This is a genomic window from Geodermatophilus sp. SYSU D00691, assembly GCF_054050275.1.
On record NZ_JBJGYZ010000019.1, the window covers coordinates 1 to 56,544 of the forward strand.

Below are 56,544 nucleotides of genomic sequence, written 5' to 3' on the forward strand. Positions count from 1 at the left end.
GCGCCCCCCCCCGCCCCGCCCGCGCCGCCCCCCCCGCGCGCGCCCGCCCCCCCCCCCCCCCCCCCCCCCCCCCCCCCCCCCCCCCCCCCCCCCCCCCCCCCCCCCCCCCCCCCCAGGCCGGGTGGTCGGACTCCGCGCGCACGGGGACGCCGGCGGCGGCCAGGCCGGCCTTGACGTCACCGATGCGCAGCGTGCCGAAGTGGAAGACGCTCGCGGCCAGGACGGCGTCGGCGCCGGCCTCGACCGCCGGCGGGAAGTGCTCGACCGCGCCCGCTCCCCCGCTGGCGATCACCGGCACGCCCACCTCGCGGCGCACCGCGCGGATCAGCTCGACGTCGAAGCCCGCCCGGGTGCCGTCGGCGTCCATGGAGTTGAGCAGCACCTCGCCCACGCCGAGCCCGGCGGCCTGGACCACCCACTCGACGGCGTCCCGGCCGGTGCCGCGCCGCCCGCCGTGGGTGGTGATCTCGAAGCCGGAGTCGGTGACCGCGCCGTCCTGCACGCGCCGCGCGTCGAGCGAGAGCACCAGCACCTGGTTGCCGAAGCGGTCGGCGATCTCGGCGATCAGCTCGGGCCGGGCGACGGCGGCGGTGTTGACGGCCACCTTGTCGGCGCCGGCCCGCAGCAGCCGGTCGACGTCGGCCACCGACCGCACCCCGCCGCCGACGGTCAGCGGGATGAAGACGCTCTCCGCCGTCCGCCGGACCACGTCGTAGGTGGTCTCGCGGTCGCCGGAGCTCGCGGTGATGTCGAGGAAGGTCAGCTCGTCGGCGCCCTCGGCGTCGTAGACCCGCGCCATCTCCACCGGGTCTCCGGCGTCGACCAGGTCGACGAAGTTCACGCCCTTGACCACCCGGCCGGCGTCGACGTCCAGGCACGGGATCACCCGCACGGCCAGGCTCACGACAACTCCTCGCCGGCGCTCGTCGCCGTCGGCCGCCTCCGGGCTGTGCCGCCGGACGAGCTCGCACGCTCGCTCGTCATGCCGCCCCCTCCCGCACGGCCTCGGCCTCGATCTCCACCAGCATGTCGGGGTCGATCAGCGCCGCGACCTGGACCATCGAGGTGGCCGGTCGGACGTCGCCGAAGGCCTCCCCGTGCGCCCGGCCGACCTCCTCCCAGCGGGCGATGTCGGTGACGTACATGCGGGTACGCACGACATCGGCCAGCGTGAACCCGGCCCGCTCGAGCGCGGTGCCGATGTTCGCGATGGCCTGCCGGGCCTGCGCGTAGGCGTCCCCGGGTGCGACGACGGCGCCGTCCACCGTCGCCGTCGTCCCGCTCACCCACGCCGTGTCCCCGCGGACGACGACGCGGCTGTAGCCGACGACCGACTCCCAGGGGGTGTCCGAGCCGAACCGGATGACCGTCACGACGACGCCACCGCCAGCGCCTCCGGCAGCGTGAACGCCCCGGCGTACAGCGCCTTGCCCACGATCGCGCCCTCCACGCCGACGGCGGCCAGCCCGGCCAGCGCGCGGATGTCCTCGAGCGAGCTGACCCCGCCGGAGGCGATCACCGGCCGGTCGGTGGCGGCGCAGACCTCGCGCAGCAGCTCGAGGTTGGGCCCGCGCAGGGTGCCGTCCTTGGTGATGTCGGTGACCACGTAGCGGGCGCAGCCCTCGGCGTCGAGCCGGGCGAGGGTCTCGTAGAGCTCGCCGCCCTCGCGGGTCCAGCCGCGCGCCGCCAGGCGGGTGCCGCGCACGTCGAGCCCGACGGCGATCCGGTCGCCGTGCTCGGCGATCGCCCGCGCGCACCACTCGGGCGACTCCAGCGCCGCCGTGCCGAGGTTGACCCGGCGGCAGCCGGTGGCCAGCGCGGCGGCCAGCGAGTCGTCGTCGCGGATGCCGCCGGAGAGCTCGACGTCGACGTCGAGCTCGCCCACCACGCGGGCCAGCAGCTCGCGGTTGCTGCCCCGGCCGAACGCGGCGTCGAGGTCGACCAGGTGCACCCACTCGGCGCCGTCGCGCTGCCAGGTCAGCGCCGCCTCGAGGGGGTCGCCGTACGAGGTCTCGCTCCCGGCCTCGCCCTGGACCAGGCGGACGGCCTGGCCGTCGGCGACGTCGACGGCGGGGAGCAGCTGCAGCTTCGGCACGGCGACAAGGGTAGGAGGCGGCTCCGGGCGGCCTGGCAGGGTGACCGCGTGGAGTTCGCCGAGGTGGTGCGCCGCAGGCGCATGGTCCGCGACTACGACCCCGACCGGCCGGTGCCGCCGGAGGTCCGCGAGCGGCTGCTCGAGCACGCGATCCGGGCGCCCTCGGCCGGGTTCAGCCAGGGCTGGGCGTTCCTTGTCCTCGAGTCGCCCGGGGAGCGCGAGCGGTTCTGGACGGCGACCACCGGCCCCGGGGCGCCCGACGCCTGGCTCACCCGCATGCGCCGCGCGCCGCTGCTCGTCGTCCCGCTGTCGCACAAGGACGCCTACCTCGACCGCTACGCCGAGCCCGACAAGGGCTGGACCGACCGCGACGAGGCCCGCTGGCCGGTGCCCTACTGGGACGTCGACACCGGCATGGCCGCCCTGCTGGTGCTGCTCACCGCCGTCGACGAGGGCCTCGGCGCCTGCTTCTTCGGCATCCCGCCCGAGCGGATCCCGGCATTCCGCGAGGCCTTCGGCGTGCCCGCGGGGTACCGCCCGGTCGGCTGCGTGTCGGTCGGCTACCCGGGCGGCGACGACCGCCGCTCGCCGTCGCTGCGCCGGGGACGGCGCGGCCTCGACGAGGTGGTCCACCGCGGGCACTGGTGACCGCTCCGGCGCGTTGCCCCGTCATGGGTGGAGCCATCTCACCGAATCAGCCGGAGGTCCCGCGGATGCGGGCCGGGGACGCCGACCGGTCCCGGGTCGTCGAGCGGCTCGGCCGCCACCTCGGCGAGGGCCGGCTGACGGTGCCCGAGTTCGACGAGCGGGTGACCCGCGCCTACGCGGCGGTCCACCTCGACGAGCTGCCGCCGCTGACGGCCGACCTGCCCGAGGACCCGCCACCCGCGGCGGAGCAGGCCCCGGTCCGCCGCCGCCCGGCAGCCGCCGCGTGGGGGCAGCCGGCCGTCGTCCAGCTGCTGCTCGTGCTCGTCGCGCTGTGGTCGGTGGCCGCGATCGCCGCCGGCGTCCCGCCGGTGCTGCCGCTGCTGCTCGGGTTCCTGCTGCTGCGCCAGCGCCGCCACCGCGGCGGCTGGTGAGCGCACACTGCGCGGGTGGTCCTCCGCCTCCCCCGCCGCGCCGGGCGGCGCACCAACCTGGGGCTGCTCGTCCTGCTGGTCGTCGCGGCGGCGTCCGGGGTGCTCGCCTACGGGGTGGGGACGACGGCGCCGGCGGCGGTGGTCGTCGCCGTCCACGGCGCCGCCGGGCTCGGGCTGCTGCTGCTCGTGCCGTGGAAGTCCGTCGTCGTCCGGCGGGCGTGGCGGCTGCCGCGCGAGCGGCGGGCGCCGGGGACGGCGCTGTTCCTGGCGTTCCTCGTCGTCCTGACCGTGGTCAGCGGCGTGTTGCACTCGGCCGGGGTGACCGGCCCGTGGCCCGCGCTGGCCGGGATCTACGCCCTGCAGATCCACGTCGGGGCGGCCCTCTGCCTGCTGCCGGTGCTGCTCGTGCACGTGTGGGGACGGCGGCAGCGGTTCCGCACCGCCGACCTGCGCCGCCGCGAGCTGCTGCAGGCCGGCGCGCTGGGGCTGGGCGCGGCCGCGCTGTGGGGCGCCGGTGAGGGGCTGCTGCGGCTGACCGGGGCGCCGGGGGCCGACCGGCGGGCCACCGGCTCGCACGAGCGCGGGTCGTTCGACCCGGCCGCGATGCCGGTGACCCAGTGGGTCGGCGACACCGTGCCGGACGACGAGGCCGGTGAGCTCGTCGTCGTCCGCGGCGACCGGCGGGTGCGGCTGCCGGTGCGCGACCTCGACCGCGGCGACGAGGTGCGCGCCGTCCTCGACTGCACCGGCGGCTGGTACGCCGTCCAGGACTGGGGTGGCGTGCGGCTGGACCGGCTGCTGGCCGACGTCGTCGGCGACCTGCCCGACGGCGGCAGCGTCGACGTCGTCTCGGTGACCGGCTACCGGCGCCGGCTGCCGCTCACCGACGCCGGCTCGCTGCTGCTGGCCACCTCGGTGGCCGGCGAGCCGCTCTCGGCGGGCCACGGGGCGCCCGTGCGGCTCGTGGCGCCCGGCCGGCGCGGGTTCTGGTGGGTGAAGTGGGTGGCCCGCGTCGAGGTGGTCGACGGCCCGTGGTGGCTGCAGTCGCCGTTCCCGCTGCAGTAGGCGGTCGGCCGCCCCCGCCGAGAACGCGCGATCTCGGCGCACCAGCGGCGCTGAGCGGCCGAGATCGCGCGATCTCGGCGCGGAGGGTGGTCAGCCGAGCGGCACGGTGGCCGCGACCATCACCAGGTCGGAGCTGTGCTCGCCGGCGGCGTCCACGCCGGGCGGCCGCGGGGTGTGGCCGGGCAGCCCGTCGAGCCCGTTGCTGCCGTCGACGACCCGCAGGGAGAGCGGGCCGGCGCCCTCGACGGTGACCGTGACGTCCAGGCCGTCGGCGGGCAGGGCGTGGAAGGTCAGCCACAGCGACGACTCCCCCAGCGACCCCTCGGGCACCGCGCGGCCCTCGGCCCGGGCGGCCACCACGGTGCCGCCGCCGGCGTCGAGGTCGAGGGTCACGAACCGCACCCCGTCGCGCTGCGGCAGCACCCGCAGGGTGACCTCGCGGCGCGTGCCGTCGGCCCGGTCGCCGACGGTCTCCACGACGGGCGCCGGCAGGTCGGCCACCTCGGCCTCCCCCGACCAGAGGTCCTCCTCCGTGCGCAGGTAGGGGTACTCGGCGGGCGGCGGCTGGCGGACGTCCATGTACAGGTCGGTGTACGCGCCGGGGTCCGACTCGGGCGAGGCCCACCACGCCTGCCCGGTGGCGGTGTCGAGCACGTAGACCAGCTGGCTGGGCACGGGGTGGCGCTCGTCGAAGCGGTCCACGACCAGCCCGGTCGCGGTGCAGGCCGCCGCGACGACGATGGCGACGAGCGGCACGGCCGCGGTGCGCAGCCGGCGGCCCTCGTCACCGAGGAGCAGCTCGAACGCCGGGAGCAGGACGAGCGCGCCCATGGTCGTGAACACCGACGGCACCGCGGCCTGCGCCATGCCGAGCGCCGGCAGGAACAGGGCCACGGTCGGCGCGAGGACGAGGACCGCGGCCACCCCGGCGACCAGCGCGGCGATCGGCCGCAGCGCCGGCGCGGTGACCAGCGCCGCCAGGGCGCCGGCGAGCGCGGGCAGCGTGACGAGGTACGAGCCGCCCGGCGCCAGGGCCGCCAGCACCGCACCGGCGACGGCGAGCCAGACGAGCCCGCCGCTGACGAGGGCGGCCGCCCCGACCCGGCGGCGCAGCAGGACGTACCAGGTGAGCACCACGGCCAGCACCAGCGCGACCGTCGCGACCCGGTACCAGCCGGGCCGCCAGGGGTCCGTCATCGACGAGTAGCCGGGCCGGACGACGGTCAGCAGCGTCCACAGCGCCTGGACGGCGAGCGGCGCCAGCGCCAGCGGCAGCAGGGCGAGCCCGGCTCCGGCGACCGTCCGGCCGAGCGGGCTGATCCCCCGCCGGGCGTTGACCGCCAGCAGCAGCGCGACCGCGGCCAGCGCGGCGACGGCCAGCGGCCAGACCAGCGCCTCCGGGTAGCGCACCAGTTCGCCGAGCACCGGGAAGTAGGTGGCGTCGCCGTCGGCCGGCTCGGCGAGGGTGCCGAGGTCGCGGTCGCCGAGGTCGCGCGTCAGCGCGAGGGCGACCTCGCCGAGGCCCTGCAGGCTGGCGGGGTCCTGCCGGTCGGGGGTGTCCTGCGGGCCGTGGTAGGCGGCGGCGCCGTCGATGAAGGCGGTGTTCATCCCGGTGTAGCCGCCGTCGGCCAGGAACGGGCTGAAGTCGGTGTCGTTGGGCAGCGCCCGGTAGACCTCGACGGCGAAGCTGGTGGCCACCGGGTCCGGGACGGCGCCGGCGTACACGTCGGCCAGGTCGGCGTTGCCGACCGAGGTCTCGAACGTGATCGGCGGGCCGCCGGTGCCGCGGGCCTCGAAGTTGAGCACCACCCCGCCGCGGGCCAGCGGGTGCGAGGCGACGAACGCCTCGGCGCCGCACAGGCATGCCTCCTCGGAGTCGGTGAGGACGACGACGACGTCGTTGCGCAGCTGCGGGCCGGAGGTCAGCGCGCGCACCGACTCCAGCAGCGCCGAGACGCCGGCGCCGTCGTCGCTGGCGCCGAGGCTGGCCTCGGCGGAGTCGTGGTGGGCGGTGAGGTACAGCGTCCCCGTCGGGTCGCTGCCCGGTAGGAGGGCGACCACGTTGCGGACCGTCGCCATCCCGAGTCCGTGGGTGTCGGACTCCCAGGCCCCCACGGAGTTCTGCACGCGGGTGTCGAGGCCGAGGCCGGTCAGCGTGTCGACCAGGTACCGGACGACCTCGGCACCGGCGGCGCTGCCGGCCACGTGGTTCTCCGCGCCGAGCCGTTGCACGTGGTCGAACGCGCGCACCGCGCTGAACTGCTCGGCGGGGGCGTCGCGCGGCGCGGGGTCCGGCGGCTGCAGGGAGACGACCGTCCAGGCGGCGAGCCCGAGCAGGAGCGCGAGGACGACGAGCCCGGCGAGGGGCCGCCGTCCGGTGGGTGACCCCACGCGTGCCTCCAGGGTTGCCGGGACGCGATCGGCGTCACCCTAGGTGCACGTCGGGCTGCGGTCCGGCGTCAGCGCAGCGTGTCGAGCCAGTTCGTGAGCAGCTGCGCCCCGGCGTCCCCGCTCTTCTCGGGGTGGAACTGGGTGGCCGAGAGGGCGCCGTTCTCGACGCCGGCGACGAACCGGTCGCCGTGCTCGGCCCACGTGACGAGCGGCGGCTTGATCCTGCTCGGCGTCCCGTCGGCGCCCAGCGGGAAGTCGCGGACGCCGTAGGAGTGCACGAAGTAGAAGCGCTGGTCGGCCAGCCCGTCGAACAGGACGGTCCCCGCGGGCGCCTCGACGGTGTTCCAGCCCATGTGCGGCAGCACGGGGGCCTTGAGCTGTTCGACGGTGCCCGGCCACTCGCCGCAGCCGTCGGCGTCGTGGCCGTGCTCGACGCCGCGCTCGAAGAGGATCTGCATGCCGACGCAGATGCCGAGCACCGGGCGCCCGCCGGCCAGCCGGCGGCCGATGATCCGCGGCCCGTCGACGGCGCGCAGCCCGTCCATGCACGCGGCGAAGGCGCCCACGCCGGGGACGACGAGGCCGTCGGCGTCCAGCGCGGCCTGCGCGTCGGCGGTGACGGTGACGTCGGCGCCCACCCGCGCCAGCGCGCGCTCGGCGCTGCGCAGGTTGCCCGACCCATAGTCGAGGACGACCACCTTCTTCACGCTGCCCACGGTACGTGCCAGCGGTTCAGCGATCGGCGGGATTCCCGGCGGCGGAGGTGTCGGGCATCGCAGTGGTCCGCGGTGCGAGGTCGGCGAACACGCCGTAGTGGTCGCTGGGCTGCACGCCGCCGACCGGCTCGTGCACGGCCAGGCCGGCGTCGAGGACGCGCAGCGTCGGGCCGTGGTCGCCGCACCGGACGAGGACGTGGTCGATCCGCCGCCCGCGGTCCAGGTGCGGTTCGTCGATCGCGCTCAGCGGGTTGCGGGGGTGGAACGTCCACCCGGGCGCCTCGGCGTGCACGCTCTCCCACGCGTCGCGGTAGGCGGTGGACACCCCGTCCAGCGACGTCCGCCCGGTGAGGAACCGCATGCTGCTGGTGTGCGGCTCGGCGTTGAAGTCGCCGCCGAGGACGACGTGCGCCGGCTCCTCCGCCACCAGTTCGTCGACGGCCCGCGCGACGGCCACCGCCTGCAGCTCCCGCTCGCGCTCGGCCCACCACGCCCACGAGGCGCCGTGGCTGCCGACCACCAGCCGGCCGACCGGGCTGTCGACCTCAACGAGCACGGTGCCGCAGCTGTAGTCCCAGGTGCGGTCGGTCAGGTGCAGGTCGACCTCGTGGACGGCGCGGAGCGGCCAGCGGCTGGCGACCGAGGACCCGCGGTGGGAGCCGTCGCCGACGAGCCCCTGCCGCTGGTGAGCCAGGTGGTAACCGTCGCCGAGCAGCTCGCGGGCCGTGTCGCCGTCCTCGTCGACGACCGCCTCCTGCAGGGTGAGCACATCGGCATCGAGTTCGCGCAGGGCCGCGGCGAGAGCGGGACGGCGCCGCTCCCAGTCTCCGTGCCGCGCGAAGAGGTTCACCGTCGCCACGCGGACGCTCCCCGGCGCCCATCCCTGGGTCATGCCCGCCACGCTAGCCCCGACGACGATCTGTGGACAACGCGCTGACCTGGGGATTCAGCAGGCGGCGGGCGTCTGTGACCGGTATCCTTTCGTACAGGCGTTCGGGTGCGGAGGGAGGCGTGGGGTGGAACCGTTGACCGACAAGGAGCTGCACGCGCTGCCCGCCGGGGACCTGCTGGAGCGCACCGCCGACCTGGTCGCGCTGCGCAACCGGATCGACGCCGAGCTGGCCCGGACGGTGCGGCTCGCCGACGGCAAGCGAGCCTTCGCCGGCGACGGCATGGCCACCGCCCAGTCCTGGCTGCGCGGGCACTGCCGGCTATCGAAGGCCGCCGCCTCCCAGGTGGTGCGCAACGGCCGGGCGTTGGAGCAGCTGCCCCCGGTCGCGGCGGCGCACGCGGCCGGGGCGCTGACCGGCGACCAGGTGGCGGTGATCGGGCAGCTCACCAAGCCGCGGCACCTGCGGCTGATCGCCGCGGCCGACGGCGACCTGGCCGGCATCGCCGCCGAACTCACCACCTTTGCGGTCGGGCACAAGCACGCCGAGCTCGACGAGCTGGTGCACGCGTTCCTCGAGCGGCTCGACGCCGACGGGCCCGAGCCCGACCCGACCGAGCAGCGGTCGCTGATCTTCACCCGGCGGGCCGACGGCCGGGTGTTCTTCCGCGGCGAGCTGGACGCCGTCGGCGGGGAGAAGTTCCAGGCCGCCATCACCGCGATCGACCAGGCGCACCGGCCGGCCGGGGACGCGCGCAGCCTGGCGCAGCGGCAGGCCGACGCCACGGTCCAGCTGGCCGACCTCCACCTCGGCTGCGGCACCCTGCCGCTGCTGCGCACGGTCAAGCCGCAGGTGGCGGTCACCGTCGACCTGGAGGACCTGCTCGACCCGGCGACCGGCCGGGGCGCCGCCCGCACCGGCTTCGGCGCGGTCCTCTCCGCCGCCCGGGCGCGGTGGGCGGCCTGCGACGCCGACCTCACCCGGCTCGTGCTCGGCCCGCACGGGGAACCGCTCGACCTGGGCCGCACCCGCCGCCTGGTCACCCCCGCGCTGCGCAAGGCGGTGATCGCCCGCGACAAGACCTGCGTCTTTGCCGGCTGCGACGCGCCGCACTGGTGGTCCGAGGTGCACCACGTCATCCACTGGGCGCTGGGCGGGGAGACCAGCCTGGACAACAGTGGGCTGCTCTGCGAACGGCACCACACCCAGGTCCACCACGGCTTCCGCATCCACCGCGACGACGCCGGCCGGTGGCACACCCACCGCCCCGACGGCACCGAGATCCACGTCATCCGCCCACCCGCCGACGACCCCCACCTCGCCCGCGCCGGCTGAGCGCCCCGCGGCGGTCGATCACGCCGGAGGGCCAGCGTCCTCCCAGGGCAGGACCGTCAGCTCCGGCCAGCACGCCTGCCAGCGGGCCGCCTTCTGCTCGTACACGTGCCGGGGCGCCAGGCGCAGGTTGGGCCGGACGACCAGGTCGAAGAGGTCCGCGTAACCGAAGGGCGCGTAGACCTCGGGCACCCCACCGTCCACCCGGATGCCGTACGCGCAGCAGACCGCGGCGAACGAGTCGATCGCGTCGGTGCAGCCGGTGAGCGGGCGGGCCGGGACCCCGAACCGCTGCTCGTACCAGAGGTGCACCCGGGCCTCGTTGCGGATCTCGACCGGCACCGGCGCGCCGGCGAAGAGGTCCGCGCCCCGGCGGATGACGGCGTCCTCGGCGTCCCAGGACGTGTCCTCGTCGAAGTAGAAGAGGTCGGCGTCGCGGACGCCGTACCCCGGCGGGCGGCCGGTGAGGTGGTTCCACACCGCCTGGAAGAGCACCCCGGCGGTGAGCCACCAGTCGTCGACGTCGAGGCCCGGCGCCCGGTCGAGCACGGCGCGCACCACCGGGTCGGCCAGCACGATCCCGAGGAAGCGCTCCTCGTTCACACCAGGCGGAGGATGCCCGAGGCGGTCGCCAGCAGGGCCGCGACCAGGACGACCACCGCGAACACGGTCTGCGCCGTGCTGCGGGGGCGCTCGTCGGTGTTCAGCTTCCAGATGCTCCAGGAGGCACCGAGCAGGAATCCGCCGAGGACCAGCAGGAGGGCGCCGGAGTCCACCTGGCTACAGCGCGCCCTTGGTCGACGGGATGCCACCGACGCGCGGGTCGAGCGCGACCGCGGCGCGCAGCGCCCGGGCGAGCGCCTTGAACTGCCCCTCGACGATGTGGTGGGCGTCGCGGCCGGCGTAGAGCACGCGCACGTGCAGGCTGATCCGCGCGTTGAAGGCGAAGGACTCGAGGACGTGCTTGGTGAGCGACGTCGGGTAGTCCGGCCCGATCATCGGCGTCATGTTCTCGGGCTCGGCGTGCACGAAGTAGGGCCGGCCGGAGAGGTCGACCGCCGCCTGGACGAGCACCTCGTCCATGGGGATCGTCGCGTCGCCGTAGCGGGTGATGCCCTTCTTGTCGCCGAGCGCCTCGGCGAACGCCTGGCCGAGCGCGATCGCGACGTCCTCCACGGTGTGGTGGGCGTCGATGTGCAGGTCGCCATCGGCGCGGACGGTGATGTCGATGCCGCTGTGCCGGGCCAGCGAGTTCAGCATGTGGTCGTAGAAGCCGACCCCCGTGCTGATGTCGCCGGCGCCGGTGCCGTCGAGGTCGATCTCGACGACGAGCTTGGTCTCGCTCGTCGCCCGTTCGATTCGTGCGGTGCGGGTCATGCCGGGGATTCTCCCAGAGAGGTCCGGTGGGCCGGCGCGACCTCACCCAACGCGGTGAGGAAGGCGTCGGTCTCCTCCGGCGTCCCGGCGGTCACCCGCAACCAGCCCGGCAGGCCGACGTCGCGCACCAGCACGTCGCGGTCGAGCAGCGCCTGCCAGGCGGCGTGCGCGTCGGCGAACCGGCCGAACAGCACGAAGTTCGCGTCGCTCGGCACGCTGGTCAGCCCGAGCCCGGGCAGGGCGGCGACGATCCGGTCGCGCTCGGCCTTGACCGCCTCCACGGTCGCCAGCAGGGCCGGCGTGTGCGCCAGCGCCGTCCGCGCGGCGGCCTGGGTGAGCGAGGACAGGTGGTACGGCAGCCGCACCAGCTGGATCGCGTCGACGACGGCGGGGTCGGCCGCGAGGTAGCCCAGCCGCAGCCCGGCCATGCCGAACGCCTTGCTCATCGTCCGGCTGACCACCAGCCGCGGCCGGCCCGGCAGCAGGGTCAGCGCCGACGGCGTGCCGGCCCGCGCGAACTCGGCGTAGGCCTCGTCGACGATGAGCACGCCGTCGGTCGCCTCGTACAGCTCGGCGATCGTCCCCAGCGCCACCGCGGTGCCGGTCGGGTTGTTCGGGCTGGTCACGAAGACGACGTCCGGCCGGACCTCGCGGACCTGCGCGGCGGCCGCCGCGGCGTCGATCGTGAAGTCGGCCCGCCGGTGCCCGTCGACCCACACCGTCCCGGTGCCGGCCGAGATGATCGGGTGCATCGAGTACGACGGCGTGAAGCCCAGCGCCGTCCGCCCCGCCCCGCCGAAGGCCTGCAGCAGCTGCTGCAGCACCTCGTTCGACCCGTTGGCCGCCCACACCTGGGCCGGCTCGACCCGCTCCCCCGACGTGCGGGTGAGGTAGGCGGCGAGGTCGGCCCGCAGCCCCACGGCGTCGCGGTCGGGGTAGCGGTTGAGCCCGGCCGACGCCTCGGCCAGCGCCGTCGCGAGGTCGGCGAGCAGCGCCGGCGGCAGCGGGTACGGGTTCTCGTTGGTGTTGAGCCGGTGCTTCACGGCCAGCTGCGGGGCGCCGTAGGGCGTGCGGCCGCGCAGCTCCGGCCGCAGCGGGAGCTCGTCGAGGGAGGTCATGCGCGGGTGCGGGCCCGGACGGCGGCCGCGTGCGCGGGCAGGTCCTCGGCACCGGCCAGCGCGTCGATGTGCGGCGCGACCTCGGCCAGCGCCTGCTCGTCGTACTCCACCACGTGAATGCCGCGCAGGAACGACTGCACGGAGAGCCCGCTGGAGTGCCGGGCGCACCCGCCGGTGGGCAGCACGTGGTTGGACCCGGCGGCGTAGTCGCCGAGCGACACCGGCGACCACGGGCCGACGAAGATCGCGCCGGCGTTGCGCACCCGCAGGGCGACCTCGCGCGCGTCACGGGTCTGGATCTCCAGGTGCTCGGCCGCGTAGGCGTCGACGACCCGCAGGCCGGCGTCGAGGTCGTCGACCAGGACGATCCCGGACTGGGTGCCGTCGAGGGCGGTGAGGATCCGGTCGGAGTGCTTGGTCGCGGCCACCTGCCCCGGCACCAGCTCGAGGACGGCGTCGGCGAGCTGCTCGCTGGTGGTGACCAGGACCGCGCCGGCCAGCGGGTCGTGCTCGGCCTGGCTGATCAGGTCGGCCGCGACGTGCACCGGGTCGGCGGTCTCGTCGGCGAGGACGGCGACCTCGGTGGGCCCGGCCTCCGAGTCGATGCCGATCAGTCCCCGGAGCAGCCGCTTGGCCGCCGTCGTGTAGACGTTGCCCGGTCCGGTGACCATGTCGACCGGCTCGCAGGAGCCGGCGCCGTAGCCGAAGACCGCGATCGCCTGGGCGCCGCCGACCGCGTAGACCTCCGTGACGCCGAGCAGCGCGCAGGCTGCGAGGACGCCCGGGTCGGGCAGGCCGCCGTGGTCGCGCTGCGGCGGCGAGGCCACCGCGATCGACTCGACCCCGGCGATCTGCGCGGGGACGACGTTCATGACGACGCTGGACAGCAGCGGCGCGAGCCCGCCGGGCACGTAGAGACCGACGCGGCGGACCGGCAGCCAGCGCTCGGTGACCGTCCCGCCGGGCACGACCTGGGTGGTGACGTCGGTGCGGCGCTGGTCGGCGTGGACCTTCCGGACCCGGGCGATCGCCTCCTCGAGCGCCGCCCGCAGCGTCGGGTCGCACTCGGCCAGGGCGCGGTCCAGCGCCTGCTGCGGGACGGCGAAGTCCTCGAGGTCGACGCCGTCGAGGCGGGCGGTGATCTCGCGGACCGCCTGGGCGCCCCGGATGCGCACGTCCTCGCAGAGCGGGCGGACGGTGGCCAGGACCGAGTCGATGTCGGTGGCCGCGCGCGGCAGCAGGCCGGCGAGCTCGCGGGCCCCCGGCAACGCGGATCCACGCAGGTCGATGCGGGCGAGCACGGGACACCTCCGGACGGGCGGACGCGGAACCTCCAGGGTAGCCAGCGCGTGAGGGGCTCCCCTCCCCGGCCGGGCACCGGCGCCCGTAGGCTCGTGCCGTGGGCGAGCTGATCCCGCTGTTCCCGCTGGGCTCGCCACTGTTCCCCGGCGTGGTGCTGCCGCTGAACATCTTCGAGCCCCGCTACCGCCGGCTGGTGCAGGACCTCATCGCGCTGCCCGCCGACAGCGACCGCCGCTTCTTCGGCGTCGTCGCGATCCGGCAGGGCTGGGAGGTCGAGGAGGTCGCCCCGGCCGCCGCGCTGTACGACGTCGGCTGCACCGCCCGGCTGCAGTCGGTCCGGCCGCAGCCCGACGGCCGCTACCGCATCGTCGGGGTGGGCGGCGAGCGGTTCCGCCTGCTCGACGTGGTCGTCGGCGACGACCCGCCCTACTTGCAGGCGGAGGTCGAGTGGCTGGCCGAGGAGGAGGCGGCGGCCGAGCAGGCGGCCGACACCGAGGGCCTCTCCGGGCCGGCCGGCCGCGAGCTGGCCGCCGACGTGGCGCGCACCTCGATGGCGGTGCTCGTGCGGGGCGTCCGCGACCTGTTCACGCAGTACGTCGGCGAGGTGGCCGCCCTGCGCGGCGGCGGGTGGGCGCCCGGCGACGACGAGGACCTCGACCCCGATCTGACCGACCCCGCCGACGGGCCGGCCCGGCTGTCGGTGGGCGCGCACACTGCGGCGCTGCTGCGGGACGTGGCCGACGACCCGCGCGCGTTGTCCTGGCTGGTGGCCTCGGCGGCGTTGCTGACCACCGAGGACCGGCAGGCCCTGCTGGCGGTGCCGGCCACCCGCCGGCGGCTGGCGGCCGAGTCGCGGCTGCTGCGGCGGGAGCTGACCCTGCTGCAGACCCTGGGCGCGGTGCCCGTGCCGCTGCAGGAGTTCGCGACGCCCATGACGGTCAACTGAAGGGATGAGTACCGGCGGCCGGCGCGGTCTGTCCTGACGTGACCGACGACGACCTGCCCCGCTCCATCGGCCGCCCGGCGACCGGCGCGCTGGCCGAGGCCGGCATCACCCGGCTCTCCCAGGTGTCCACGCTGCGCGAGGAGGAGCTGCTGGCCCTGCACGGCGTCGGCCCCAAGGCCGTCCGCCTGCTGCGCGAGGCGCTGGCCGAACGGGGGCTCGGCTTCGCGGCCGGCTGATCAGTCGGCCGGGCGGCCGGCCCGGGGCACGTCGACCAGGGCGGGCGCCGGCAACGGCTGGGGCGCCGCGGGCGCCGGGACCGGGCCGCCGTCACGGCCGAGGTCGTCGCGCCGGGCGAACAGCGCGGCGACCAGGTAGACGAGGACGGCGCAGAACGGGCCGACCGCCAGCGCCGGAAGCGAGTTGAGCGTCAGGCTGGTGGTGACCGTGGCGCCGACGTCGGAGAGCTGGTCCTGGCTCGGCCCCGGGCCGAGGAGCTCGCCGAGCTGCCAGGCGAGGACGCCGCCGAGGCCGCTGCCGATCGTCACCGCGGCCAGCTGGGCGACGCCCCGGCGCCGGCGCAGCACCAGCCAGCCGACCAGCCCGGCGAGCAGCCCCAGCCCGGCGACGAGCAGCGTGAAGACGGCGTCGTCGATCGCCAGCAGCTCCTGGCTGGGCCGGCCGACGACCACCGGGCCGTCGGCGGTGATCGTGAAGTCGGCCCGCGGGGCCAGCGCCCACCACAGCAGGCCGAGCGGCAGGCCGGCCAGCGCCAGCACCCCGGCGACGAGGACGGCGGGCCGCAGGTCCGCGCGGGCCTCCGCCCACGCCGACCAGGGCCGGCGGGCGGCGAGGGCCGGTGCGCCGTCCGGCGTCGTCAGCCCGCCGAGGGCCGCCGACCCGGCCGGGTCGGCCGGGCGCCACGCCTGCGCCCCCGAGGGCTCCGCCGCCCCGCCGACCGGCGTGCGGGCGGCGGCCGTGGGGTCGTCGGGGGCGTCGCTCATGCCCCCAGTGAACCCCGATCTGCCGGGAGACGGTGCAGAGGGCGCGCGGATACCGTGCGGCGTGGGCGAGGGCGGCGGGATGGCGGCGGAGGAGGTCGTCGCGGTCGTGGACGCGCTCGAGGCGGCCGGCTGCCGGTGCTGGCTCGAGGGAGGCTGGGGCGTGGACGCGCTGGCGGGCCGTCGGACACGGGCGCACCGGGACGTCGACCTGGCGATCGACGCCACCGAGGAGGCCGACGTCCTCGCGGCGCTGCACCGGCTGGGCTACGCGGTGGAGACCGACCAGCGACCGACGCGGGTCGAGCTCGTGGCGCCCGGCCGCGGCTGGGTGGACCTGCACCCGGTGGCCTTCGACGCCGCCGGCGGCGGGGTCCAGACCGGCCCGCGCGGCGAGCGCTGGGTGTACCCGGCCTCCTGCTTCACCACCGGCCGGATCGCCGGGCGCGCCGTCGGGTGCATCTCCGCCGGGCAGCAGATCGCCTGGCGGGCGGGCTACCGGCTGCGCGCCGTCGACCACCACGACCTCGCGGTGCTCCGCCGGCTGGTCGCCGGCGGGTGAGGCGCCGGCCCCGGCGCCGAGCCCGCTCCCTCAGAGGAGGGCGACGCTCGTCGGGCCCAGCAGCGCCTTGATGTCGCCCATCAGCGCGGTGCTCGGCCGCACGCGCAGCCCCTGGTCGAGGCGCAGCACCGTCTCGCGGCCGCCGTTGACCAGCTTGAGGTGCACCTCCGTGGTCCCGGGGTGGCTGCCGAGCACCTCGCGCAGCCGCTCCACGACCGGCGGGGTGCAGCGAGCGGCCGGCATGGAGACCAGCACCGGCCCGCGCGGGCCCTCGGTGAGCTCGGGGACGGTCACCTCGGAGGCGAACAGCGACGGCTGGTCGTCCCGCCGGCTGATCCGGCCCTTGACCACGACGATCTGGTCGCGGACGACCTTGTCGGAGTACTCGGCCCACGTCTTCGGGAACAGCAGCACCTCGATGCCGGACTCGAGGTCCTCGAGCGTGGCGATCGCCCACGGCGCGCCCTGCTTGTTGGTGCGCGGCCCGACCGCGGTGAGGATGCCGGCGATGGTCACGTTCGCGCCGTCCTCGACGCCGCCGGCGTTGATCTCGGCGATCGGGGTGTCGGCGTGCGCGGCGAGCACGTGCTCGACGCCGTGCAGCGGGTGGTCGGAGACGTAGAGGCCGAGCATGTCGCGCTCGAACATCAGCCGCTCGGCCTTGGACCAGTCGGCGCTCGGGATCGCGATGTCCAGCGCCCCGCCGAACGGGTCGTCGGCGGCGTCGCCGTCCCCGCCGAAGCCGCCGAACAGGTCGAACTGCCCCTCGGCCTCCTTGCGCTTGAGCGACATCGCCATCTCGACGGCGTTGGCGTGCACCGCCACCAGGCCCTGCCGGGAGTGGCCGAGGGAGTCGAAGGCGCCGGCCTTGCAGAGGGACTCGATGACCTTCTTGTTGCAGACCACCGCGTCGACCTTGCGCAGGAAGTCGGTGAAGTCCTTGAACCGGCCCTGCTCCTCGCGGGCGCGGGCGATCGCCTCGACGACGTTGTGCCCGACGTTGCGGATCGAGGCCAGGCCGAAGCGGATGTCGGTGCCGACCGGGGTGAAGTCCGCCGCCGACTCGTTGACGTCGGGCGGCAGCACCTTGATGCCCATCCGGCGGCACTCGGCCAGGTACACCGGCCGCTTGTCCTTGTCGTCGCCGACGCTGGTGAGCAGGGCGGCCATGTACTCGGCCGGGTAGTTCGCCTTGAGGTACGCCGTCCAGTACGACACCAGGCCGTAGGCGGCCGAGTGCGCCTTGTTGAACGCGTAGTCGGCGAACGGGACGAGGATGTCCCAGAGGGTCTTGATCGCCGCGGCGGAGTAGCCGCGCTCCTTCATGCCGGCCTCGAAGCCGACGAACTCGGCGTCGAGGACCGACTTCTTCTTCTTGCCCATCGCGCGGCGCAGCAGGTCGGCCTTGCCGAGCGAGTACCCGGCGACCTTCTGCGCGATCGCCATGACCTGCTCCTGGTACACGATCAGGCCGTACGTGCCGCCGAGGATGTCCTCCAGGGGCTCGGCGAGCTCCGGGTGGATCGGCGTGATCTCCTGCTGGCCGTTCTTGCGCAGCGCGTAGTTCGTGTGCGAGTTCGCGCCCATCGGCCCGGGCCGGTAGAGCGCGCCGACGGCGGAGATGTCCTCGAAGTTGTCCGGCCGCATGAGCCGCAGGAGCGAGCGCATCGGCCCGCCGTCGAACTGGAACACGCCGAGGGTGTCACCGCGCGCGAGCAGGTCGTAGGTCGCCTTGTCGGTGAGGTCCTTGCTGATCTCGTCGAGGTCGATCGGCTCCTTGCCGTTCGCGACGATGTTGCGCAGCGCGTCGTCGATGACCGTGAGGTTGCGCAGCCCCAGGAAGTCCATCTTCAGCAGGCCGAGCGTCTCGCAGGTCGGGTAGTCGAACTGCGTGATGACGGCGCCGTCGGCCTCCCGGCGCATGATCGGGATGGAGTCGATGAGCGGGTAGCGGCCGATGATGACGCCGGCGGCGTGCACGCCCCACTGGCGCTTCAGGCCCTCGAGCTTGCGGGCCTGGTCGACGACCTCGGCGGCCCCCGGGTCGGACTCGTAGCGCGCCCGGAACTCGGCGGCCTCCTTGTAGCGCGGGTGGGCCGGGTCGAAGACCCCCGACAGCGGGATGCCCTTGCCCATCACGTCCGGGGGCATCAGCTTGGTGAGCTCGTCGCCGACCGAGTACGGCCGGTCGAGCACGCGGGCGGCGTCCTTGATCGCGGCCTTCGCCTTGATCGTGCCGTAGGTGACGATCTGGCTGACCCGCTCCTCGCCGTACTTGCGCGAGACGTACTGGATGACCTCGCCCCGCCGGCGGTCGTCGAAGTCGATGTCGACGTCGGGCATGGAGACACGCTCGGGGTTGAGGAAGCGCTCGAAGATCAGCCCGTGGGCCAGCGGGTCGAGGTCGGTGATGCCCATGGCGTACGCGGCCAGCGACCCCGCGGCCGAGCCGCGGCCGGGGCCCACGCGGATGCCGTTGTCCTTGGCCCAGTTGATGAAGTCGGCGACCACGAGGAAGTACCCCGGGAAGCCCATCTGGGTGATGATCCCGACCTCGTAGTCGGCCTGCTTGCGCACGTGGTCGGGGATGCCGTTCGGCCAGCGCTTGTGCAGCCCGCGCTCGACCTCCTTGACGAACCAGGAGGTCTCGTCCTCCCCCGGCGGCAGGGGGAAGCGGGGCATGAGGTCGGCGCCCTCGGTGAAGGCGACCTCGCACTGCTCGGCGACGAGCAGCGTGTTGTCGCACGCCGCGGCGAGCTCACCGGGGAACAGCGCCCGCATCTCGGCGGCGCTCTTGAGGTAGTAGCCGTCGCCGTTGAACTTGAAGCGGTTGGTCTCGTTGAGCCGCGAGCCGGTCTGGATGCACAGCAGGGCGTCGTGCGCCTCGGCGTCCTCCTTGTGCGTGTAGTGCAGGTCGTTGGTGGCCAGCAGCGGGACGCCGAGCTCCTTGGCGATCTGCAGCAGCTGCGGGCGGGTCTTCTTCTCGATGGACAGGCCGTGGTCCATCAGCTCGGCGTAGAAGTTCTCCTTGCCGAAGATGTCCTGGAAGTCGGCCGCGGCCTGGCGCGCGCGGTCCTCCTTGCCGGCCCGCAGCCACATGTTGACCTCGCCGGACGGGCAGCCGGTGGTGGCGATGAGGCCCTTGCCGTAGGTCTCGAGCAGCTCGCGGTCGAAGCGCGGCTTGCGGTACTGCCCCTCGAGGCTGGCCAGGGAGGAGATGCGGAAGAGGTTGTGCATCCCCTCGGTGGTGCGGGCCAGCAGGGTCATGTGCGTGTAGGCCGCCTTGCCGCGCGAGGAGCCGCCCTCGCCGTCCTCGTCGATCAGGTTATCGCCGAAGTCGAACGGCGCCCGGTCGAACCGCGAGCCGGGCGTGTAGTAGCCCTCCATGCCGATGATCGGCTTCACGCCGGCCGCCCTGGCCTGCTTGTAGAAGTCGTAGGCGCCGAACACGTTGCCGTGGTCGGTCATGGCCAGCGCGGGCATGCCCTGCTCGGCGGCCGCCTTCGTCACCTCGGGCAGCTTGGCCGCCCCGTCGAGCATCGAGTACTCGGTGTGCACGTGCAGGTGGACGAAGGAATCGCTGCTCACGGGCGGTCGTGCTCCTCGGTGGTCGTGCGTGCCCAACCGTCGGCGGTCCGGCGGGCGACCGGTGGGGAAGACCGGCGGTGCGGGGTTCTCGGTGGGCGGTCCCTCTCCCCCACCCACCCGCGATCCTCGCACTCGAGCAGGTCTACGCCGAGGGTCTGACAGAACGTGTCGGCCACAGGTGGACCGATCCGTCACAGCAGCCGCAGGTGCGGCCGCCGCCGCAGCGCGCGGGCCCGCGCCAGCACCGTCCCGGCCGTGAGCAGGACCACGACCGCGGCCGCGTGCAGCAGCGCCCGCCGGACGTAGCCGCCGTCGGTGCCGTCGACGGTCCAGGTGGACAGCGCCCACGCCATCCCGACGGTCGCCTGCCGGATCGACTGCCCGACCAGGTGGTGCCGGACCAGGTAGAACGCCAGCGGCACGAGGAACAGCAGCGCCACCACGGCACGGCGGCGCAGCAGCTCGACGACGGTGGACCGCGCCACCACCCGCACCCGCCTCACCGGAGCACCCGCGCACGGCCCAGGTCGAGGACGGCGTCGACCCGCTTGAGCTGCTCGGGCCGGTGGGTGACGACGACGGCGCGCCCCTCGTCGCGCCAGTGCCAGACCTGCTCCCAGAAGTCGAGGTAGGACTCGCCGTCGAAGCCCGGGTACGGCTCGTCGAGCAGCAGCACCGCCGGGTCGCCCAGCGCGGCCAGGACGACGTTGGGCTTCTGCCGGGTGCCGCCGGACAGGTCGCCCACCGTGCGCCGGTCGGGCACCCAGTCCAGCCGGGCCGCCAGCTCGGCCCCCGCGCGGAGCGCCGCCGCGCGGGAGAGGCCGCGCCCGGCGCCGACCAGCTCGAGTGCTCGTCGGCGCGCAGCAGGTCGACCAGCGCGGGCTGCTGCGGGCAGTACCCGAGGCCGCTGGTCACGGTGACGCTGCCCGCGTCGGGGCTCTCCAGCCCGGCGCAGATGCGCAGCACGGTCGACTTGCCGGCGCCGTTGGGCCCGACGACGGCGGCCACCTCCCCCGCCGCCACGGCCAGGCCCACGCCGTCGAGCACGACCCGGCGCCGGTAGCTCTTCGTGATCCCCTCGACGAGCAGCCGCGGCGGCGCCACCGACGCCGGCGCCGCGGCCCCGGCCAGCTCGACGGCGACCACCCGGGCGTACTCGGCGGCCGGGCCGAACGCGGAGAGCGGGTCCTCACCGCCTCCGGCGAGGTGCTGGCGGGTCTCGGCCAGCACCTGGTCGCAGTGCCAGGCCTCGACGTTCTCGCGGCGCAGGGACCGGCCGAGCTCGGCCAGCCACTCCGCGGCGCTCACCGCCCGCCCCCACGGCCAGCGCCGCCCCGACCCGGCCGGCGAACGACGCCCGCTCCCCCCGCTCGCGCTCGAGCAGGGCGACGCCGTCGGCCGTCACCGCGTAGTACTTGCGCGGCGGGCCGGCCGCGGAGTCCACCCACCGCGAGCGGATCAGCTCCGCCCGCTCCAGCCGGCCGAGCACCGGGTAGAGCGTGCCGCCGGGCACCGGCCCGAGCCCCAGCTCCTCCAGCGCCCGGGCCACGCCGTAGCCGTAGGACTCGCCCCGCCCCAGCTCGGCCAGCACGCCGAGGGCGAGCACGCCGCGCAGCCACTGCGCCCGTCGGTCGTCCGCCATGCGCGAGAACGCAGCGCCGAGCTGTACAGCGGCGCTATCTACTCCTCGGCGAGTCGCCGCCGCATGGTCACGTGCCGGATGCCCGCCTCCAGGTACTCCTCCCCCACGGCGGCGTAGCCGGCCCGCTCGTAGAAGCGGCGCGCCGCCACCTGCGCGTGCAGCTCGACCACGGCGAAGCCGAGCCGGGCGGCCTCGGCGTGCAGGACGGCGAGCACGGCGGCCCCGTGCCCCTGCCCGCGGACGGCCGGGTCGGCGGCCATCCGGCCGATCACCCCGGTCCCGCCGCGGTCCAGCAGCCGGCCGGTGGCGACCACCCGCCCGGCCGCGTCCCGGCTGACGGCGTGGACGGCGGTGGCGTCGGCGTCGTCCTGCTCGATCTCGGGCGGCACGCCCTGCTCGTCGACGAACACCCGCGTGCGCAGGGCGGCGATCGCCGGCCGGTCCGCCGGGCGGGCCACCTCGGCGGTCACGGGGCGCTCCGGGTCAGCGCGGGCAGCACCGACGCCGGGACCAGCAGGAACCGCAGGTCGATGGCGGCGTGCAGGAGCACCGGCAGCAGCAGCGACCCCGTCTCCAGGTACAGCGCGGCGAGCACCGCACCGAGCACCGCGGTGGTGACGACGCCGGCCACGCCCTGGTAGGCGTGCGCCAGCCCGAACGCGGCGGCGGCGACGAGCACCAGCACCCACGGCGGCGGGGCGCCGAGCAGCGCCGACACGACGGCCAGGAAGAACGCGCGGTACAGCCACTCCTCGCAGATCCCGGCCGTCAGGCCCACCACCGTGAACAGCCGCCGCTCCCCCGTGGTGCGCGGCAGCAGCGCCAGGGTGGCGTGCACGCCCGGGTCGGCGTGCCGCCCGTCGCCGCGCCGGCGGGGCAGCTGCTCGGACGCGGCGCGCAGCGCGCCCGACGCCATCGCCCGCAGGGAGTAGAGGAGGAACACCAGCACGAGGACGACGGCGGCCCCGGTGACCGGCCCCGGCCAGGACTGCGGCCAGCGCACCCCCACCGCCGCGAGGCCGACGCCGGGTGCCGCCGCCCAGACGATCGCGGCGATGACCGACAGCCCCCACTCGAGGACCAGCAGCCGCCGGTAGAAGGAGCGGCGGGCCGTCGGGTCGTGCTGCAGCCGCCCCTCGAAGCGCCGGTGCAGCACGTAGCCGGCCAGCGGCTCGCCCGCGACGAGGTACCCGGCCAGCAGGACGGCGGCCAGCGCCGCCGGACCCCAGGCGTCGAGGGACTCGGGCAGCCAGTCCACGGCTCGGGCCCCTCCCCTCAGGACTCGGCGCGCAGGACGGCCAGCGCACCGGCCAGGTCGGCCGGGTACTCGCTGGTGAACTCCACCCAGCGCCCGTCGGCGGGGTGCGGGAACCCGAGCCGGACGGCGTGCAGCCACTGCCGGGCGACGCCCAGCCGCGCGGCCAGGGTCGGGTCGGCGCCGTAGGTGGTGTCGCCGACGCAGGGGTGGCGCATGGCCGAGAAGTGCACCCGGATCTGGTGGGTGCGGCCGGTCTCCAGCCTGATGTCGACGAGGCTGGCGGCCGGGAACGCCTCGACCACCTCGTAGTGCGTGACCGAGGGCCGTCCACCGCTGACGACGGCGAACTTCCAGTCGTGCCGCGGGTGGCGGTCGATCGGGGCGTCGATGGTGCCGCGCGAGGGGTCGGGGTGGCCCTGGACGAGCGCGTGGTAGCCCTTCTCGACCGTGCGCTCCTTGAACGCGGCCTTGAGCGCGGTGTAGGCGCGCTCGCTCTTGGCCACCACCATGACCCCGGTCGTGGCGGCGTCGAGCCGGTGGACGACGCCCTGCCGCTCGGCGGCGCCGGAGGTGGAGATGCGGTAGCCGGCCGCGGCCAGGCCGCCGATGACCGTGGGCCCCTCCCAGCCGGGGCTGGGGTGGGCGGCCACGCCGACCGGCTTGTCGACCACCACGAGGTCGTCGTCGTCGTGCAGGACCGCGAGGCCCTCGACGGGCTCGGGCGGCGCGGGCACGCCGGGCGGCGGCGGGAGCTCGACCTCCAGCCAGCTGCCGCCGGTGAGCCGGTCGCCCTTGCCGCGCACCCGGCCGTCGACCTGCACCCCGCCGGCGTCGGCCAGCTCGGCGGCCACCGTCCGGGAGAGGCCGAAGAGCCGCGACAGCGCCTGGTCGACCCGCTGGCCCTCCAGCCCGTCCGGCACGGGGAGCGCGCGGTGGAGGCCGGAGGACGAGGTCACACCCCCCATTGTGACCGGCCACGGCAGCGGCCCGGCCGCACGGCGTCAGCCGCGCGCCGCGCCACCCTCCTCGTCGGTGCCGGCGTCGGCCTTCGCGCGGGTCCGGCTGCCGTCGAACTCGACGCCGAGCACGGCGAGCAGCGCGCCGAGGATGCCGCCGCAGACGATCGCGGAGTCGGCCACGTTGAAGACGGGGAAGAACTCGCCGTTCGGGGCGAACACCGAGACGAAGTCGACGACGCCGCCCTGCAGGAAGCCCGGCGCCCGGAAGACCCGGTCGATGAGGTTGCCCACCGCGCCGCCGAGCACCAGGCCCAGGGCGATCGCCCACGGGGTCGAGCACATCCGCCGCGCACTGCGCACGATGACCACCGCGACGGTGGCCGCGATCAGGCTGAACACCACCGTCATGCCCTCGGCGAAGGAGAACGCGGCCCCCGTGTTCCGCCACAGCGTGAGGTAGAGGGCACCGCCGAGCAGCCGGATGTTCTCGCCCTCGTCGATGGTGGCGACGACGAGCAGCTTGGTGACCAGGTCGAGCACGAGCACGGTCGCGGCGAGGGTCAGCAGCAGCCGGGTCCGCGGTCGTCCGGCGGCCGCGACGGTGCCGTCGGGCACCGGCCGGGTGCCCGCCGCGTCGGGGTCGCTGTGCTCGGCCAGGGCGGTGCTCCAGACGTCCGGGCGGCCGGCGGCCGCGTGTGCGCCGACGACGATACGGCGCCCGCCGCCGGAGCCGGCCGCGGCGGGCGGCGTGCCGCCACTCCCCCCTCGGGGTGACGCGCACCGCACCCGCCGGCGGCGAAACGCCCGATCTCGGGCCGGGAACGTGGCGAAGGTCATGGACCGGAGATTCCTCACAGGCCCGAAACCGCATGTCAGGGCCGCATCCGTCCGACGATCGGAGGGAGCGTTCCACCGGGTGGCGAGGAAAGGCAGACGTGAGCTTCGAAGCGGGCGGCCCCGAGGCCGGCACCTCCGAGACTGGTGCAGCACTCCCCGACAGCGCGAACCCCGACGTCGTCCTCGTCGGTGGCGGCATCATGAGCGCGACCCTCGCGGCGCTGCTCGGGGTGGTCGCCCCGCAGTGGTCGGTCGCGGTGTTCGAGTCCGCCGCCGACGTCGCCGGTGAGAGCTCCGACGCCTGGAACAACGCCGGTACCGGGCACGCCGCCCTCTGCGAGCTCAACTACACGCCGGCGGGTCCGGACGGGCGGGTCGACCCGTCGAAGGCCGTGGCGATCAACGAGCAGTTCCAGGTCTCGCGGCAGTTCTGGTCGCACCTGGTCCGCGAGGGCATGTCCGAGGGCTCGCCCAAGGCGTTCATCACCCCGGTGCCGCACATCAGCTTCGTCACCGGCGAGGACGGCCGCGCCTACATGCGCAACCGGTTCGAGGCGCTGGCCCGCCAGCCGCTGTTCGCCGGCCTGGAGCACGCCGAGGGCCAGGCCGAGCTGGCCGAATGGATCCCGCTGATGATGGCCGGCCGCGACCCGCGCGAGGTGGTGGCCGCCACCCGCGCGGTCGCGGGCACCGACGTCAACTTCGGCACCCTCACCCGGCTGATGCTCGAGGACGCCGACCGCCGCGGGGTGCACGTCCACACCCGGCAGCGCGTGCACGACCTGCGCCGGGAGGACGACGGCCGCTGGCGGGTGACGGTGAAGAGCGCCGTCACCGGCGAGGAGGTCGTGCTGCGCACCCGGTTCGTCTTCGTCGGCGCCGGCGGCGGCGCCCTGCCGCTGCTGCAGCGCGCCGGCATCCCCGAGATCGGGGGCTTCGGCGGCTTCCCCGTCAGCGGCAAGTTCCTGCGGACGACCTCGCCGGAGCTGGTCACGCAGCACCAGGCGAAGGTCTACGGCCAGGCCGCGGTGGGCGCGCCGCCCATGTCGGTGCCGCACCTGGACCTGCGGCTGATCGACGGCGACCACTCGCTGCTCTTCGGCCCCTACGCCGGCTTCTCCCCCAAGTTCCTCAAGGCCGGCTCGCTGGTCGACCTCCCGCGCAGCGTCCGGCCGGACAACATCGGCTCGATGCTGGGCGTCGCCCGCACCGAGCTGGCGCTCACCCGCTACCTGGTCTCGGAGCTGCTGCAGTCGCGGGACGCCCGGCACCGCACGCTCACCGACTTCGTGCCCGAGGCCGAGGCGCACGACTGGGACATGATCACCGCCGGCCAGCGGGTCCAGGTCATCAAGCGCGACCCGGCGACCGGCCGCGGCGTCCTCCAGTTCGGCACCGAGCTGGTGGTCGGCGCCGAGGGCACCATCGCCGGTCTGCTCGGCGCCTCGCCGGGGGCCTCGACGGCGGTCTCGGCGATGCTCACGCTGCTCGAGCGCTGCTTCCCCGACCGGATCCCTGCCTGGCGGCCGGCGCTGCAGGAGGCGATCCCCTCCTACGGCCGCTCGCTGGCCGACGACCCGGTCCTGCTGGAGCAGGTCCGCGCCGAGACGACGCAGACCCTGGAGCTCAACGGCTGAACGGCCCCGGCGTCAGCCGTCGGCCGGCACGGGCGGGGGCGTGACCAGGTCGTCGGGCACCTGGGGCAGCACGTTGCGGACGTAGTCCTGCGCCGCCGCCGTCGTGCCCACGTCCCGGCCGGCCGCCTCGGACAGGAACCACCGGTGCTCGAGGATCTCGTGGAAGATCTCCGCCTCGTCCAGCCGCGTGCGCAGGTCGTCGGGCACCATCGCCATGACCGGTAGGTAGATCTCGCGCAGCCACCGGCCGGCCGCCACGGCGAGCGGGACCTTGCGCTGCTGCTGCTGCTCCAGCCAGCCGCGGAAGCTGGCGATGTCGGCGAGCAGCCGGCGGGCCTGGTTCTCCCACACGTCCAGCCCGGTGAGCGCGAGCAGCTCGCGGCGGTGCCGCCCGGGCTCGGCGACGCGGGTGGTCATCCGCAGCCGGCTGCCGCCGCTGGGGTCGTCGATGATCTCGACCTGGTCGACGTCGAAGCCCAGGTCGTTGAGCCGGCGAATCCGCTCGGCGATCCGGTACCGCTGCTCCTCGCGCCTCATCACCTCCTCGTCGGTGAGCTCGGACCAGAGGTGGTTGTAGCGGTGCACCAGCTCGTCGGCGACCTGCAGCGGGTCGATGTCCTCACCGAGCAGCTCGCCGGCCTGCAGGTCCATGAGCTCGGCGGCCACCCGCTCGTGCGCCAGCTCCAGGTCGTACTCGCGCTGGCCGCGGGAGAGCCGCTCGTGCACCTCGGCGGTCTCGGCGTCGACGAGGTAGGCGGTGAGCGCCCCGGCGTCGAAGCGGAACAGGGTGTTCGACAGCGAGCAGTCGCCCCACATGAAGCCGGCCAGGTGCAGCCGGGCGAGGAGCTCGACCTGGGCGTCCATGAGCCGGTCGGTCATGTGCGCCCCGCGCGGGTTGCCGAACAGCGCCCGGAAGGACGACGAGTAGTCGAGGAACCGGGTGACCAGGATGGCCTCGAGGTCGTTCGGCCGCTCGACGACCACGCCGAGCACCTCCACGGCGGGGATGCCGAGGTCCTTGAGCCGGCGCAGCAGCGCGTACTCCTTGCGCGCCAGCCGCTCGTCGATCTCCTTGAGCGCGAACACCTCCCCGCTCTCGGCCACGAACCGGACGACGTGCCGCGAGATGCCGCGCTGCGGGATCTCGGTGAGCCGGTCGTCGGTCCAGTCTTCGAGCGGCTGGTCCCAGGGCAGGTCGAGCAGCCCGGCCGCCGCCTCGGCGGGTGGGCTGAAGACGAAGTGCACGGCGGCCTCCCGGGGAAGTCGGGCGGACGTCAGGGTACGAGCGGGTCGACCAGCCCCCGCTGCAGCAGCCGCCGGGTGACCTCGAGCCCCCACTCGTCGAGCCCGCGGAGCCGGTCGCTGCTGCTGCGCAGGCCGCTGCAGGCCTCGACGACAGGGGCCCAGTCCTCGCGCCGCTCCACGTGCGGCCCGGCGACCAGGCAGTCGGTGTCGTTGACCCAGAACCGCCCCTGCTGCCAGGCCCGCCACCGGCTGTTCTGCGCCGCCGCCCGCTGCGAGGGCTGCGACAGGTCGCCGTCGAGCGGCTCGTAGTGGTGGGCGATGTCCGGTCCGACCCGCATGGCGTCGACCAGCCCCACGCTGGGCAGGATCGGCGCACCGCAGCCGAGCAGGTACGACTCCGGGCCGATCGCCTCGCGGACGACCCGCAGCCCGTGCCGGTAGGCGTCGACCCCGGACACCGAGGGATCGGCCCGCCGGCCCTCGCGGGCACCCGCGTAGACGAAGTCGATCTTGAAGTAGTCGATGCCGGTCGCGCGCAGGGTGCCGAAGACCTCGCGCAGGTAGGCCTCGGCGCCGGGATGGGTGGTGTCCAGCGAGCGCAGCTCCTGGGCGCCCCACCCGCGGCCGGCGACGACGTCGCCGACCAGCCAGTCGGGGTGCTCGCGGGCGAGGGCCGAGCGCTCCCCCACCAGGAACGGCGCCACCCAGATCCCGGCGCGCCGGCCGGCGGCCCGGATCCGGCCGACGATGTCGTCGAGGGAGTCGAAGCGCTCGGACAGCGTCAGCCAGTCGCCGATCTCGGCCTGGTAGCCGTCGTCGATCTGCACGACGTCGACCTCGAGCCCCAGCTCGCCGATGGCCACGAGGTTCTCCTCGACGTCGTCCTGGGTGACCCGCTCGAAGTAGTGGTACCAAGAGCACCACGCCGTCGGCGGCGGCGCGAGCGGGCCGACGCCGGCCGCCGCGGCGAAGCCGTCCCCCCAGCGGGCGAGGGCGGCGTCCAGCCCGCCCCCGCCGTCGTCCACGGTGTGGACCAGCTCCGCGCCGCCGGTGACCACCACCTCGTCGCCGACCACCTCGGCGCGGACGGAGGGGATGTCGCCGTCGGTCCGGGACGTGGCGACGACGTGCACGCCCTCGCCGGTCCCCGGGTCGACGGCGAGCAGCCCCTCGCCCCAGAAGGCGTCGTGCGGGGCCGTCCGCTCGGGGTGGTAGTTGCCGATCCGCCGGTCGTCGCTGACCGGGCGGTACGGGCGCTGGTCGAGCCGGTAGGCGGTCGTGGGGCTCCACGACTGCCAGCCGTGCTCGTAGACCAGCGCCCGCTCCCGGTCCACGGCGACCCGCGCGATCTCCTCACCGGTCATCGCACCGGGCCGTGCCGCGACGGTCCCTCCCCCGCTCTCAGCCCTTCACCGAACCGGCGGTGAGGCCGCGGACGAAGTACCGCTGCAGCGACAGGAACACGATGATCGGCACGATCATCGTGAACAGGCCGCCCGCGGTGAGCAGCTGCCAGCCCTGGCCCTGCTGCCCGAGCAGCTGCACCAGCGCGATGGTGAGCGGCTGGTTGCCACCCGGGCCGACGAAGACCAGCGCGTTGAGCAGGTCGTTCCACACCCACAGGAACTGGAAGATCGCGAACGACGCGAGCACGGGCGTGGACATCGGCAGGATGAGCCGCCAGAAGGTCTGGAAGTGGCTCGCCCCGTCGATCTTCGCCGACTCGATGACCTCCTTGGGCAGCGTCGCCATGTAGTTCCGGATGATGTACACCGCCAGCGGCATGCCGAAGCCGATGTGCGCCAGCCAGATGGCGAGGAACGTGCCGTTGATCCCCAGGTCGCCGTAGATCTTCAGCAGCGGCACGAGGGCCACCTGCGTCGGCACCACGAGCAGGCCGACGATGAGGATCATCAGGAAGTCCCGGCCCGGGAACTGCATGAAGGTGAACGCGTAGGCGGCGAACGCGGCGATCAGGATCGGGATGATCGTCGCCGGCACGGTGATCGCCAGGCTGTTGACGAACGCCGTCCCCATGTCGGCCCGCTCGAACACCTCGCCGTAGTTCTCGAGGGTCAGCCGCGTCAGGCTGGCCGGCGAGGTGAAGATGGTCCACCAGCCGGTCCGCGTGGCGTCGTCCTGCTCGCGGAACGAGGTGATCGCCAGGCCGAAGGTCGGGACGACCCACAGCAGGCAGATGATGACGATCGCGATCCGCACCCAGATCGACGCGCGGGTCGTCGGGTCGTGCTTGCGGCCCCGCCCGGCACGGGACCCGACAGCCGTGGGTTCCTTGGGGACCTGGACCGGGGCGACGGTCTGGCTGCCGGTCATCGCGCGGCCTCCTCGGCACGGAACTGGCGGACCTGGAAGACCAGGATCGGGATCATCACGATCATCAGCATCACGACGATCGCGGCGGCCCGGCCCGCGTTGTTGTTCGTGAACAGCTGGTTGAAGAAGTCGACGGCGATGATGTTGGTGTTGAAGTTGCCGTTCGTCATCACGTAGACGATGTCGAAGGTCTTCAGCACCGTGATGAGCACCGTGATGAACACGGTGATGATCGTCGTCCGGATCTGCGGGATGATGATCCGGAAGAAGATGGCGAGCTCGCTGGCCCCGTCGAGGCGGGCGGCCTCCAGGGTCTCGGTCGGCACGCCCTTGATCGCCGCGGAGAGCAGCACCATCGCGAAGCCGGCCTGCAGCCACAGCAGCATGACCATGAGCAGGAAGCTGTTGAACCGCAGGGTCGAGATCTGCAGCCAGTTGACCGGCTCGCCGCCGAAGGCGGTCCAGATCCCGTTCAGCAGGCCGATCTGGTTCTGCGTGGGCGGGTTGGCCTGGTAGACGAACCGCCAGATCGCGCCGGCGCTGACCGCGCCGATCGCCATCGGCATGAAGATCAGGGTCTTGGAGAACTTCTCGCTGCGCGGCTTGAGCCGGTCGGCCAGGGTGGCGATCAGCAGACCGAGCACGATGGTCCCCGCCGGGACGACGATGATCCAGAGCAGCGTGTTGAACAGGGTGTTCTGGAAGCCCGACGACCCGAGCAGCGACGTGTAGTTCTCCACGCCGACGAACTCGGTGCTCGCCGCGTTGGCGAAGCTGTACACGACGGTCTGGATGGTCGGGTAGATCAGGTACAGGCCGATCGCCGCCAGGACCGGCAGCAGGTACAGGTACGGCTTGACCCGGTCCTCCCAGCGGCCGGGCAGCAGTTCCGCGATCTTGTTCAGCAGGTAGTACAGGAGCACCGCGCCGACCACACCGCCGATGACGGCGATCAGCGCGTTCAAGATCTTGATGGTCACCGGGGACCTCCCGAGAGGGCAGGCGGGTCAGCGAGGGGTGGGGTGCCGGGCGGAGGACCGCCCGGCACCCCGGCGCGGCGTCACGCCGGCCAGCTGGCCTCGATGTTGTCGAGGGTCGTCTGGGCGTCCTGCCCACCGCTGATCCAGGCGGTCATCTCCCGCCAGAAGGACCCGGAGCCCACCTCACCGGGCATCTGGTCGGAACCGTCGAAGGCGAACTCGGTGGACTCGTAGGCGATCGAGGAGATCGTCCGCCACGTCTCGCTCGGGTACAGGCTCACGTCGAAGTCGGTCCGCGGCGAGATCCAGTTGCCGCTCGCCCCGTACTCCGTCGTCCCGAACTCCGACGAGGCCAGGAACTGCACGAGCGCCTGGGCCGACTCGTTCTCCTTGCTGAAGACGCCGGCCAGGTCGCCGCCGCCGAGCACCGGGCGCTCCTCGGCCGTCTGACCCGGCATCGGGAAGACGCCGACGGTGTTGTCGATGTCGGAGAGGACCTCGTCGGGGAAGCCGCCCTCCTGGGCGACGAAGTTGCCCTGCCGGTACATGTAGCAGCCCGGCGGCTCGTCGAACATCGGGTTCGCGGCGGTGTTGAAGTTGTTGCTGGCGATGGACTGCCGGCCGCCGTTGGTCATGCCCTCGGCGAGCAGCAGGTCCTCCATCTGGTTGAGCACCTCGAGCACCCGCTCGTCGTTGAACGGGATCTCGTGGTTGACCCACTCGTTGTAGACGTCGATGCCGTAGTTGATCAGCATCAGGTTCTCGACCCAGTCGGTCGCCGGCCAGCCGGTGGCCGCCTCCGACTCGATGCCGAAGCACCAGGGCGAGGTGCCGGTGGCGGCGACCTGGTCGCTGAGCGCCTGGAGGTCCTCGAACGTCTCCGGCGCGGTGATGCCGGCCTGCTGGACCGGCCCCGACGGGTAGAACACGATGCTCTTGACGTTGATGCTCATCGGCACCCCGTAGAGCGCGCCGTCGACCTTCCCGATGTCCAGGAAGCCCTGGACCATCGCGTCCTGGTCGGCCTGGTCGACGACGTCGGAGAGGTCGAGCAGCAGGTCCTGCTCGGCCATCTGGCGCATGATGCCCGGCTGCGGGAACAGCGCCACGTCGGGTGCGTCGTTGCCCTGCACCCGGGTGTTGATCAGCTGGTTGAAGTTGCCGGTCTGCTGGAACTCGACGTTGACGTCGTTTTCCTCGGCCCAGGCGCTCACCTCGGCCTGGAAGCCCTCCTCCTGACCACCGGAGAAGGCGTACATGACCGTGATGTTGTTGCTGGTGTTCTCGTTGCCCCCACCCCCGCCGCCCTCGCTCAGGCAGCCGGCGGTGAGGACCACGACGGCACCGGTCGTGGCCACCGCCCCGATGGTGGATCTGATGCGCATGTGCACTCCTTCGGACACTTGCCTGGGCTCAGCGGTACGGGGAAGCAGGGTCGGGTGAGAACGGCGCGGCGCGGACGCCGGCCGTTCGTGGAGCGGGTGGTCAGGCCGACGAGGCGGCGGCCACCTCGCCGGACACGCGCCGGCCGGACTCGGCCGAGAACACGTGCAGCTCCTCCGGGTGGATCGCGATGTGGACGGTCTCGCCCTTCATGGGCGGGGTCTTGGCGGGCACGCGGATGGTGAGCAGCTTGTCGCCGCCGCCCTCGCCCTGGCCGGCGTGCAGCGTGCCGTAGGCGTAGGCGTCGGAGCCGAGCTCCTCGACCACGACCACCTCGAACGGGAAGCCCTCCCCGGCGCCGACCAGGTGCACCGCCTCCGGCCGGAAGCCGACGGTCGCCGTCTGGGCGCTCTCGCCGGACAGCGCGCCGAGGACCTCGCGCTGCAGCGGCAGCACGCGGTCGCCGATCACCGCGCCGTCCTGGCGCAGCGGGAGGTCCACGATGTTCATCGCCGGCGAGCCGATGAACCCGGCCACGAACACGTTGTCCGGCCGGTCGTAGAGCTCGCGCGGGGTGCCGACCTGCTGCAGGTAGCCGTCCTTGAGCACGCACACCCGGTCGCCCATCGTCATGGCCTCGACCTGGTCGTGGGTGACGTAGACGGTGGTGACGCCGAGCCGGCGCTGCAGCGCGGCGATCTGGGTGCGGGTCTGCACCCGCAGCTTGGCGTCGAGGTTGGACAGCGGCTCGTCCATCAGGAACGCCTGCGGGTGCCGCACGATCGCCCGGCCCATCGCCACGCGCTGGCGCTGACCACCGGAGAGCGCCTTGGGCTTGCGGTCGAGGTAGGGCTCGAGGTCGAGGATCTTCGCCGCGTCCTCGACGCGGGAGCGGATCTCCTCCTTCTTCATCCCGGCGATCTTGAGCGCGAAGCCCATGTTGTCGGCGACGGTCATGTGCGGGTAGAGCGCGTAGTTCTGGAACACCATCGCGATGTCGCGCTCCTTGGGCGGCAGGTGCGTGACGTCCTTGTCGCCGATCCGGATCGACCCCTCGCTCACCGCCTCCAGGCCGGCCAGCGCGCGCAGGGAGGTCGACTTGCCGCAGCCCGACGGGCCGACCAGGACGAGGAACTCGCCGTCGGCGATGTCGAGGTTGAGCGCGTTGACCGACGGCCGCTCCGCGCCGGGGTACTGGATGGTCGTGTGGTCGTACGTGATGGCGGCCATGCCGTGCGTCCTCTCCGCTCTGCCGTGCACCGGGCGGGCGGACCGCCGGCCGGGCGGTCGCGCTGGTCCCCTGTGCGTTCACCGGAACCTTGGCATGCGCCTGTGGGCCACGCCACATGAGGTCGCCCAACTGATCACGACCGTTACCTGCCGGTGATCTCCCTCACCGCGTCTCCCCCGTCCCGGTGGCTCCGGTAGCGGGCCACGAGGTCCTCCGCGGCCGCGAACGGGTCGACCTCCGGGCTCAGGAGACCCCCGGCCCGCAGGTCGAGCAGCTCTCCGGCCACCCGGCCGAGCGCCACCTCCAGGTCGTGCTCGCGCTGGCCCCGGGAGAGCCGCTCGTGCACCTCCGCGGTCTCCGCGTCGACCAGGTGCAGGACGGCGCTCCCCGCCTCGCGGCGCACCAGGGTGTTCGACAGCGAGCAATCACCCCAGAGGACGCCCGCCCGGTGCAGGACCACCAGCAGCCGGGCGAGGGCGGCGAGGAGCTCCCCCGCCTCCGCCGCGGTCGCCGGTGCCGCGAGCACGGCGCGGAGGGACGACGAGCCGTCGAGGAACCGGGTGAGCAGGACGGCGTCGAGGTCGCCCGGCCGGTCGGCGACGACCCCGAGCCCCTCGACCGCGGGCAGACCCCGGTCGCCGATCTGCGCCAGCAGCCGCAGCTCGCGCCGGGCGACGCGCTCCGGGATCTCCTTGAGCGCGACGACGCCGTCCCCACCGGCCGCGAAGCGCACCACGTGGCGGGACAGCCCGACCCCGGGGACCGGGACGAGCCGGTCCGCCGGCCACCGTTCCAGCGGGAGGTGCCACGGCAGCTCCCCGAGGCCCGCGACGCCCACGCCGGCTCAGGAGGTCTCGAGCCAGGCCGCGGTGTCGGCGGGGAGGCGGTCCCCGACCGGCGCGCTCGACACCAGGACGCGCGCCCCGGGCTCGAGCGGGACGGCCGGTCCGGAGAAGTTCACGACGCAGCGGAACGACGGGCCCCGCGCGAAGGCCAGCACGCCGTCCCCGTGCTCGAGCCAGCGCAGGTCCGGGCCGTCCGGGGTCAGGTGACGGCGGCGGGCGGCCAGCGCCGCGCGGTAGAGGTTCAGCGTGGACGCGGGGTCGGCCCGCTGGGCGGAGACGGTGAGGTCCGCCCAGGTGGGCGGTTGCGGCAGCCAGGGCTCGACGCCGTCCGCGCTGAACCCGAACGGCGGGGTGTCGCCTTCCCACGGCAGCGGCACCCGGCAGCCGTCGCGCCCGCGCACCGTGCGACCCGAGCGCTCCCAGGTGGGGTCCTGCAGGGCCTCCACCGGCAGGTCCTCCACCTCGGGCAGGCCCAGCTCCTCCCCCTGGTAGAGGTAGGCGGTCCCGGGCAGCGCGAGGACGAGCAGGGCCGCTGCCCGCGCGCGGCGCAGCCTCAGCGCGAGGTCGGACGCCGCAGTGCCCGCGTCGAACCCCATCACGCCCGCCCCGGTCGCCGTCCGGCCGAAGCGGGTGACGTGCCGGGTCTCGTCGTGGCTGGACAGCACCCACGTGGCCGGCGCGCCCACCGCGCTCAGGGCGGCCAGGCTGTCGTCGACGACCCGTCGCAGGGCCGCCGGCTCCCACGGGCACCGGAGGAAGTCGAAGTTGAACGCCGTGTGCAGCTCGCCCGGGCGGAGGTAGCGGGCGAGCCGCTCGGGCCCGTTGACCACGGCCTCGGCGACGAAGACCCGGTCGCCGGCGTACCCGTCGCCGATCCGGCGCCACCGCCGGAAGATCTCGTGCACCGCGTCGACGTCCCAGTGGGGGTTGCCGACCCACGCGGCGGACTCGAACAGCGCGTCCGGGGCGTGCCCCGCGTCGGGCAGCCCGGCCACCTTCGCCAGGGCCGGCGCCGCGTCGACCCGGATGCCGTCCGCCCCCCGGTCCAGCCAGAACCGCAGGACGTCGTCGAACTCCTCCCGGACGGCCTCGTCGTCCCAGTTCAGGTCGGGCTGCTCGGGGGCGAACGTGTGCAGGTACCACTGGCCGGGACCGCCGTCGGGCTCGGCCACCCGGGTCCAGGCCGGCCCGCCGAACGCGCTGATCCAGTCGTTCGGTGGCTCCGCTCCCCCGGCCCGGCCGTCGCGGAAGACGTAGCGCTCGCGCTCGGGCGCCCCCGGTCCGCCGGCGAGCGCGGCGGCGAACCACGGGTGCTCCTGCGAGGTGTGGTTGGCCACCAGGTCGACCACCACGCGCAGCCCGAGCCGGTGGGCCTCGTCGAGGAGCCGGTCGGCGTCGTCGAGCGTGCCGAACGCGGGGTCGATGTCGCGGTGGTCGCGGACGTCGTACCCGCCGTCGGCCATGGGCGAGGGGTACCAGGGCGTGATCCACAGGGCGTCGACGCCCAGGTCCACGAGGTGGGGCAGGCGGGCGCGCAGCCCGCCGAGGTCACCGATGCCGTCGCCGTCGGAGTCGGCGAAGCTGCGCAGGTACACCTCGTAGACGACGGCGGACCACCACCACGGGCGGCCCGGGCGCGGCGGCACGCTCAGGCGGCGCCCACGCTGCTCCGCCCCGCCTCGGCCCGGGCCTCCTCCACCTCCTCGACCCGGTCCTGCGCCGCCAGCCGGGTCAGCTCGGCGCCGGCCTCCGCGTCCCGGGTGAGGTTGTCGCCCGTCTGCGGGTCGAACACGTGCACCTTGCGGGTGTCCAGCCAGAACTCCGCCTCCCGGCCGGTCCGGATGCGGCTGGTGGAGTCGATGGACACGATGGCCTGGGTGCGCAGCTCCTCCGAGTCGAGCTCGCGGGAGAGCTCCCGCAGCTGCCGCTCCACCGCCTCGGGCGCCTCGTACGGGATGTAGGCGTACTGCGAGTCGCCCAGCCACTCGGTCACGTCCACCCGGGCGCGGAAGACCGAGCCGTAGGGGCGCTTGGCGTCGTCGACCAGCGAGGCGTCCTCGAAGTACTCCGGCCTGATCCCGACCAGCAGCAGGTCACGGCCCGTGACGGCGGCGGCGCGCTTCTCGTCGAGCTGGATGGCGCCGAACGGCGTCTGCAGCCGGTCGCCCTCGAGCGTCGCCGGCAGGAAGTTCATCGGCGGGGACCCGATGAAGCCGGCCACGAAGAGGTTGACCGGCTGCTCGTAGAGCTCGCGGGGCGAGGCCACCTGCTGGATCCGGCCCTTGCGGAGGACGCAGACCCGGTCCCCCAGGGTCATCGCCTCGGTCTGGTCGTGCGTCACGTAGACGGTGGTGATGCCCAGGCGGCGCTGCAGCCGGGAGATCTCGGTGCGCATCTGCCCGCGCAGCTTGGCGTCGAGGTTGGACAGCGGCTCGTCGAACAGGAACGCCTCGGCGTGCCGGACGATCGCCCGCCCCATCGCCACCCGCTGGCGCTGGCCGCCGGAGAGGTTCGCCGGCTTGCGCTCGAGGTGCTCGTGCAGCTCCAGCACGTCGGCGGCCTCGGTGACCCGCCGGCGGACCTCGTCCTCGGGCGTCTTCGACAGCCGCAGCGGGAAGGCGATGTTCTCGAACACGCTCAGGTGCGGGTAGAGGGCGTAGTTCTGGAAGACCATCGACAGATTCCGCTCGCGCGGTGCCTTCTCGTTCACCCGCGTCCCGCCGATGATCATGTCCCCGCTGGTGATGTCCTCCAGGCCGACGATCATCCGGAGCAGCGTCGACTTCCCACAGCCGGACGGGCCGACCAGGATCATGAACTCGCCGTCGGCCACGTCCAGGGTGACGTCGTTGACCGCCGGGAAGCCGTCGCCGTACTGCTTGACGATGTTGCGCATCTCGATGGAAGCCATGGGGTCGTCCCTCGCAAGGAGTCGATGGGGAGGAGCGGTCCGGCGGGGGTCAGCCCTTGACCGCGCCGTTGGTGAGCCCGGCGACGATGCGCCGCTGGAAGAGCAGGACGAGGACGACGACGGGGATCGTCACGACGACCGCGGCCGCCGCGATCGGCCCGTTCGGGCTGACGAACTGAGAGGCGCCGGAGAAGAGCCCCAGCGCAGCGGGGACGGGCCGGGCCTGGCTGGTCGACGTCAGCGAGATGCCGTACGCGAAGTCGTTCCAGGCGATGAAGAAGGCGATGATCGCCGTGGTGAACACACCCGGTGCCGCGAGCGGGACGATCACCTTGCGGAAGGCCTGCCAGGTGGTCGCACCGTCGACCTGGGCCGCCTGCTCCATCTCCCAGGGGATCTCCCGGAAGAACGCCGACATGGTCCAGATGGAGATCGGGAGGGTCAGCGACAGGTACGGGATGATCAGCCCGAGCCAGGTGTCGTAGAGCCCGATCTGCCGCCAGAGGTTGAACAGCGGCGTGACGATCGAGATCACCGGGAAGATCGCCACGCCCAGCGCCGCGGACAGGATGAGCCGTTTGCCGGGGAAGTCCAGCCGGGCGATGGCGTAGGCGGCGAACATCGACAGGATGCAGGAGATGAACGTCGCGATGAGGCAGATGCCGAACGAGTTGCGCAGCGCCGGCAGGAAGAGGTTGCTCGCCGACCCGGTCAGGATGACCGCGTAGTTCTCCCATGACGGGCTGCTGGGCAGGAACTGGCCGTTGGCGATGTCCGCCGGCGGCTTGAACGACAGCGAGATGATCCAAGCGATCGGGAACAGGCAGTAGAGCAGGATCACCACCCCGGCGATCCACCACCAGGTCTTCTCCCGCGTGGACATCAGCGTTCCCCCCTCGCCTGGGCCAGGTCGATCTTGAACCCCTTGATGAAGCCGAAGGCGATGAGGACCACGGCGAGGAAGAGGAGCACCGAGACGGCCGACCCGAGGCCGATCTCGACGCGCGAGATGGTCTGCCGGTAGGCCAGGAACGACACCGATTCTGTGCCGTTGGCCCCCGCGGTCATCACGAAGATGCTGTCGAAGATGCGGAACGCGTCCAGGGTCCGGAACAGCACCGCGACCATGATGGCCGCCTTCATGTTCGGGATCGTGACCCGCCGCATCCGCTGCCACCACGTGGCGCCGTCCACCTGGGCCGCCTCCTGCAGCACGTCCGGCACCTGGGCGAGGCCGGCGAGCAGCAGCAGGGAGATGAACGGCGTCGTCTTCCAGATCTCGGCGAGGCAGATCACCAGCAGCGAGGTCCACTTCTCGCCGAACCAGTCGGTGTCCGCGCTGATGCCGGGCAGCCAGGCGAACCAGCTGTTCACGAAGCCGGTCGTGATGTTGAAGGCGAACTGCCACGAGAACGCCGACACGACCGTGATCACGGCGTAGGGGATGAGGATCGCGGCCCGGAGGACGGGGCGGAGCGACTTCAGGGCCTTGGACATCACCAGCGCCAGGGCGAAACCCAGGACGAGCTCCACCACGACGGTGACGACGGTGATGAACACGGTCACCGCGACCGCTTGCCACCACAGCGGGTCGGTCAGGATGACGCCGTAGTTGCCCAAGCCGACGAACGACCGGTTCTCCGGGTCGGTGAGCCGGTACTGGAACAGCGAGTAGTACACCGCCTGCACGATCGGGTAGGCGGTGACCAGGAGCATCACCGCGAAGGCCGGTCCGGCCAGCATCCAGCCCAGCCGGCGCTCGGCCCGCGAGCGGTCGGTGATGCCGCCGGGCGGCGCCGAGACGGGTTCGGTCTTGCCGCCGGGCGGGAGCGTCGTGGTGGTCACAGCAGCTCATCCCCTCGGAGTACGGCGGTGATCAAGTCGGTCGCCTGCCTGCCGGTGTCGGCGTCGACGCTCGCCGGCGGGTGGTACTCGCGCTGGAGGCCCCCGGTCACCTCGCTGTAGTACGCGGTCAGTGGACGGGGTGCCGCCAGTGCCAGGGACTCCCGGATGGTGTCGGCCATCGGGTAGACCTCCTGCACCTCCGGGTCGTCGTAGACGGCGACGGACGACGCGGGGTTGCCGTTGGTGTTCATGTAGTACGCCTGGTTCTCGTCACTGGTGATGCACTCGGTGGCCTCGTAGGCGAAATCCGCGTAGCGGCTGAACGCCGAGACGCCGAGGTTGATCCCACCCAGTGGCGGTGCGGACGGCGTGTCCTCGTCCACCCGCGGGTAGAGCGTCCAGCCGTAGTCGTCGGGCACGGACTGGTCGAGGGTCCCCGCCTCGACCTTCGTCTGCGCCTGGGCCCAGACGAAGGGCCAGTTGACCATGAACCCGGCGTCCTCGCCCTCGAAGTCCACGGAGTTCTCGGCCTCGCCCGCCGTGGAGAAGGCAGGCCCGACGACGCCGGAGACGGCCACGTCGTGCATGACCTCGGCGGCCCGCTCCCCAGCGGCGGAGTCGAGCCCCAGCTGGATCTCGTCCGGGTCGGTGGAGTTCTCCGCGATGATGTGCCCGCCGGCCGATTCGATGAGCGCGTTCACCCACACCGTCAACGACTCCGAGCGCCGGCCCTGCGCGTTGAGGAGCTTCTCCTGGTCCTGCGCCGCCGTGATCAGCTGCTCCCAGGTGACCGGCTGGGTCATGTCCAGGCCCGCGGCCTCGGCGACCGACTTCCGGTACCAGAGCAGCTGCGTGTTCGCCCAGAAGGGGATGACGACCAGTTCGTCGTCCCACGTCGCCGACTCGATGGAGCCCGCGACGACGCCTTCGCTGACCCGCTCCGCCACGTCCGGGGGAACCGGGGCGAGGAAGCCGGCCTGGGCGAGCTCGGGAGCGAACACGACGTCGAGGCTCATGAGGTCGATCGACTCGTCCTCGGCCGCGAGTCGGCGCACCAGTTGTTCCCGCTGCCCCTCGGAGTTGAGGGGCAGCTGGGAGACCTCGATGTTGTAGCGCCCGTCGCTGGCCTCGCTGCACCGCGAGGCGATCTCCGCCTGGCCTCCGGAGTCGGGGTTGATGTACCAGGTGAGCGTCGGCGCCCCCGAGTCGTCCCCTCCACCGCACGCGGCCAGCCCCGACGCCAGGACCACGGCGACCGCGGTGCCGGCCAGGCCACGGCGGCCGGGGGCACGGGCTGCGGTGGATCGAGGGGCGTGCGGCACGGTCATCGCCTCCGCTTGGCGTCGCTCAGCCTGGCCCCCGCGCCGAATCGAGGGTGATGCAGATCACAAAGGGTGTCAAACCCCTCGTGCGACCGGGCGTGTCAGTCGGCCCCGCCGGGGGCGCCGTGCTCCCCCCGCCAGCTGGCCAGCCGGCCGGCCCGGCTGACCGCGCGCAGCCGCCGCTCCGCCTCGGCCCGCGACCGGCGGGCCGCGACGAGCAGGGCCTGGTCGCCGCGCCGGAGCCGGGTGGTGTGGTCCGGCACGAACGATCGGCCGTCGCGGACGATGAGCACGACGGCGGCGTCCTCGGGCAGCCGCAGCTCCGGCAGGTACACCCCGTGCAGTCGGGAGCCCGCCGGGATCGTCATCTGCATGAGGTCGGCGTCAAGCTCCTCGAGGGGGGCCGACTCGACCTGCACCTCGCGCGGCGCCACCGGCCCGGTGATGCGCAGCCGCCGGGCCACCCACGGCAGGGACCGGCCCTGCAGCACGGTGAAGACCACGACGAGGACGAAGACGGTGTCGAAGATGCCGGTCGCACCGGGCACCTCGGCGGTCAGCGGGATGGTCGCCACGACGATGGGGACGGCGCCGCGCAGCCCGGCCCAGGAGATGAAGGCCTGCTGCGCCCACGGCATGCGGAACCAGACCAGGCTGGCCGCCACCGACAGCGGCCGGGCGACGAGCAGCAGCGCGAGCCCGACCACCAGCGCCGGTCCCACTGCGCCGTCCAGCCGGTCCGGCGACACGAGCAGGCCGAGCAGGACGAACAGGCCGATCTGCGCCAGCGAGGCCATGCCCTCGGCGAAGCCGATCGTCGCGGCGCGGTGCGGGAGCGTCACGTTGCCCAGCACCAGGCCGCACAGGTAGACGGCCACGAACCCGGACGTGTGCAGCAGCACGGCCGACGAGTACGCCAGGACGCACAGCGCGAGGGTCGCGAGCGGGTAGAAGCCCGACAGCGGCAGCGCCGAGCGGCGCAGCAGCTCGGCGCCGGCGAACCCGATGAGCAGGCCGACCGCCGCGCCGCCGAGGAGCTCGCCGACGATGAGCAGCCCGGTGAGCCACCACGGCTCGTCGGAACCGCCGGTCAGCCGCTCGGCCAGGACGGCGACCAGCAGGATCACCGGCGCGTCGTTGAGCCCGCTCTCGACCTCCAGGGCGGCGACCATGCGCCGCGGCAGCGGCAGCCGGCGGAGGGTCGCGAAGACGGCGGCGGCGTCGGTGGAGCTCACGACGGCGGCCAGGAGCAGCGCGAACGCCCATGGCAGGTCCAGCAGCCAGACCGCGATCGCGGCCGTGACGACGACGCTCACCGCCACGCCCACGGTGGACAGCGCCAGCCCCGGCCCGATGCTGCGCCGGACGTCGGGCCACCGGGTGGTCAGGCCGCCCTCCGCCAGGATGACGACGAGGGCGGCGTACCCCAGGGTCAGGGTCAGCGAGAAGTCCTCGAACTGGACCCCGGCACCGGCCTCGCCCAGGGCGATCCCGAGCAGGAGGTACAGGAGCAGGCTGGGCAGGCCGAGCCGGTCGGCCAGGCGCAGGGCGACGGCCGCGGTCAGCACGACGAGGGCGCCGACGGCCAGCGCCACGGTGACCGTCGTGTTCACCGCGCCGCCCCGTCCACGCGCGCAGTCTCCCGTACGGATGTTTCGGGGCCGGGACGCTCAGCCGCGCAGCGCGCCCGCCCAGCGCCAGTCCCCCTCGGCGCCGAGGTACTCGACGCGCTGGACCTCGGCGTCCTCGTCGTCCCACTCGCCGGCGGCGACCCAGGCCAGCGCCTCCTCGTGGCTGCCGAACTCGCCCTCGGCGACGACGTCGCCCATGCCGTCCAGGAAGCGGTAGCGGGTCATGCCGGCAGGCTAGGGCGCCCGGCACCCGGCCTGCGCGGACCCGGTTGTCGGCTCGGGGACAATGGGCGGCGTGAGCGATCCACGCACGACCGGCCCCTTCGCGGCCCTGCCCCCGCAGGTCGACCTGCCCGCCCTCGAGCAGGAGGTCCTGCAGCGCTGGGAGGCGGACAAGGTCTTCGCCCGCTCGCTGGAGGCCTCGGCCGGCCGGCCGCAGTGGAACTTCTACGAGGGGCCCCCGACGGCGAACGGCCGGCCGGGGACGCACCACATCGAGGCGCGCGCGTTCAAGGACATCTTCCCGCGGTTCAAGACCATGCAGGGCTGGCACGTGCCCCGCCGGGCGGGCTGGGACTGCCACGGCCTGCCGGTGGAGATCGCCGTCGAGCAGGAGCTCGGTTTCGCCGGCAAGCCGGACATCGAGCGCTACGGCATCGCCGAGTTCAACGCCCGCTGCCGGGAGTCGGTCGAGCGCCACGTCGACGCGTTCACCGAGCTGACCCGCCGCATGGGCTACTGGGTCGACCTGTCCACCGCCTACTGGACCATGGACCCGTCCTACATCGAGAGCGTCTGGTGGTCGCTCAAGCAGGTCTTCGAGAAGGGCCTGCTGGTCGAGGACCACCGGGTCGCCCCCTACTGCCCGCGGTGCGGCACCGGGCTCTCCGACCACGAGGTCGCCCAGGGCTACGAGTCGATCACCGACCCGTCGGTGTACGTGCGGCTGCCGGTCACCAGCGGCGAGTGGGCCGGCCGCGCCGACCTGCTCATCTGGACGACGACGCCGTGGACGCTGCCGTCGAACACCGCCGTCGCCGTCCACCCCGACGTCACCTACGTCGTCGCCAGGCGGGGCGAGGACACCCTGGTCGTCGCCGAGCCGCTGCTGGGTGCCGTCTTCGGCGACCTCGACGACGTCGAGGTGCTGGCGCGCACGACCGGCCGCGACTGGGAGCGGGTGCGCTACCAGCGGCCGTTCGAGCTGGTCGAGTTCCCCGAGGGGTCGGACGGCGAGGGCACGGCGCACTACGTCGTCCTGGCCGACTACGTGACCACCGAGGACGGCACCGGGCTGGTGCACCAGGCGCCGGCGTTCGGCGCCGACGACCTCGCCGTCTGCCGCGCCTACGGGATGCCGGTGGTCAACCCGATCGACCCGTCCGGGCACTTCCTGCCCGAGGTCGGCCTGGTCGGCGGCCACTTCTTCAAGGCGGCCGACCCCGCGCTGGTCGAGGACCTGAAGACGCGCGGCCTGCTGTGGCGGGAGCACCGCTACGAGCATAGCTACCCGCACTGCTGGCGGTGCCACACGCCGCTGATGTACTACGCGCAGCCGTCCTGGTACATCCGGACCAGCGCGGTCAAGGACGCGCTGCTCGCCGAGAACGAGCGGACGAACTGGTACCCCGAGACGATCAAGTGGGGCCGGTACGGCGACTGGCTGCGCAACAACGTCGACTGGGCGCTCTCCCGCGACCGCTACTGGGGCACGCCCCTGCCGATCTGGCGCAACGACGAGGATCCCTCCCGGATGCGCGCCGTCGGCTCGCTGGCCGAGCTGTCGGAGCTGACCGGCCGGGACCTGGCCGGCCTCGACCCGCACCGGCCGTTCATCGACGACGTCACCTTCACGGTGCCGGGCGAGCCGGGCACCTACCGGCGCGTGCCGCAGGTCATCGACGCCTGGTACGACTCCGGCTCGATGCCCTTCGCGCAGTGGGGCGCGCCGTACCGCAACGCCGAGGAGTTCGACCAGGCCTACCCGGCGCAGTTCATCTGCGAGGCGATCGACCAGACGCGCGGGTGGTTCTACTCGCTGATGGCGGTGGGCACGCTCGTCTTCGGGCGGAACTCGTACGAGAACGTGCTCGTGCTCGGCCACATCCTGGCCGAGGACGGCCGGAAGATGAGCAAGCACCTCGGCAACATCCTCGAGCCGATCCCGCTCATGGACCGGCACGGCGCCGACGCCGTCCGCTGGTTCATGCTGGCCGGCGGCTCGCCGTGGGGGGCCCGCCGGGTCGGGCACGAGACGCTGTCCGAGGTGGTCCGCAAGGTGCTGCTCACCTACTGGAACACCGCCTCGTTCTTCACGCTCTACGCGGACACCAACGGCTGGGACCCGGCCTCGTCGCCGGCGCCGGCCGCGGCCGAGCGGCCGCTGCTGGACCGGTGGGCGATGGCCGAGCTGGCACGCGTCACCGCCGGGGTCACCGACGCGCTGGAGGACTTCGACACCCAGGGCGCCGGGCGGCTGATCGCGCAGTTCGTCGACGACCTGTCCAACTGGTACGTCCGGCGGTCGCGGCGGCGGTTCTGGGACGGCGACCCGGCCGCGCTGGCCACGCTGCACGAGGTGCTGCACGTCCTCACCCGGCTGATGGCGCCGTTCACGCCGTTCGTGACCGAGGAGGTGTGGCAGCGGGCCGTGGTCCCCGGCCTCGGTGACGCGGCGGACTCGGTGCACCTGTCCGCGTGGCCGGCCGTCGACGAGTCGGCCCGCGACGACGCGCTGGTCGAGCAGGTCGCGCTGGTGCGGCGGCTGGTCGAGCTGGGCCGGTCGGCCCGCACGTCGGCGAAGGTGCGCACCCGGCAGCCGCTGGCGCGGGCGCTGGTCGCCGCGCCGGGCTGGCGCGAGCTGCCCCGCGACCTGGTGGCCGAGGTGGCCGACGAGCTGAACGTCGCCGAGCTGGTGGAGCTGTCCTCGGTCGAGGGCGGGCTGGTCGACGTCACGGTGAAGGTCGACTTCCGCGCCGTCGGCCGCCGGCTGGGCGGGCAGGTGCAGGCGGTGGCCAAGGCGGTCGCCGCGGCCGACGCGGCACCGCTCGTCGCCGCCTACCGGGCCGGCACCGCGTCGGTCGAGGTGGACGGCGCGCGCGTGCCGCTCGCCGAGGGCGACCTGGTGGTGACCGAGACGCCTCGCGAGGGCTGGACGGTGGCCAGCGGCGGCGGCCTGACGGTCGCGCTGGACCTCACGCTCACCCCCGAGCTGGAGCGCGCCGGGCTGGTCCGCGAGGTGGTGCGGCTGGTCCAGGAGGCGCGCAAGTCCAGCGGCCTGGAGGTCAGCGACCGGATCGAGCTCTGGTGGACCGCCGGCACCGACCGCATGCGGACGGCGCTCGCCGAGCACGGGGCCTCCTGGACCGGTGAGGTGCTGGCGACGACCGTGCACGCCGGCGAGGAGGGCCCGGGCACGGCGGTCGAGGGCCCCGACGGCGCCCGCCTCTGGCTCGCCCGGGCCTGACCCGCGGGAGCCGGGCGCGCGTCGTCCCGGGGGGTGTGCGACGGACGTCGCGGGCGTAGCCTCTGGCCGTCTCCTCCAGGACCTGCACCGGACGGGCGGCATGGTCGGCGCTCTGCTCCACCTCGGGCTCGTCACGGCGGGCCTCGTGGCCGCGTTCGCCGTGCTCGACCTGCTGCTGCGGTGGTTCAGCGGGCAGCTGCAGATCCGGCGGTCGGCCCGCCGCCGGGACCGTCCGCCGGCCGAACCGCCCCGCCGGCCGATCGAGCTGGTCGCGGCCGACGTGCGCCGGCTCTCCCGGCAGCTCCACCGCATCCCGGCCGGTGCACCGCAGGCCCGGCGGCGCGGCCTGCAGGCCGCCTACGAGGACGTCCTCGTCGAGGCCGCGCGGCTGCTGGAGGTGCCGCACACGCTCCCCGTCCTGCCGGCGGGGCACGCCCGCGACACCGAGCGGCGCCGGCTCGAGATCGCCCTGGCCGCGGCCGGGCTGCGCACCGTCCTCTGACCTCCGCCCGAGCGCTCAGTCGCGCTCGGCGCCGCCGTAGTGGACGGCTGCCCAGCCCGGGTGGCCCACGTAGCCGGGGTCCTCGATCAGGGGCGAGTGCTGCGGGCACACGCCTTCGATCGAGTACCGGATCAGCAGGCCGTGGTCGTGCTGGGTCTCCTCGGTGGTGGGACCGCCGCTCCACTGCCCGGCGAAGGAGTCGAGGAGCTCGGCGATGGAGCGGTGCTCCAGCGACCGGCACATCCAGCGCATCTGCTCGACCGTCTGCGCGTCGGAGTACGGCCAGCCGGCGAGGGCGTGCTCCCTGATCGCGTCGACGGCGCGCGCCTCCGGCGACCGCTCGGCGCAGGCGGCCGTCACGAGCGCCCCCAGGACCACCGCGACCGACCGCCGCATCGCTCTCTCCGCACCGCCGCTGCTCCCTCGCCAACGTACCGCCCCGGCCGGTGCACGCAGGGCGCTGGAGCGGTTCAGGCCTTGCGGCGGGCCCGCTCGCGGTCGGCGGTGTGCCGGTCGGGCTCGCAGATCCCGCAGGGGGTGAAGCCGTCGGTGCGGGCCTCGTCCAGGGGCAGCGGGATGGCGGTCGCGCCGGCCAGCCGGGGGCAGTCGGCGAGGTGGTAGCGCGGGTGCTCGTCGACGACGAACACCTCGTCCTTGAGGTCGACGACCAGCAGCAGGTCGGTGACCTCGACGTCCTCGACGGGCGGCTCCCCGTCGTCGGCCGTCGGCCCGGTCGCCGCGTGGACACCGGTCGCGGCGTGGGCGCCGGTCGGCGGTCCGTCGCGGGCCGGCTCGACGGCGGGCGGCTCCGGGGCGGCCGGCTCCGCGGCGGCCTCCTCGCCGGCGGCCTCCGGCTCCCGCTCCGCCACGGTGCCGTCGTCGGACCGGGGCGTGGCCGGCTCCCGGGCGGCGGGCACCTCGCGGGCCGGCCGGTCCTCCGTGCCCGCGCGGGGCGGCGCGGCCGCTCGCGGCGTCCCGGCCGACGCCGCCGACAGCCCTCGCCGGGACAGGACGAGCAGGACGGCGGCGACGACGCAGACCGCGACCGTGGCCCAGTACAGCTCCGTGGTGCCGGTGGCCAGCCCCGCGACGAACAGCCCGAGACCGACCAGCACCAGCAGCCCCGCAGCCAAGATCACGCCCGCACCTTATCCGCGCCGCACGACGACGGCCCTGCGGACACGGGGTCCGCAGGGCCGTCGGCGGGGTCCGGCTGTCAGGCGGGGGCGTGCTGGTTCTGCCGGCTGCCCAGCGCGGGCTCGGCGGAACCGCGGCTGTCCAGGTCGCGCAGGTGCGACTCCAGGTAGGACCGCAGCCGGGTGCGGTACTCGCGCTCGAAGGTGCGCAGCTCCTCGATCTTGCGCTCGAGGCTGGTGCGCTTCTCCTCCAGCGTGCTGACCGACTCGGCGTGCCGGCGCTCGGCGTCCTGCTCGAGGGCGGCCGCCTTGGCGCGGGCCTCGCGCTCCATGGTCTCGGCGCGGGTGCGGGCGTCGCCGACCATCGAGTCGGCGCGGTGCTTGGCCTCGCTGACCATCTGCTCGCTCTTGGCGCGCGCGTCGGCCATCAGCCGCTCGCTGTTGGTCTTGGCGCTGACCAGCATCTGCTCGGCCTGGGTCTTGGCCTCGTTGACGTACCGGTCGGCGGTCTCGGTGGCGAGGGCCAGCATCCGCGAGGCGCGGGCGCTGTCGTCCTCGCGCGGGGCCTGCACCGGCGGCGGCGGGGGCGCCTGCACGACCGGGGCGGCCACCGGCTCGGGCCGCTCGGCGGGAGCACGGCCGCCGCTGGCGCGCAGCTCGTTGTTCTCCTCGATCAGGCGGGCGAGCTCGGCCTCGACGACGTCGAGGAAGGCGTCGACCTCGTCCTCGTCATAGCCCCGCTTGCCGATCGGCGGCTTCTTGAAGACGACGTTGTGCACGTCGGCAGGCGTGAGTGGCATCGCAGGTCACCTCGGGTCGGACGGCGGGAACAGGATCGTTCTCGGACGGTCGGCGGCGGCCCGCGCCCGTCCGGAGACCCCGACCCCGGGGGGATCAACGGTCACGCCGTGATGGCGAGTCGGGTCGTGATGCCACGCAGGATGAACACGGCCAGCAACAGCACCATAAACCCGAGGTCCAACCGGATGGACCCCAGGTTCAGCGGCGGGATGACCTTGCGGATGGCCTTCAGCGGGGGGTCCGTGGTCGAGTACACGACCTCGAGACCCGCCGCGACCAGGCCCTGCGGGCGCCAGCTCCGGGCGAGCACCATCACCCAGTCGACCACGAACCGGGCGAAGAGCAGCACGAGGAAGACGAGCAGCACCGAGGAGACGATCTGCCAGAAGAGAGCCACGGTCCTCGCTCGTTCGGGGCACCTCGCGTGCCGTTTGCACCGGTCCTGCTACGCCGTCAGGACTGGTCGAAGAACCCGCCGTCGCGGATCCGCGCCTTGTCCTCGGCGGTCACGTCGACGTCCCTGGGGCTGAGCAGGAACACCTTGGCCGTGACGCGCTCGATACTACCGCGCAGACCGAAGATGAGTCCCGCGGCGAAGTCGACCAGTCGCTTGGCGTCGGCGTCGTCCAGCTCGGTGAGGTTCATGATGACCGCACCGCCCTCGCGGAAGCGCTCGCCGATCTGGCGGGCGTCGTTGTAGGTGCGCGGGTGCACGGTGGTGATCCGGTACGGCTCCTTGACGGCCGGCGCCGGCTCCGGGGCGGCCACCGGCTCACGCACCGCGAGGCCCGCGGCCCCCGCGGTGGCGGTCGGGCCGCTGGACATGGCGCTCACGCGGGTGGCGCCCGACGCCGGCGCGGCCGGGGTCGCGGGGGCCAGGCCGAGCGGCCGCGCGCCGACCGGGCGGCGGGAGCTCACCGGCTCCGGCTCGCGGGCCGCGGGCAGCTCCTCGGCCTCGAGCTCGTCGTCGGCGTAGCCCGCCGCGCGGTACCGGTCGTCGGCGTAGCCGCGCTCGGCGTAGTCGTCGGCGTAGTCCGCGCCCCGGTAACGGGAGTCCTCGTAGCGGGAGTCCTCGTAACGGGCGTAGCGACGGTCGTGGTCCGGGTGGTCGGACTGGCGGGCGTCGTACCGGCCGTACGCCCGGGCGTCGTCGTCCTCGACGAGCCCGAGATAGATCCCCATCCTCCGCATGGCTCCGGCCATCGGACCTCCCCCTCTACTGGTGTCCTCAGCGTCGCGGTCGTTCGTCAACTTCGTCCAACGAGGCATCACGCTTCTGGGTCGTCCGTGGCCCGTGTGACTGGTGTGACTCGTGTGGTTGGGATCCCCCGATCCTCCGAGGAGGGTAGGGCCCGCTCGCCGAAGATCGCGGTTCCGACACGCACGAGCGTGGCGCCGGCTGCGATCGCCTGCTCCAGGTCGCCGCTCATGCCCGCCGAGAGCTCGACCGCCCCGGGGTGGTCGGCCCGCACGCGCTCGGCGAGGGCGGCCAGCCGGGCGAACGCGGGGGCGGGATCGGCTCCCCGGGGGGCGACGGCCATGAGCCCGCGCAGCCGGAGGCCGGGCAGCCCGGCCACGGCGTCGGCCAGCCCGGGCAGGGCGGCCGGGTCGACGCCGCCGCGGGCCGCCTCCTCCCCCGCCGGCCCGCCGAGGTCGACCTGCAGGAGGACGTCCACCGGCCGGCCGGCCGCCTCCCCCGCCCGGGCCAGGGTCTCGGCCAGCGGCAGGCGGTCCACGGAGTGCACGACCGCGCCGAGCCGCGCGACCGCGGCGGCCTTGTTGCGCTGCAGCTGACCGATGAAGTGCCACCGCAGCGGGAGATCGGTCAGCGCGGCCGCCTTGCCGAGCAGCTCCTGGGCGCGGTTCTCCCCGACGTCGAGGTGGCCCAGCCCGGCGAGGGCCCGGACGTCCTCGGCGGGGCGGGTCTTGCTCACCGCGACCAGCCGGACGCCCGCGGGATCCCGGCCGGCGGCGCGGGCGGCCGCGGCGATCCGCTCGGTGACGGCGCGCAGGTTCTGCTCGAGGGGGGACGCGGGCACGGCAGCGATCCTCGCAGCCGTGCGCGCGCCCCTGCTCATGCCCGGAACGTCACGAGAGGAACACCACCCCGGCCTGCCGGCCGGTGACGCCGTCGCGGCGGTGGGAGAAGAGGAAGCGGTCCTCGACGGTGCAGCGCGGGTCGTGCACCACCTGGCCGACGCCGGCCCGGCCGAGCTGCTCGGCCACGCCGGCGCGCAGGTCCAGGCCCGGGGTGCCCCGCCGGGTGCGCACCGCCGCGGCGGGCACCACGCGGGCCACCTCGGCCTGCAGGGCGGCCGGCACCTCGTAGCAGGCGCCGCAGACCGACGGCCCGAGCAGCGCGGTGATCGCGCGCGGACGGGCGCCGAGCCGGCCCATGGCGGCCAGCGCGGCGGGCACCACCTTCCTCCGCACGCCCTCGCGGCCGGCGTGCACGGCGGCGACCACGCCGGCCTCGGCGTCGGACAGCAGCACCGGCACGCAGTCGGCGACGAGGACGCAGAGCACCAGGCCCCGCTCGGCGGTGACGAGCGCGTCGGTGTCGGGCACCGGCGCGTCCTGCGGGCCGTCGACGACGGCGACGCCGGCACCGTGCACCTGGGTCATCCAGACCAGCTGCTCGCCGGGGACGCCGAGCTCGCGGGCGAGGCGCTCCCGGTTGGCCGCGACGGCGGCGGGGTCGTCGCCGACGTGCGCGCCCAGGTTGAACGAGTCGTACGGCGACGCGGACCGGCCGCCCCGCCGATCGGTGACGACCTTGCGGGGTCGCACCGCCGACGGGGCGGCCGGGGACGTGCCGGGGGGCTGCGTCATCAGTTGCGCAGGAACTCCGGGATGTCCAGCTCCTCCTCGAAGTCCTCGCTGGACAGCGGGCGGCGGCCGTTGACGGGCCCCGGGATCGGCGGCAGCGGCGGCACCGTCAGCGGCGCACCGCCGGTGGCCGTGCGCGGGGTGACCGGCGGGGCGGCGGCCGGCGGGGTCGCCGGCGCGACCGGCGCGGGGGCCGGCGGCGTCGCGGCCACCGGGGAGCCGACCAGCCGCTCGCCGGTGGTCAGCGGCGCCGGGGGCGCGGCCGCGGTGCGGTGCGGCAGGCCCGGGGTGAAGGCCCCCGCGGCCGACGTCCCGGCCGGGACGGTGGCGACGCCGGAGTCCTTGCGGTTGCTCGGCTTGCCGCCGTCGAAGCCGGCGGCGATGACGGTCACCCGCACCTCGTCACCCAGGGCGTCGTCGATGACGGCACCGAAGATGATGTTGGCGTCGGAGTGCGCGGCGTCGGAGACCAGCGAGGCCGCCTCGTTGATCTCGAACAGGCCGAGGTCGGAACCGCCGGAGATCGACAGCAGGACGCCGTGGGCGCCCTCCATCGAGGCCTCCAGCAGCGGGCTGGCGATCGCCTGCTCCGCGGCGAGCAGCGCGCGGTTGTCCCCGCGGGCGCTGCCGATGCCCATGAGCGCCGAGCCCGCCCCCGACATGACCGACTTCACGTCGGCGAAGTCGAGGTTGATCAGACCGGGCGTGGTGATCAGGTCGGTGATGCCCTGGACACCGGAGAGCAGCACCTGGTCGGCGGTGCGGAAGGCGTCCATGACGCTGACGTTGCGGTCGCCGAGCTGGAGCAGCCGGTCGTTGGGGATGACGATCAGCGTGTCGCACTCGTTGCGCAGCTCCTCGATGCCGGCCTCGGCCTGCACCGCCCGCCGCTTGCCCTCGAAGGCGAACGGCCGGGTGACGACGCCGATGGTCAGCGCGCCGAGCTTGCGGGCGATCGAGGCCACGACGGGCGCGCCACCGGTGCCGGTGCCGCCGCCCTCCCCCGCGGTCACGAAGACCATGTCGGCGCCCTTGAGCACCTCCTCGATCTCCTCGCGGTGGTCCTCGGCGGCCTGGCGGCCCACGTCGGGCTGCGCGCCGGCGCCGAGGCCCCGGGTCAGCTCCCGGCCGACGTCGAGCTTGACGTCGGCATCGCTCATCAGCAGCGCCTGGGCGTCGGTGTTGATGGCGATGAACTCGACCCCCTTGAGGCCGACCTCGATCATCCGGTTGACCGCGTTCACCCCGCCGCCGCCGATGCCGACGACCTTGATGACCGCTAGATAGTTGTGCGGAGGTGTCATGCGGCGCTCCCCAACTGGACCCTCATCCTCAAGTACAGGCTTACAGTTATGTCAACTCGGTCGACGGAGAGGAAGTTAGGCAGGCGGTCGGGGCGGCACAAACACCCTCGCGTGGTCGGCGTGTCGGTGTCGTGCGATCTCACCGAACTCTCGCGACCCGTTCGTCACATGAGCCTCACGAGGTGTGACGACCCGCCCGGGAAACGTCTCATGTCGGGGTCCACGCTGCGGCGCGCCGGGGACGGCCGCCGGTGCAGATCTCTTCGCGGCCCCGGCGTGTCGCGCGTGTCGCGCGTGTCGGCCGGGACGGGTGTGACGATCCCTCGAGTCAGGCTCGCGGGATGCGCCCGAGCAGGTAGAACTCGTCGTTCGGCGGGATCGCCGCCCAGTGCGCGAGCCGGTTGGAGTAGGCGAACAGGCCGACGATCGCGCCGACGTCCCAGACGTCGTCCTCGGTGAGGCCCTGCTCGCGCAGCCGGTCGAGGTCGGCGGCGGTCACGGCGGCCGGCTCGACGGCCAGCCGGACGGCGACCTCGAGGACCACGTGCATCCGCGGGGGCAGCGGCGCCTTGCGCCAGTCGACGGTGACCTGGTCGGCCAGGTGGGGGTCGCGGGTGCGGATGCGCGCGATCGCCCCGTGGGCGATGACGCAGTACAGGCAGTCGTTGGCCGCGCTCGTCGCGACGACCACCAGCTCCCGGTCGGCCTTGGACAGCGCCGGGGTGTCCTTGTCCATCAGCGCGTCGTGCAGCGCGAAGAACGCCGCCGCCTCGGCCGGGCGCCACGCCAGCGCGCCGAAGACGTTCGGCAGGAAGCCCGACCGTTCCTCGACGTCGGCGTAGCGCTCGCGCAGCTCGGGCGCGAGCTCGGACCGGGGCGGCACGGGGAACCGGCTGATCGGGGCGCTCATGGCGCCATGGTCGACGGGTGGCCCGCGGAGCACCAGCGCGGCCCGGCGACGTGCTGGAGCGGCCCCGTCCCGGGTACCGCCCTGAGCTCGCGAAGGGTGGGGAGGACGGGGTCCTCCTACGGGCGGAGGACCACCGCGGACGGCGCGCTGACGTCGATCGTCGCCGCCGGCTCGAGCGTGCCGGCCGCCAACTGGTCGAGCAGGGCGGTGAGCACGCGGCCCTTCGCCTCGCTCTCCCCCGCCTCGCCCCACAGCACGGTGGTCCCATCGCTGAGCGTCAGCGTCACCTCGCCGTCGTCGTCGGCCGCGGCCTCGGCGAGCTGGTCGCGCACGGCCGCCGGCAGCGCCGCCAGCGCCGCCAGGCCGGCGCGCGTCGCCGCGTCGTCCGGGCCGGGGGCGGCCACGTCCAGCGGCACCACGCCGTCGGGCGCCGGGCCGGTGATGGTGTCGAAGAGCACGCCCTCGGCGTCGACGAGCACCCGCTGCCCGTCGCTGCCGACGACGGCGAGCGGCACCCGCTCGACCACCGTGACGACGACGCTGGACGGCCAGCCGCGGGTGACCTGCACCGACGCGACCTGCGGCAGGCGGGCCACGCGCGCGCGGGCCGCGTCCAGGTCCACCCGCAGCAGCGGCGTGCCGGTCCCGACGCCGGCGGCGTCGCGGACCTCCTCGGCGGTCAGCGACCGGGCCCCGTCGACCTGCACCGTGCGGACGGCGAGCAGCGGGCTGGCCCAGACGACCCAGGCGACGGTGGCCAGCAGCGGGAGGACGAGCAGCGCCCGCAGCCGGCGGGCGCGGCGGCTGCGCTCGCGGCGGGGCCGCTCCGGGTGGCGGTCGCGGGCCGGCGCCGGCCGCGCCGCGGGTGCCCCCCGGGCGGCGCGGTCGCGGGTGGTGGTGCCCGGGCGGCTCACGGGCCGTCCGCGGGGTCGGGGACCCGCCGGAGCGCCTCGAGGACCTCCGGTCCCACCATCGAGACGTCGCCGGCGCCCATGGTCACGACGAGGTCGCCCGGGCGGGCGCGGGCGGCCAGCGCCGGCGCCGCGGCCGACCACGACGGCTCGAAGTGCACCCGCTCCGGCGGCAGCGGCACGGCGTCGGCGACCAGCGCCCCGGTGACGCCGGGGACGGGGTCCTCCCGGGCGCCGTACACGTCCATGACGACGACCTCGTCGGCCAGCCCCAGCGCGTCGCCGAAGCCGTCGGCGAACTCGCGGGTGCGGCTGTACAGGTGCGGCTGGAAGGCCACGACCAGCCGGCCGTCGCCGGCCACCGCGCGGGCGGCGGCCAGCTGCGCGCGCACCTCGGTCGGGTGGTGGGCGTAGTCGTCGTAGACCCGCACCCCGGCGACGACACCCTTGAGCTCGAAGCGGCGGTGCACCCCGCCGAAGCGGGCCAGCCCCTCGATCAGGCCGTCGGCCGGCAGGCCGAGCTCCGTGCCGGCCAGCAGCGCGGCGGCGCTGTTGCGGGCCATGTGCGCACCGGGCACCTGGATGCGCACCCGCCCGATCACCCGGCCGTCGAGCACCGCCGTCCAGCTGGTGCCGTCCGGCGCCACGGCGAGGTCGAGGATGCGCAGGTCGGCGTCCTCGACCGTCCCGTAGGTGCGCACACGGGCCTTCCCGGGCACCCGGGCCAGCCGCGCGGCGCCCGGGTCGTCGATGCAGACGACGACGAAGCCGTCGGGGTCGACGGTCTGCAGGAACCGGTCGAAGGCGGCCTCGACGGCGGCGAGGTCGCCGTAGTTGTCCAGGTGGTCGGCCTCGACGTTGGTCACGATCGCGGCGTGCGGGGACAGCAGGAGGAACGACCGGTCGCTCTCGTCGGCCTCGGCGACGAAGACGTCGCCCTCCCCCGCGTGCGCGTTGCTGCCCGACTCGTTGAGGTTGCCGCCGATGGCGAACGAGGCGTCGACGCCGCACGCCTGCACGGCGACGGTCAGCATCGAGGTGGTCGAGGTCTTGCCGTGGGTGCCGGCCACCGCGACGCTGCGCCGGCCGGCCATGACCGCGGCCAGCGCCACCGCCCGGGGCAGCACGCGCAACCCCCGCGCGCGGGCCTCGGCCAGCTCCGGGTTGTCATCGCGGATGGCGGTGGAGACCACGACGGTGTCGGCGTCGCCGAGGTGGGCCGGGTCGTGGCCGACCTCCACGCGGGCGCCGAGGGCGCGCAGCGCGAGGAGGGTGGGGGTGTCGCGCCGGTCGCTGCCGGAGACGCGCACGCCGCGGGCCAGCAGGATGCGGGCGATGCCGCTCATGCCGGCGCCGCCGATGCCGACGAAGTGGACGGCGCCGAGCTCCCCGAGGGCGGGCACGGGGTCCTTCCAGGCGGCGACGTCAGCGGCGGCCACGGGCAGCCACCTCCAGCACGATGTCCGCGAGCCGCTCGTCGGCGTCGGGCGACCCGGCCGCCTTCGCGCCGCGGGCGTACCCGGCCAGCGCGTCCGGGTCGGTGAGCAGCGGGACGAGAGTCCGCTCGATCCAGGCGGGGCTCAGCTCGGCGTCGTCGACCAGCAGGCCGCCGCCGGCGTCGACCAGCGGCAGGGCGTTGCGGCGCTGCTCGCCGTTGCCGATGGGCAGCGGCACGAACGCGGCCGGCAGCCCGACGGCGGCCAGTTCGGCGACGGTGACGGCACCCGCCCGGCACAGGGCGAGGTCGGCGGCGGCGTAGGCGAGGTCCATGCGTTCCAGGTAGTCGACCACGACGTAGGGCGGCGCGCCCGCCGGGCGGGCCGGGACCGTGACGTCGGTGTTCCTCGGGCCGCGGGCGTGCAGCACCTGCACACCGGCCGCGGTGAGCGCGTCGGCGGCGGCGACGGCGGCGCGGTTGAGCGAGGCGGCGCCCTGCGAGCCGCCGAAGACCAGCAACGTCGGCCGGTCGGCGTCCAGGCCGAACCCGGCGCGGGCCTCGGCCCGGCGGGCGGCGCGGTCGAGGCCGCTGATCGTGCGCCGCAGGGGCATGCCGACGTGCTCGCCGCGGTGCAGCGGGGTGCCCGGCACGGTGACCGCCACCCGCGCGGCCAGCCGGGCGCCGATGCGGTTGGCCAGCCCGGGCAGGGCGTTCTGCTCGTGCACCACCACCGGCACACGTGCCCGGCGCGCGGCCAGGTACGCCGGCAGCGCCACGTACCCGCCGAAGCCCACCACCACGTCGGCCCGCAGCTCGCGCAGCAGCGCCGTGGTCTCGCGGACGGCGCCGACGACCCGGCCGGGCACCTTGAGCAGGTCGGGCGTGGGCTTGCGCGGCAGCGGGACCGGCGGGATCAGCCGCAGGTCGTAGCCGCGGGCCGGCACCAGCCGGGTCTCCATGCCCCGGGCGGTGCCGAGGCAGGTGATCCGCAGGTCGCCGTCCCCCCGCCCGCGCAGCGCGTCGGCCAGCGCCAGCATCGGCTCGATGTGCCCGCCGGTGCCGCCGCCGGCCAGCACGACGCCCGTCCCCGCGCTCACCGGGGCCTCCCCGGGCGGCGGGACGCGGCCGGCCCGGCCGCGGTGCCCGGTCCGGTCACCGGCCGCCGCGGCGCGCTGCGGCCCCGCTCGTCCGCCGGCGGCCGGGGGCGGGCGGCGGTGCGCGGCGCCGTCCGGTCGCGCGGCTCCCCGCCGGGCACCCGGGTGAGCGTGCGCGCGCCGGCGACGACGGGACGGCGGGCCGCCCGGCCCTCGGCGCCGGGCGCCGGACGGCGGCGCGGCGGCCGCACCGGGTCGACCGGCTGCGCCGGCACGGGCAGCAGCCAGCGGGACAGCCGGCCGCGCGCGTGGCGCTGGGCGGACTCGATCGCCGCCGGCTCGGAGCGGGCGAAGCGGACGAGCAGCCCGACGATGAACAGGGTGAGCACCAGCGAGGTGCCGCCCGCCGAGACCAGCGGCAGCGTGACGCCGGTGACCGGCAGCAGCCCGACCACGTAGCCCATGTTCATCGCCGCCTGCCCGACCAGCCACGTGGTGATGGCCACGCTGGCCAGCTGGACGAACCGGTCGGTCGAGCGGCGGGCGATGCGGAAGCCGGCGTAGGCGAGCACGCCGTACAGCGTGACGACCACCAGGCAGCCGAGGAAGCCGAGCTCCTCGCCGATGATCGCGA

At 74.4% G+C, this 56,544-nt stretch carries 57 protein-coding genes and 1 pseudogene (1 of these 58 only partly in view); 10 read left to right on the plus strand and 48 right to left on the minus strand.

From position 1 onward, the window contains the following. The 3 genes from hisF to priA form a co-directional block, all read right to left on the minus strand. On the minus strand, positions 1-904 hold a 904-nt coding region (gene hisF / locus ACI797_RS14845; protein WP_456859464.1), incomplete at its 3' end, for an imidazole glycerol phosphate synthase subunit HisF. Between the two features lie 76 nt (positions 905-980). Further along, entirely contained in the window at positions 981-1,373 is a 393-nt protein-coding gene (locus ACI797_RS14850) for a RidA family protein (protein WP_456859465.1), read from the minus strand. Further along, positions 1,370-2,095, minus strand: a complete 726-nt coding sequence (priA, locus tag ACI797_RS14855; RefSeq protein WP_456859466.1) for a bifunctional 1-(5-phosphoribosyl)-5-((5-phosphoribosylamino)methylideneamino)imidazole-4-carboxamide isomerase/phosphoribosylanthranilate isomerase PriA — start codon at positions 2,093-2,095, stop codon at positions 1,370-1,372. Before priA ends, ACI797_RS14850 begins: the two co-directional genes overlap by 4 nt. Positions 2,096-2,143: 48 nt before the next feature. Between priA and ACI797_RS14860 the strand changes: the two genes are divergently transcribed. The 3 genes from ACI797_RS14860 (at position 2,144) to ACI797_RS14870 (ending at position 4,239) form a co-directional block, all read left to right on the plus strand. Beyond that, entirely contained in the window at positions 2,144-2,743 is a 600-nt protein-coding gene (locus ACI797_RS14860) for a nitroreductase family protein (RefSeq protein ID WP_456859467.1), read from the plus strand. Positions 2,744-2,808: 65 nt separating this feature from the next. Continuing rightward, on the plus strand, positions 2,809-3,174 hold the full coding sequence (locus ACI797_RS14865; RefSeq protein ID WP_456859468.1) for a DUF1707 SHOCT-like domain-containing protein: 366 nt from the start codon (positions 2,809-2,811) through the stop codon (positions 3,172-3,174). 15 nt (positions 3,175-3,189) lie between these two features. After that, complete coding sequence (locus ACI797_RS14870; RefSeq protein WP_456859469.1) at positions 3,190-4,239, plus strand: molybdopterin-dependent oxidoreductase; 1,050 nt, start codon at positions 3,190-3,192, stop codon at positions 4,237-4,239. Between the two features lie 90 nt (positions 4,240-4,329). On the opposite strand, the gene ACI797_RS14875 is transcribed toward ACI797_RS14870, so the two are convergent. The 3 genes from ACI797_RS14875 to ACI797_RS14885 all read right to left on the minus strand — a co-directional run bounded on the left by ACI797_RS14875 (position 4,330) and on the right by ACI797_RS14885 (position 8,238). Continuing rightward, complete coding sequence (locus ACI797_RS14875) at positions 4,330-6,630, minus strand: M28 family peptidase (RefSeq protein ID WP_456859470.1); 2,301 nt, start codon at positions 6,628-6,630, stop codon at positions 4,330-4,332. Between the two features lie 68 nt (positions 6,631-6,698). Next, the gene (hisH, locus tag ACI797_RS14880) at positions 6,699-7,337 is read right to left on the minus strand and encodes an imidazole glycerol phosphate synthase subunit HisH (RefSeq protein WP_456859472.1); all 639 of its coding nucleotides are present in this window, start codon (positions 7,335-7,337) and stop codon (positions 6,699-6,701) included. 25 nt (positions 7,338-7,362) lie between these two features. Further along, positions 7,363-8,238 carry an endonuclease/exonuclease/phosphatase family protein gene (locus ACI797_RS14885; RefSeq protein ID WP_456859474.1) on the minus strand — a complete coding sequence of 292 codons (876 nt, stop codon included), beginning with the start codon at positions 8,236-8,238 and terminating at the stop codon, positions 7,363-7,365. A gap of 124 nt (positions 8,239-8,362) precedes the next feature. On the opposite strand from ACI797_RS14885, the gene ACI797_RS14890 reads away from it, so the two are divergent. Continuing rightward, on the plus strand, positions 8,363-9,571 hold the full coding sequence (locus ACI797_RS14890) for a DUF222 domain-containing protein (protein ID WP_456859475.1): 1,209 nt from the start codon (positions 8,363-8,365) through the stop codon (positions 9,569-9,571). A gap of 18 nt (positions 9,572-9,589) precedes the next feature. Here ACI797_RS14890 and ACI797_RS14895 read toward each other — a convergent pair whose 3' ends face one another. From ACI797_RS14895 to hisD, 5 genes are read right to left on the minus strand one after another with little or no spacing between them, the layout of a single operon-like run. After that, entirely contained in the window at positions 9,590-10,171 is a 582-nt protein-coding gene (locus ACI797_RS14895; protein ID WP_456859476.1) for a nucleotidyltransferase family protein, read from the minus strand. Then, positions 10,168-10,344 (minus strand): hypothetical protein, encoded by a 177-nt coding sequence (locus ACI797_RS14900; protein WP_456859477.1) that lies wholly within the window; start codon positions 10,342-10,344, stop codon positions 10,168-10,170. Before ACI797_RS14900 ends, ACI797_RS14895 begins: the two co-directional genes overlap by 4 nt. 4 nt (positions 10,345-10,348) lie before the next feature. Then, positions 10,349-10,945: an imidazoleglycerol-phosphate dehydratase HisB gene (hisB, locus tag ACI797_RS14905; RefSeq protein ID WP_456859478.1), complete on the minus strand. Its 597-nt coding sequence runs from the start codon at positions 10,943-10,945 to the stop codon at positions 10,349-10,351. After that, on the minus strand, positions 10,942-12,063 hold the full coding sequence (locus tag ACI797_RS14910; protein ID WP_456859479.1) for a histidinol-phosphate transaminase: 1,122 nt from the start codon (positions 12,061-12,063) through the stop codon (positions 10,942-10,944). The genes hisB and ACI797_RS14910 overlap by 4 nt, the downstream gene beginning before the upstream one ends. Beyond that, positions 12,060-13,364, minus strand: coding sequence for a histidinol dehydrogenase (gene hisD / locus ACI797_RS14915; RefSeq protein WP_456859480.1), 1,305 nt, complete (start codon positions 13,362-13,364; stop codon positions 12,060-12,062). The genes ACI797_RS14910 and hisD overlap by 4 nt, the downstream gene beginning before the upstream one ends. A gap of 98 nt (positions 13,365-13,462) precedes the next feature. On the opposite strand from hisD, the gene ACI797_RS14920 reads away from it, so the two are divergent. Together ACI797_RS14920 and ACI797_RS14925 are read left to right on the plus strand one after the other, a co-directional pair. Further along, positions 13,463-14,311 (plus strand): LON peptidase substrate-binding domain-containing protein, encoded by an 849-nt coding sequence (locus ACI797_RS14920; protein ID WP_456859481.1) that lies wholly within the window; start codon positions 13,463-13,465, stop codon positions 14,309-14,311. A gap of 38 nt (positions 14,312-14,349) precedes the next feature. After that, the gene (locus tag ACI797_RS14925) at positions 14,350-14,547 is read left to right on the plus strand and encodes a DNA-binding protein (RefSeq protein ID WP_456859482.1); all 198 of its coding nucleotides are present in this window, start codon (positions 14,350-14,352) and stop codon (positions 14,545-14,547) included. Here ACI797_RS14925 and ACI797_RS14930 read toward each other — a convergent pair whose 3' ends face one another. Next, positions 14,548-15,312: a hypothetical protein gene (locus ACI797_RS14930; protein ID WP_456859483.1), complete on the minus strand. Its 765-nt coding sequence runs from the start codon at positions 15,310-15,312 to the stop codon at positions 14,548-14,550. Positions 15,313-15,373: 61 nt separating this feature from the next. On the opposite strand from ACI797_RS14930, the gene ACI797_RS14935 reads away from it, so the two are divergent. Next, complete coding sequence (locus ACI797_RS14935; RefSeq protein WP_456859484.1) at positions 15,374-15,871, plus strand: nucleotidyltransferase domain-containing protein; 498 nt, start codon at positions 15,374-15,376, stop codon at positions 15,869-15,871. A 30-nt stretch (positions 15,872-15,901) separates the two neighbouring features. Here the strand turns inward: ACI797_RS14935 and dnaE are convergent, their stop codons facing one another. From dnaE to lspA, 9 genes and pseudogenes are all read right to left on the minus strand, one after another. Continuing rightward, positions 15,902-19,459: a DNA polymerase III subunit alpha gene (gene dnaE, locus ACI797_RS14940; protein WP_456859560.1), complete on the minus strand. Its 3,558-nt coding sequence runs from the start codon at positions 19,457-19,459 to the stop codon at positions 15,902-15,904. Between the two features lie 191 nt (positions 19,460-19,650). Further along, positions 19,651-19,962 carry a hypothetical protein gene (locus tag ACI797_RS14945; protein WP_456859561.1) on the minus strand — a complete coding sequence of 104 codons (312 nt, stop codon included), beginning with the start codon at positions 19,960-19,962 and terminating at the stop codon, positions 19,651-19,653. After that, a complete protein-coding gene (locus ACI797_RS14950) occupies positions 19,959-20,222 on the minus strand; it encodes a hypothetical protein (RefSeq protein ID WP_456859562.1) in 264 nt (87 codons plus the stop codon). Before ACI797_RS14950 ends, ACI797_RS14945 begins: the two co-directional genes overlap by 4 nt. Before the next feature lie 98 nt (positions 20,223-20,320). Continuing rightward, positions 20,321-20,767 (minus strand): annotated as a pseudogene (locus ACI797_RS14955) (ATP-binding cassette domain-containing protein); the annotation flags it as partial. Then, complete coding sequence (locus ACI797_RS14960; RefSeq protein WP_456859485.1) at positions 20,649-21,101, minus strand: PadR family transcriptional regulator; 453 nt, start codon at positions 21,099-21,101, stop codon at positions 20,649-20,651. The gene ACI797_RS14960 and the pseudogene ACI797_RS14955, both read right to left, overlap by 119 nt. A 38-nt stretch (positions 21,102-21,139) precedes the next feature. Then, positions 21,140-21,571 carry a GNAT family N-acetyltransferase gene (locus tag ACI797_RS14965; protein ID WP_456859487.1) on the minus strand — a complete coding sequence of 144 codons (432 nt, stop codon included), beginning with the start codon at positions 21,569-21,571 and terminating at the stop codon, positions 21,140-21,142. Then, positions 21,568-22,359 (minus strand): CPBP family intramembrane glutamic endopeptidase, encoded by a 792-nt coding sequence (locus ACI797_RS14970; RefSeq protein ID WP_456859488.1) that lies wholly within the window; start codon positions 22,357-22,359, stop codon positions 21,568-21,570. Before ACI797_RS14970 ends, ACI797_RS14965 begins: the two co-directional genes overlap by 4 nt. A gap of 17 nt (positions 22,360-22,376) precedes the next feature. After that, positions 22,377-23,324, minus strand: coding sequence for an RluA family pseudouridine synthase (locus tag ACI797_RS14975; RefSeq protein ID WP_456859489.1), 948 nt, complete (start codon positions 23,322-23,324; stop codon positions 22,377-22,379). 36 nt (positions 23,325-23,360) lie between these two features. Further along, positions 23,361-24,155 carry a signal peptidase II gene (lspA, locus tag ACI797_RS14980; RefSeq protein WP_456859490.1) on the minus strand — a complete coding sequence of 265 codons (795 nt, stop codon included), beginning with the start codon at positions 24,153-24,155 and terminating at the stop codon, positions 23,361-23,363. Positions 24,156-24,253: 98 nt separating this feature from the next. Here lspA and mqo point away from each other — a divergent pair, with 98 nt between their 5' ends. Further along, a complete protein-coding gene (gene mqo / locus ACI797_RS14985) occupies positions 24,254-25,792 on the plus strand; it encodes a malate dehydrogenase (quinone) (protein WP_456859491.1) in 1,539 nt (512 codons plus the stop codon). Between the two features lie 12 nt (positions 25,793-25,804). On the opposite strand, the gene ACI797_RS14990 is transcribed toward mqo, so the two are convergent. The 14 genes from ACI797_RS14990 to ACI797_RS15055 all read right to left on the minus strand — a co-directional run bounded on the left by ACI797_RS14990 (position 25,805) and on the right by ACI797_RS15055 (position 41,744). Further along, entirely contained in the window at positions 25,805-27,037 is a 1,233-nt protein-coding gene (locus tag ACI797_RS14990; RefSeq protein WP_456859492.1) for a DUF4032 domain-containing protein, read from the minus strand. A 29-nt stretch (positions 27,038-27,066) separates the two neighbouring features. Further along, positions 27,067-28,401 carry a glycoside hydrolase family 36 protein gene (locus ACI797_RS14995; RefSeq protein WP_456859493.1) on the minus strand — a complete coding sequence of 445 codons (1,335 nt, stop codon included), beginning with the start codon at positions 28,399-28,401 and terminating at the stop codon, positions 27,067-27,069. Positions 28,402-28,438: 37 nt separating this feature from the next. Further along, positions 28,439-29,371: a carbohydrate ABC transporter permease gene (locus ACI797_RS15000; RefSeq protein WP_456859494.1), complete on the minus strand. Its 933-nt coding sequence runs from the start codon at positions 29,369-29,371 to the stop codon at positions 28,439-28,441. After that, positions 29,368-30,351 carry a carbohydrate ABC transporter permease gene (locus tag ACI797_RS15005; protein WP_456859495.1) on the minus strand — a complete coding sequence of 328 codons (984 nt, stop codon included), beginning with the start codon at positions 30,349-30,351 and terminating at the stop codon, positions 29,368-29,370. The genes ACI797_RS15000 and ACI797_RS15005 overlap by 4 nt, the downstream gene beginning before the upstream one ends. Positions 30,352-30,431: 80 nt before the next feature. Beyond that, a complete protein-coding gene (locus tag ACI797_RS15010; RefSeq protein WP_456859496.1) occupies positions 30,432-31,736 on the minus strand; it encodes an ABC transporter substrate-binding protein in 1,305 nt (434 codons plus the stop codon). 100 nt (positions 31,737-31,836) lie between these two features. After that, on the minus strand, positions 31,837-32,964 hold the full coding sequence (locus tag ACI797_RS15015; RefSeq protein ID WP_456859497.1) for an ABC transporter ATP-binding protein: 1,128 nt from the start codon (positions 32,962-32,964) through the stop codon (positions 31,837-31,839). Between the two features lie 143 nt (positions 32,965-33,107). Then, entirely contained in the window at positions 33,108-33,803 is a 696-nt protein-coding gene (locus ACI797_RS15020; protein ID WP_456859498.1) for a lipopolysaccharide kinase InaA family protein, read from the minus strand. A 6-nt stretch (positions 33,804-33,809) separates the two neighbouring features. Then, on the minus strand, positions 33,810-35,456 hold the full coding sequence (locus ACI797_RS15025; RefSeq protein ID WP_456859499.1) for a glycoside hydrolase family 13 protein: 1,647 nt from the start codon (positions 35,454-35,456) through the stop codon (positions 33,810-33,812). A 2-nt stretch (positions 35,457-35,458) separates the two neighbouring features. After that, the gene (locus tag ACI797_RS15030) at positions 35,459-36,721 is read right to left on the minus strand and encodes an ABC transporter ATP-binding protein (RefSeq protein WP_456859500.1); all 1,263 of its coding nucleotides are present in this window, start codon (positions 36,719-36,721) and stop codon (positions 35,459-35,461) included. Positions 36,722-36,770: 49 nt separating this feature from the next. After that, positions 36,771-37,604: a carbohydrate ABC transporter permease gene (locus ACI797_RS15035; protein WP_456859501.1), complete on the minus strand. Its 834-nt coding sequence runs from the start codon at positions 37,602-37,604 to the stop codon at positions 36,771-36,773. Continuing rightward, positions 37,604-38,566 carry a carbohydrate ABC transporter permease gene (locus ACI797_RS15040; RefSeq protein ID WP_456859502.1) on the minus strand — a complete coding sequence of 321 codons (963 nt, stop codon included), beginning with the start codon at positions 38,564-38,566 and terminating at the stop codon, positions 37,604-37,606. Before ACI797_RS15040 ends, ACI797_RS15035 begins: the two co-directional genes overlap by 1 nt. Further along, on the minus strand, positions 38,563-39,894 hold the full coding sequence (locus ACI797_RS15045) for an extracellular solute-binding protein (protein ID WP_456859503.1): 1,332 nt from the start codon (positions 39,892-39,894) through the stop codon (positions 38,563-38,565). Before ACI797_RS15045 ends, ACI797_RS15040 begins: the two co-directional genes overlap by 4 nt. 95 nt (positions 39,895-39,989) lie before the next feature. Further along, a complete protein-coding gene (locus ACI797_RS15050) occupies positions 39,990-41,501 on the minus strand; it encodes a potassium/proton antiporter (protein ID WP_456859504.1) in 1,512 nt (503 codons plus the stop codon). 57 nt (positions 41,502-41,558) lie between these two features. After that, entirely contained in the window at positions 41,559-41,744 is a 186-nt protein-coding gene (locus ACI797_RS15055) for a hypothetical protein (protein WP_456859505.1), read from the minus strand. Positions 41,745-41,814: 70 nt separating this feature from the next. On the opposite strand from ACI797_RS15055, the gene ileS reads away from it, so the two are divergent. After that, on the plus strand, positions 41,815-44,985 hold the full coding sequence (gene ileS / locus ACI797_RS15060; protein ID WP_456859506.1) for an isoleucine--tRNA ligase: 3,171 nt from the start codon (positions 41,815-41,817) through the stop codon (positions 44,983-44,985). A gap of 100 nt (positions 44,986-45,085) precedes the next feature. Beyond that, positions 45,086-45,487 carry a hypothetical protein gene (locus ACI797_RS15065; RefSeq protein WP_456859508.1) on the plus strand — a complete coding sequence of 134 codons (402 nt, stop codon included), beginning with the start codon at positions 45,086-45,088 and terminating at the stop codon, positions 45,485-45,487. Between the two features lie 15 nt (positions 45,488-45,502). On the opposite strand, the gene ACI797_RS15070 is transcribed toward ACI797_RS15065, so the two are convergent. The 13 genes from ACI797_RS15070 to ftsW all read right to left on the minus strand — a co-directional run. After that, positions 45,503-45,883 carry a hypothetical protein gene (locus ACI797_RS15070; RefSeq protein ID WP_456859509.1) on the minus strand — a complete coding sequence of 127 codons (381 nt, stop codon included), beginning with the start codon at positions 45,881-45,883 and terminating at the stop codon, positions 45,503-45,505. A 74-nt stretch (positions 45,884-45,957) separates the two neighbouring features. Continuing rightward, on the minus strand, positions 45,958-46,626 hold the full coding sequence (locus ACI797_RS15075) for a hypothetical protein (RefSeq protein ID WP_456859510.1): 669 nt from the start codon (positions 46,624-46,626) through the stop codon (positions 45,958-45,960). A 77-nt stretch (positions 46,627-46,703) separates the two neighbouring features. Continuing rightward, a complete protein-coding gene (gene wag31, locus ACI797_RS15080; protein ID WP_456539263.1) occupies positions 46,704-47,423 on the minus strand; it encodes a DivIVA-like cell division protein Wag31 in 720 nt (239 codons plus the stop codon). Between the two features lie 101 nt (positions 47,424-47,524). Next, entirely contained in the window at positions 47,525-47,821 is a 297-nt protein-coding gene (locus tag ACI797_RS15085; protein ID WP_456539264.1) for a YggT family protein, read from the minus strand. Between the two features lie 56 nt (positions 47,822-47,877). Then, complete coding sequence (locus ACI797_RS15090; RefSeq protein WP_456859511.1) at positions 47,878-48,627, minus strand: cell division protein SepF; 750 nt, start codon at positions 48,625-48,627, stop codon at positions 47,878-47,880. Between the two features lie 65 nt (positions 48,628-48,692). Further along, positions 48,693-49,463, minus strand: coding sequence for a YggS family pyridoxal phosphate-dependent enzyme (locus ACI797_RS15095; protein ID WP_456859513.1), 771 nt, complete (start codon positions 49,461-49,463; stop codon positions 48,693-48,695). A gap of 49 nt (positions 49,464-49,512) precedes the next feature. Continuing rightward, positions 49,513-50,256 carry a peptidoglycan editing factor PgeF gene (gene pgeF / locus ACI797_RS15100; RefSeq protein WP_456859514.1) on the minus strand — a complete coding sequence of 248 codons (744 nt, stop codon included), beginning with the start codon at positions 50,254-50,256 and terminating at the stop codon, positions 49,513-49,515. Further along, the gene (gene ftsZ, locus ACI797_RS15105) at positions 50,256-51,557 is read right to left on the minus strand and encodes a cell division protein FtsZ (protein WP_456859515.1); all 1,302 of its coding nucleotides are present in this window, start codon (positions 51,555-51,557) and stop codon (positions 50,256-50,258) included. The genes pgeF and ftsZ overlap by 1 nt, the downstream gene beginning before the upstream one ends. A gap of 328 nt (positions 51,558-51,885) precedes the next feature. Beyond that, on the minus strand, positions 51,886-52,467 hold the full coding sequence (locus ACI797_RS15110; RefSeq protein ID WP_456859516.1) for a peroxidase-related enzyme: 582 nt from the start codon (positions 52,465-52,467) through the stop codon (positions 51,886-51,888). Between the two features lie 116 nt (positions 52,468-52,583). Beyond that, positions 52,584-53,381, minus strand: coding sequence for a cell division protein FtsQ/DivIB (locus ACI797_RS15115; RefSeq protein WP_456859517.1), 798 nt, complete (start codon positions 53,379-53,381; stop codon positions 52,584-52,586). After that, entirely contained in the window at positions 53,378-54,817 is a 1,440-nt protein-coding gene (gene murC / locus ACI797_RS15120) for a UDP-N-acetylmuramate--L-alanine ligase (protein WP_456859519.1), read from the minus strand. Before murC ends, ACI797_RS15115 begins: the two co-directional genes overlap by 4 nt. Continuing rightward, the gene (gene murG, locus ACI797_RS15125) at positions 54,804-55,913 is read right to left on the minus strand and encodes an undecaprenyldiphospho-muramoylpentapeptide beta-N-acetylglucosaminyltransferase (RefSeq protein ID WP_456859520.1); all 1,110 of its coding nucleotides are present in this window, start codon (positions 55,911-55,913) and stop codon (positions 54,804-54,806) included. The genes murC and murG overlap by 14 nt, the downstream gene beginning before the upstream one ends. Then, a protein-coding gene (gene ftsW, locus ACI797_RS15130) for a putative lipid II flippase FtsW (protein WP_456859521.1) crosses the window boundary here: on the minus strand, positions 55,910-56,544 show its final stretch. The gene runs 886 nt beyond the window's last position; only the last 635 of its 1,521 coding nucleotides appear in the window; its start codon lies off the right edge, out of view; the stop codon is at positions 55,910-55,912. The genes murG and ftsW overlap by 4 nt, the downstream gene beginning before the upstream one ends.

Bases quoted from the DNA above. Each gene is read 5' to 3' on its own strand.
- ACI797_RS14975 (WP_456859489.1), bottom strand. From the start codon at position 23,324: ATGGGGGGTGTGACCTCGTCCTCCGGCCTCCACCGCGCGCTCCCCGTG.
- ACI797_RS15065 (WP_456859508.1), top strand. From the start codon at position 45,086: ATGGTCGGCGCTCTGCTCCACCTCGGGCTCGTCACGGCGGGCCTCGTG.
- ACI797_RS14930 (WP_456859483.1), bottom strand. From the start codon at position 15,312: ATGAGCGACGCCCCCGACGACCCCACGGCCGCCGCCCGCACGCCGGTC.
- ACI797_RS14910 (WP_456859479.1), bottom strand. From the start codon at position 12,063: ATGACCTCCCTCGACGAGCTCCCGCTGCGGCCGGAGCTGCGCGGCCGC.
- ACI797_RS14865 (WP_456859468.1), top strand. From the start codon at position 2,809: ATGCGGGCCGGGGACGCCGACCGGTCCCGGGTCGTCGAGCGGCTCGGC.
- ACI797_RS15000 (WP_456859494.1), bottom strand. From the start codon at position 29,371: ATGACCGGCAGCCAGACCGTCGCCCCGGTCCAGGTCCCCAAGGAACCC.
- wag31 (WP_456539263.1), bottom strand. From the start codon at position 47,423: ATGCCACTCACGCCTGCCGACGTGCACAACGTCGTCTTCAAGAAGCCG.
- pgeF (WP_456859514.1), bottom strand. From the start codon at position 50,256: ATGACGCAGCCCCCCGGCACGTCCCCGGCCGCCCCGTCGGCGGTGCGA.
- ACI797_RS14960 (WP_456859485.1), bottom strand. From the start codon at position 21,101: ATGGCGGACGACCGACGGGCGCAGTGGCTGCGCGGCGTGCTCGCCCTC.
- ACI797_RS15015 (WP_456859497.1), bottom strand. From the start codon at position 32,964: ATGGCCGCCATCACGTACGACCACACGACCATCCAGTACCCCGGCGCG.
- ACI797_RS14885 (WP_456859474.1), bottom strand. From the start codon at position 8,238: ATGACCCAGGGATGGGCGCCGGGGAGCGTCCGCGTGGCGACGGTGAAC.
- ACI797_RS15045 (WP_456859503.1), bottom strand. From the start codon at position 39,894: ATGACCGTGCCGCACGCCCCTCGATCCACCGCAGCCCGTGCCCCCGGC.
- ACI797_RS15110 (WP_456859516.1), bottom strand. From the start codon at position 52,467: ATGAGCGCCCCGATCAGCCGGTTCCCCGTGCCGCCCCGGTCCGAGCTC.
- ACI797_RS15010 (WP_456859496.1), bottom strand. From the start codon at position 31,736: ATGCGCATCAGATCCACCATCGGGGCGGTGGCCACGACCGGTGCCGTC.
- ACI797_RS15030 (WP_456859500.1), bottom strand. From the start codon at position 36,721: ATGGCTTCCATCGAGATGCGCAACATCGTCAAGCAGTACGGCGACGGC.
- ACI797_RS15070 (WP_456859509.1), bottom strand. From the start codon at position 45,883: ATGCGGCGGTCGGTCGCGGTGGTCCTGGGGGCGCTCGTGACGGCCGCC.
- lspA (WP_456859490.1), bottom strand. From the start codon at position 24,155: ATGACCTTCGCCACGTTCCCGGCCCGAGATCGGGCGTTTCGCCGCCGG.
- ACI797_RS14995 (WP_456859493.1), bottom strand. From the start codon at position 28,401: ATGACCGGTGAGGAGATCGCGCGGGTCGCCGTGGACCGGGAGCGGGCG.
- ACI797_RS15090 (WP_456859511.1), bottom strand. From the start codon at position 48,627: ATGGCCGGAGCCATGCGGAGGATGGGGATCTATCTCGGGCTCGTCGAG.
- ftsZ (WP_456859515.1), bottom strand. From the start codon at position 51,557: ATGACACCTCCGCACAACTATCTAGCGGTCATCAAGGTCGTCGGCATC.
- ACI797_RS15055 (WP_456859505.1), bottom strand. From the start codon at position 41,744: ATGACCCGCTACCGCTTCCTGGACGGCATGGGCGACGTCGTCGCCGAG.
- ACI797_RS15035 (WP_456859501.1), bottom strand. From the start codon at position 37,604: ATGTCCACGCGGGAGAAGACCTGGTGGTGGATCGCCGGGGTGGTGATC.
- hisB (WP_456859478.1), bottom strand. From the start codon at position 10,945: ATGACCCGCACCGCACGAATCGAACGGGCGACGAGCGAGACCAAGCTC.